Source organism: Halomonas sp. NyZ770 (assembly GCF_020616575.1).
In the GTDB taxonomy this organism is placed as follows: Bacteria; Pseudomonadota; Gammaproteobacteria; order Pseudomonadales; family Halomonadaceae; genus Vreelandella; species Vreelandella hamiltonii.
The window spans coordinates 115,344-173,014 of sequence record NZ_CP085143.1 but is presented as its reverse complement, the minus strand read 5'-3'; the positions used below and the strand labels follow the sequence as shown (position 1 = coordinate 173,014).

The 57,671-nt window shown below is 59.4% G+C and carries 55 protein-coding genes (2 of these 55 cut by a window edge); 22 read left to right on the top strand and 33 right to left on the bottom strand.

What is annotated here, in order from left to right; all coding sequences use genetic code 11:
* The 6 genes in view from LG409_RS00780 to LG409_RS00755 are tightly spaced (at most 58 nt apart) and all read left to right on the top strand, a layout consistent with a single transcriptional unit that may run on beyond the window.
* On the top strand, positions 1-156 hold the 3' portion of the coding sequence (locus tag LG409_RS00780) for a nuclear transport factor 2 family protein (protein WP_227407427.1). The gene continues 282 nt to the left of window position 1, outside the view; only the last 156 of its 438 coding nucleotides appear in the window; the start codon falls outside the window, past its left edge; its stop codon occupies positions 154-156.
* Positions 157-214: 58 nt separating this feature from the next.
* Complete coding sequence (locus tag LG409_RS00775; RefSeq protein ID WP_227407426.1) at positions 215-1,000, top strand: SDR family NAD(P)-dependent oxidoreductase; 786 nt, start codon at positions 215-217, stop codon at positions 998-1,000.
* Positions 997-2,346: an NAD(P)/FAD-dependent oxidoreductase gene (locus LG409_RS00770; RefSeq protein ID WP_227407425.1), complete on the top strand. Its 1,350-nt coding sequence runs from the start codon at positions 997-999 to the stop codon at positions 2,344-2,346. The genes LG409_RS00775 and LG409_RS00770 overlap by 4 nt, the downstream gene beginning before the upstream one ends.
* Positions 2,343-3,107 carry a DUF1365 domain-containing protein gene (locus LG409_RS00765; RefSeq protein ID WP_016915748.1) on the top strand — a complete coding sequence of 255 codons (765 nt, stop codon included), beginning with the start codon at positions 2,343-2,345 and terminating at the stop codon, positions 3,105-3,107. Before LG409_RS00770 ends, LG409_RS00765 begins: the two co-directional genes overlap by 4 nt.
* Positions 3,104-4,372 (top strand): SAM-dependent methyltransferase, encoded by a 1,269-nt coding sequence (locus tag LG409_RS00760; RefSeq protein WP_227407424.1) that lies wholly within the window; start codon positions 3,104-3,106, stop codon positions 4,370-4,372. The genes LG409_RS00765 and LG409_RS00760 overlap by 4 nt, the downstream gene beginning before the upstream one ends.
* 45 nt (positions 4,373-4,417) lie before the next feature.
* Complete coding sequence (locus LG409_RS00755; protein ID WP_040461176.1) at positions 4,418-4,909, top strand: DUF2878 domain-containing protein; 492 nt, start codon at positions 4,418-4,420, stop codon at positions 4,907-4,909.
* On the opposite strand, the gene LG409_RS00750 is transcribed toward LG409_RS00755, so the two are convergent.
* Entirely contained in the window at positions 4,910-6,748 is a 1,839-nt protein-coding gene (locus LG409_RS00750) for a putative bifunctional diguanylate cyclase/phosphodiesterase (RefSeq protein WP_227407423.1), read from the bottom strand. It lies immediately after the preceding gene.
* Positions 6,749-7,025: 277 nt separating this feature from the next.
* Here LG409_RS00750 and fabA point away from each other — a divergent pair, with 277 nt between their 5' ends.
* Complete coding sequence (fabA, locus tag LG409_RS00745) at positions 7,026-7,541, top strand: 3-hydroxyacyl-[acyl-carrier-protein] dehydratase FabA (RefSeq protein WP_039180752.1); 516 nt, start codon at positions 7,026-7,028, stop codon at positions 7,539-7,541.
* Between the two features lie 12 nt (positions 7,542-7,553).
* Complete coding sequence (gene fabB / locus LG409_RS00740) at positions 7,554-8,771, top strand: beta-ketoacyl-ACP synthase I (RefSeq protein ID WP_039180755.1); 1,218 nt, start codon at positions 7,554-7,556, stop codon at positions 8,769-8,771.
* A 103-nt stretch (positions 8,772-8,874) separates the two neighbouring features.
* Here the strand turns inward: fabB and LG409_RS00735 are convergent, their stop codons facing one another.
* From LG409_RS00735 to LG409_RS00720, 4 genes are read right to left on the bottom strand one after another with little or no spacing between them, the layout of a single operon-like run.
* Positions 8,875-9,600, bottom strand: a complete 726-nt coding sequence (locus tag LG409_RS00735) for a lysophospholipid acyltransferase family protein (RefSeq protein ID WP_039180758.1) — start codon at positions 9,598-9,600, stop codon at positions 8,875-8,877.
* Positions 9,597-10,493, bottom strand: coding sequence for a sugar nucleotide-binding protein (locus tag LG409_RS00730; protein ID WP_096921667.1), 897 nt, complete (start codon positions 10,491-10,493; stop codon positions 9,597-9,599). The genes LG409_RS00735 and LG409_RS00730 overlap by 4 nt, the downstream gene beginning before the upstream one ends.
* Before the next feature lie 58 nt (positions 10,494-10,551).
* Positions 10,552-11,151 carry a single-stranded DNA-binding protein gene (gene ssb / locus LG409_RS00725; protein WP_039180763.1) on the bottom strand — a complete coding sequence of 200 codons (600 nt, stop codon included), beginning with the start codon at positions 11,149-11,151 and terminating at the stop codon, positions 10,552-10,554.
* A 41-nt stretch (positions 11,152-11,192) separates the two neighbouring features.
* Positions 11,193-12,572 carry an MFS transporter gene (locus LG409_RS00720; protein WP_039180766.1) on the bottom strand — a complete coding sequence of 460 codons (1,380 nt, stop codon included), beginning with the start codon at positions 12,570-12,572 and terminating at the stop codon, positions 11,193-11,195.
* 184 nt (positions 12,573-12,756) lie between these two features.
* Here LG409_RS00720 and uvrA point away from each other — a divergent pair, with 184 nt between their 5' ends.
* The 3 genes from uvrA (at position 12,757) to LG409_RS00705 (ending at position 17,067) form a co-directional block, all read left to right on the top strand.
* A complete protein-coding gene (gene uvrA / locus LG409_RS00715; protein ID WP_096923357.1) occupies positions 12,757-15,600 on the top strand; it encodes an excinuclease ABC subunit UvrA in 2,844 nt (947 codons plus the stop codon).
* A gap of 129 nt (positions 15,601-15,729) precedes the next feature.
* Entirely contained in the window at positions 15,730-16,467 is a 738-nt protein-coding gene (locus tag LG409_RS00710; RefSeq protein WP_039180770.1) for a Crp/Fnr family transcriptional regulator, read from the top strand.
* A gap of 39 nt (positions 16,468-16,506) precedes the next feature.
* Complete coding sequence (locus LG409_RS00705) at positions 16,507-17,067, top strand: hypothetical protein (protein ID WP_227407422.1); 561 nt, start codon at positions 16,507-16,509, stop codon at positions 17,065-17,067.
* On the opposite strand, the gene LG409_RS00700 is transcribed toward LG409_RS00705, so the two are convergent.
* The 27 genes from LG409_RS00700 to LG409_RS00570 form a co-directional block, all read right to left on the bottom strand.
* Positions 17,064-19,073, bottom strand: a complete 2,010-nt coding sequence (locus LG409_RS00700; RefSeq protein WP_039180776.1) for a sensor domain-containing diguanylate cyclase — start codon at positions 19,071-19,073, stop codon at positions 17,064-17,066. The two genes, LG409_RS00705 and LG409_RS00700, sit on opposite strands and share 4 nt — an antisense overlap.
* A gap of 23 nt (positions 19,074-19,096) precedes the next feature.
* Positions 19,097-19,768, bottom strand: a complete 672-nt coding sequence (locus LG409_RS00695) for an OmpA/MotB family protein (protein WP_039180779.1) — start codon at positions 19,766-19,768, stop codon at positions 19,097-19,099.
* A 4-nt stretch (positions 19,769-19,772) separates the two neighbouring features.
* Complete coding sequence (locus tag LG409_RS00690; RefSeq protein WP_039180782.1) at positions 19,773-20,588, bottom strand: motility protein A; 816 nt, start codon at positions 20,586-20,588, stop codon at positions 19,773-19,775.
* 39 nt (positions 20,589-20,627) lie between these two features.
* A complete protein-coding gene (locus LG409_RS00685; RefSeq protein ID WP_227407421.1) occupies positions 20,628-21,332 on the bottom strand; it encodes an RNA polymerase sigma factor FliA in 705 nt (234 codons plus the stop codon).
* A 26-nt stretch (positions 21,333-21,358) separates the two neighbouring features.
* Complete coding sequence (locus LG409_RS00680; protein ID WP_227407420.1) at positions 21,359-21,772, bottom strand: flagellar protein FlhE; 414 nt, start codon at positions 21,770-21,772, stop codon at positions 21,359-21,361.
* 81 nt (positions 21,773-21,853) lie between these two features.
* Positions 21,854-22,453 carry a hypothetical protein gene (locus LG409_RS00675; RefSeq protein WP_227407419.1) on the bottom strand — a complete coding sequence of 200 codons (600 nt, stop codon included), beginning with the start codon at positions 22,451-22,453 and terminating at the stop codon, positions 21,854-21,856.
* Positions 22,450-24,624, bottom strand: coding sequence for a flagellar biosynthesis protein FlhF (flhF, locus tag LG409_RS00670; protein ID WP_227407418.1), 2,175 nt, complete (start codon positions 24,622-24,624; stop codon positions 22,450-22,452). The genes LG409_RS00675 and flhF overlap by 4 nt, the downstream gene beginning before the upstream one ends.
* A gap of 50 nt (positions 24,625-24,674) precedes the next feature.
* Complete coding sequence (gene flhA, locus LG409_RS00665) at positions 24,675-26,759, bottom strand: flagellar biosynthesis protein FlhA (RefSeq protein WP_189462952.1); 2,085 nt, start codon at positions 26,757-26,759, stop codon at positions 24,675-24,677.
* Entirely contained in the window at positions 26,756-27,922 is a 1,167-nt protein-coding gene (gene flhB, locus LG409_RS00660; RefSeq protein WP_227407417.1) for a flagellar biosynthesis protein FlhB, read from the bottom strand. The genes flhA and flhB overlap by 4 nt, the downstream gene beginning before the upstream one ends.
* Before the next feature lie 132 nt (positions 27,923-28,054).
* Positions 28,055-28,750, bottom strand: a complete 696-nt coding sequence (gene cheZ, locus LG409_RS00655) for a protein phosphatase CheZ (protein WP_039180795.1) — start codon at positions 28,748-28,750, stop codon at positions 28,055-28,057.
* Between the two features lie 42 nt (positions 28,751-28,792).
* Positions 28,793-29,182, bottom strand: coding sequence for a chemotaxis response regulator CheY (gene cheY / locus LG409_RS00650; protein ID WP_016915725.1), 390 nt, complete (start codon positions 29,180-29,182; stop codon positions 28,793-28,795).
* A 54-nt stretch (positions 29,183-29,236) separates the two neighbouring features.
* Positions 29,237-30,919 carry a methyl-accepting chemotaxis protein gene (locus LG409_RS00645; protein ID WP_039180799.1) on the bottom strand — a complete coding sequence of 561 codons (1,683 nt, stop codon included), beginning with the start codon at positions 30,917-30,919 and terminating at the stop codon, positions 29,237-29,239.
* Positions 30,920-30,961: 42 nt separating this feature from the next.
* Positions 30,962-32,023 (bottom strand): protein-glutamate methylesterase/protein-glutamine glutaminase, encoded by a 1,062-nt coding sequence (locus tag LG409_RS00640; RefSeq protein WP_039180800.1) that lies wholly within the window; start codon positions 32,021-32,023, stop codon positions 30,962-30,964.
* A gap of 79 nt (positions 32,024-32,102) precedes the next feature.
* Positions 32,103-32,975 carry a CheR family methyltransferase gene (locus tag LG409_RS00635; RefSeq protein WP_039180803.1) on the bottom strand — a complete coding sequence of 291 codons (873 nt, stop codon included), beginning with the start codon at positions 32,973-32,975 and terminating at the stop codon, positions 32,103-32,105.
* Positions 32,972-35,134, bottom strand: a complete 2,163-nt coding sequence (locus LG409_RS00630) for a methyl-accepting chemotaxis protein (protein ID WP_227407416.1) — start codon at positions 35,132-35,134, stop codon at positions 32,972-32,974. The genes LG409_RS00635 and LG409_RS00630 overlap by 4 nt, the downstream gene beginning before the upstream one ends.
* Positions 35,135-35,192: 58 nt before the next feature.
* Entirely contained in the window at positions 35,193-36,464 is a 1,272-nt protein-coding gene (locus tag LG409_RS00625; protein WP_039180929.1) for a methyl-accepting chemotaxis protein, read from the bottom strand.
* Positions 36,465-36,590: 126 nt separating this feature from the next.
* Positions 36,591-37,091, bottom strand: a complete 501-nt coding sequence (cheW, locus tag LG409_RS00620; protein WP_039180809.1) for a chemotaxis protein CheW — start codon at positions 37,089-37,091, stop codon at positions 36,591-36,593.
* On the bottom strand, positions 37,088-39,187 hold the full coding sequence (cheA, locus tag LG409_RS00615) for a chemotaxis protein CheA (RefSeq protein ID WP_227407415.1): 2,100 nt from the start codon (positions 39,185-39,187) through the stop codon (positions 37,088-37,090). Before cheA ends, cheW begins: the two co-directional genes overlap by 4 nt.
* A 43-nt stretch (positions 39,188-39,230) precedes the next feature.
* Complete coding sequence (motB, locus tag LG409_RS00610) at positions 39,231-40,163, bottom strand: flagellar motor protein MotB (protein ID WP_096921675.1); 933 nt, start codon at positions 40,161-40,163, stop codon at positions 39,231-39,233.
* Positions 40,160-41,029: a flagellar motor stator protein MotA gene (gene motA, locus LG409_RS00605; RefSeq protein WP_096921676.1), complete on the bottom strand. Its 870-nt coding sequence runs from the start codon at positions 41,027-41,029 to the stop codon at positions 40,160-40,162. Before motA ends, motB begins: the two co-directional genes overlap by 4 nt.
* 223 nt (positions 41,030-41,252) lie before the next feature.
* Positions 41,253-41,777: a flagellar transcriptional regulator FlhC gene (gene flhC, locus LG409_RS00600; protein WP_227407414.1), complete on the bottom strand. Its 525-nt coding sequence runs from the start codon at positions 41,775-41,777 to the stop codon at positions 41,253-41,255.
* Positions 41,774-42,106, bottom strand: coding sequence for a flagellar transcriptional regulator FlhD (gene flhD / locus LG409_RS00595; protein WP_039180823.1), 333 nt, complete (start codon positions 42,104-42,106; stop codon positions 41,774-41,776). Before flhD ends, flhC begins: the two co-directional genes overlap by 4 nt.
* A 106-nt stretch (positions 42,107-42,212) precedes the next feature.
* A complete protein-coding gene (locus LG409_RS00590) occupies positions 42,213-42,503 on the bottom strand; it encodes an EscU/YscU/HrcU family type III secretion system export apparatus switch protein (protein ID WP_096921678.1) in 291 nt (96 codons plus the stop codon).
* On the bottom strand, positions 42,490-43,737 hold the full coding sequence (fliK, locus tag LG409_RS00585) for a flagellar hook-length control protein FliK (protein WP_227407413.1): 1,248 nt from the start codon (positions 43,735-43,737) through the stop codon (positions 42,490-42,492). The genes LG409_RS00590 and fliK overlap by 14 nt, the downstream gene beginning before the upstream one ends.
* Positions 43,734-44,141, bottom strand: a complete 408-nt coding sequence (fliT, locus tag LG409_RS00580) for a flagellar protein FliT (RefSeq protein WP_052196442.1) — start codon at positions 44,139-44,141, stop codon at positions 43,734-43,736. The genes fliK and fliT overlap by 4 nt, the downstream gene beginning before the upstream one ends.
* Before the next feature lie 6 nt (positions 44,142-44,147).
* A complete protein-coding gene (fliS, locus tag LG409_RS00575) occupies positions 44,148-44,564 on the bottom strand; it encodes a flagellar export chaperone FliS (protein ID WP_039180829.1) in 417 nt (138 codons plus the stop codon).
* 173 nt (positions 44,565-44,737) lie between these two features.
* Positions 44,738-46,429 carry an HD domain-containing phosphohydrolase gene (locus LG409_RS00570; protein WP_227407412.1) on the bottom strand — a complete coding sequence of 564 codons (1,692 nt, stop codon included), beginning with the start codon at positions 46,427-46,429 and terminating at the stop codon, positions 44,738-44,740.
* A gap of 253 nt (positions 46,430-46,682) precedes the next feature.
* Here LG409_RS00570 and LG409_RS00565 point away from each other — a divergent pair, with 253 nt between their 5' ends.
* Complete coding sequence (locus LG409_RS00565; RefSeq protein ID WP_039180835.1) at positions 46,683-47,036, top strand: flagellar protein FlaG; 354 nt, start codon at positions 46,683-46,685, stop codon at positions 47,034-47,036.
* 158 nt (positions 47,037-47,194) lie between these two features.
* Here LG409_RS00565 and fliE read toward each other — a convergent pair whose 3' ends face one another.
* Complete coding sequence (fliE, locus tag LG409_RS00560; RefSeq protein WP_039180838.1) at positions 47,195-47,521, bottom strand: flagellar hook-basal body complex protein FliE; 327 nt, start codon at positions 47,519-47,521, stop codon at positions 47,195-47,197.
* Between the two features lie 256 nt (positions 47,522-47,777).
* On the opposite strand from fliE, the gene fliF reads away from it, so the two are divergent.
* The 10 genes from fliF to fliO form a co-directional block, all read left to right on the top strand.
* Positions 47,778-49,529: a flagellar basal-body MS-ring/collar protein FliF gene (gene fliF / locus LG409_RS00555; protein ID WP_096921682.1), complete on the top strand. Its 1,752-nt coding sequence runs from the start codon at positions 47,778-47,780 to the stop codon at positions 49,527-49,529.
* Positions 49,522-50,529 (top strand): flagellar motor switch protein FliG, encoded by a 1,008-nt coding sequence (fliG, locus tag LG409_RS00550; protein ID WP_039180845.1) that lies wholly within the window; start codon positions 49,522-49,524, stop codon positions 50,527-50,529. The genes fliF and fliG overlap by 8 nt, the downstream gene beginning before the upstream one ends.
* On the top strand, positions 50,522-51,277 hold the full coding sequence (locus tag LG409_RS00545) for a flagellar assembly protein FliH (RefSeq protein WP_096921683.1): 756 nt from the start codon (positions 50,522-50,524) through the stop codon (positions 51,275-51,277). The genes fliG and LG409_RS00545 overlap by 8 nt, the downstream gene beginning before the upstream one ends.
* 4 nt (positions 51,278-51,281) lie before the next feature.
* The gene (gene fliI / locus LG409_RS00540; protein ID WP_227407411.1) at positions 51,282-52,670 is read left to right on the top strand and encodes a flagellar protein export ATPase FliI; all 1,389 of its coding nucleotides are present in this window, start codon (positions 51,282-51,284) and stop codon (positions 52,668-52,670) included.
* A complete protein-coding gene (gene fliJ / locus LG409_RS00535; protein WP_096921684.1) occupies positions 52,671-53,123 on the top strand; it encodes a flagellar export protein FliJ in 453 nt (150 codons plus the stop codon).
* 149 nt (positions 53,124-53,272) lie between these two features.
* On the top strand, positions 53,273-55,234 hold the full coding sequence (locus tag LG409_RS00530) for a flagellar hook-length control protein FliK (protein WP_227407410.1): 1,962 nt from the start codon (positions 53,273-53,275) through the stop codon (positions 55,232-55,234).
* A gap of 156 nt (positions 55,235-55,390) precedes the next feature.
* Positions 55,391-55,864: a flagellar basal body-associated protein FliL gene (fliL, locus tag LG409_RS00525; RefSeq protein WP_096921686.1), complete on the top strand. Its 474-nt coding sequence runs from the start codon at positions 55,391-55,393 to the stop codon at positions 55,862-55,864.
* Positions 55,865-55,885: 21 nt separating this feature from the next.
* Positions 55,886-56,941, top strand: coding sequence for a flagellar motor switch protein FliM (gene fliM / locus LG409_RS00520; RefSeq protein WP_039180859.1), 1,056 nt, complete (start codon positions 55,886-55,888; stop codon positions 56,939-56,941).
* Positions 56,938-57,456: a flagellar motor switch protein FliN gene (gene fliN, locus LG409_RS00515; protein WP_039180862.1), complete on the top strand. Its 519-nt coding sequence runs from the start codon at positions 56,938-56,940 to the stop codon at positions 57,454-57,456. The genes fliM and fliN overlap by 4 nt, the downstream gene beginning before the upstream one ends.
* A 23-nt stretch (positions 57,457-57,479) precedes the next feature.
* Positions 57,480-57,671, top strand: partial view of a flagellar biosynthetic protein FliO gene (fliO, locus tag LG409_RS00510; protein ID WP_422822516.1) — the 5' end (the start) only. The gene runs 219 nt beyond the window's last position; 192 of the gene's 411 nt are visible here — the first part of the coding sequence; it begins with the start codon at positions 57,480-57,482; the stop codon falls past the right edge of the window.

Here is a 57,671-nt window from a genome sequence, read left to right as displayed (position 1 = left end):
ATTCAGGTCGATGGGTGTAGCGCCCTGACCTTCGACAATCGTGGAAAAGTGTTACGCCACCGTGACTACTTCGATGCCGGTGCCATGCTGTACGAACACTTGCCGCTCATGGGGCGCGTCATCCGCTGGCTGAAGAAGCGTCTGGAGCAGAATTGAAACAGGATTGCCACGCCGCACGCACATGGCGTGCTCACAGGGCCAAAGGAGTCACAGGATGAGCACATGGAAAACGCCCCAACGTATCTGGCTGACCGGCGCCACGTCCGGCATTGGCGAAGCGCTGGCCAAACGCTTGATCAGCGAAGGTCATCATGTGGTCGTCAGCGCCCGTAACCAGCAGGCGCTGGAAGCGCTCTGCCAAGGCGCGCCTCATGCCTACCCCTTGCCACTGGATATCAGCGACCAGCAGGCCGTACTCGCGGCAGGCAAGCAGATAGGCGAATGGCTGGGCGCGCTGGATCTCGCCCTGTTCAATGCCGGTACCTGTGAATATGTGGACGCTCGCCACTTCGACATGGCGTTGATCGAGCGGGTGTTCAAACCCAACCTGTTCGGCACGCTGTATGGCATCGAAGCGGCCTTGCCACTGCTGCGCGCGGCTCGACATGAGGGCAAGCCCGCCAGGCTGGCCGCCACCTCGAGCGCATCGGCCTACCTGCCGCTGCCCCGCGCCGAGGCTTACGGAGCTTCCAAGGCGGCGGTCAGCTATTTTCTGGAATCGCTGCGCCTGGATCTGCATCAGGAAGGCATCGATGTCAGCATCATCCACCCAGGGTTCGTGAAGACCCCTCTCACGGATCGCAACGACTTCCCCATGCCCATGCAGGTCAGCGCGGAAGAGGCGGCCAGCGCCATCATTGCCGGGCTGGTCAAGGGGCGGCTGGACATCCACTTCCCTCGTCGCTTTACCTACCTGGTGAAACTGCTGGGCATTCTGCCACCGGCACTACGACGAACGATTGGCCTGCGCATGACGCGGCAAACCGAGGAGCAACCATGAGCGGTATGGCATCACAGCGCATTGCCGTGATCGGCAGCGGTATCAGCGGCATGGCCGCGGGCTGGTATCTTTCGGCCCAGCACGAGGTGACGCTCTTCGAAGCCGATAGCCGTCTGGGAGGCCACACGGCCACCATGGATGTCGACGTCGAGGGCACGCCCTACGCCATCGACACAGGGTTCATCGTGTTCAACGATTGGACCTACCCGCATTTTCAACGCTTGCTGGAAACCCTCGGCGTCGCCAGCCAGGCCACCGAGATGAGTTTTTCGGTGCATGAGACGGCGGTAGATTTCGAATACAACGGGCACACGCTGGCTTCCCTGTTTGCCCAGCGACGCAACCTGCTCAACCCCTCGTTTTATCGCCTGCTGCGCGATATTCTGCGCTTCAACAAACAGGCCACCGCTGACCTGGAAAGCAAACGCTTGCCTGCCGACATGACGCTGGGAGAGTATCTGGACAGTCATGGTTACGGCAGTGCCTTTCAACGCCGCTACCTGCTGCCGATGGGAGCAGCCATCTGGTCCGCCAGCATTGGCGACCTGCGCGCGTTTCCGCTGACCTTTTTCGTGCGTTTTTTCCGTAACCATGGCTTGCTGTCGGTGAACCATCGCCCCCAGTGGTACACGCTGGTAGGCGGCTCTCGGCAGTACATTCCGCGGCTGACCGCCCCTTATGCATCACGCATTCGCCTCAACACGCCGGTACAGCAGATCACCCGCAGCGCCGCAGGCGTCACCTTGACCACGGCCGCTGGTGAGGAGCATTTCGACCAGGTGGTGATTGCCTGTCACGCCGACCAGGCATTGGCCATGCTGGCCGATCCGTCCCCGGAAGAGCGCGACATCCTCTCCGCCATGCCGTACCAGGACAACGAGGTGGTGCTGCATACCGACACTCGGTTACTGCCCCGGCGTCAGCGCGCCTGGGCCAGCTGGAACTATCGGCTGGATGGACGCGGTGCCGATGAGCGCGTCTCAGTCACCTACAACATGAATATCCTGCAGCGGCTACAGGCAGATACCACGTTTTGCGTCACGCTGAACGATAGCGACAGCATCGACCCAGCCAAGGTGCTGGGGCGCTATACCTATGCCCACCCGCAGTTCACTGTGGCCGGACAGGCAGCCCAGATGCGCCACGACGAGATCTCCTCCGTCGCCCGCCGCACCCATTTTTGCGGCGCCTACTGGCGCAACGGTTTCCACGAGGATGGCGTATGGAGCGCGCTGCGTGTCGCCGAGGCGCTGGGCTGTGACGAAGCCCTGCCACCGCCCACCGCGCCTGCCGCGCTGCCCGCCCACGAACTGACGCCCGGCACTACCGGAGACGGGCTGGGATGAACGCCGACCCTCGCTCGCGCATTTATCGCGGCACGCTGAGGCATCGCCGCTTCACGCCCAGGCACCACGCCTTCAGCTATCAGGTATGGATGGCATGGCTGGATCTGGACGAGCTGCCCACCCTGTTTGACGGCGTGCCTGGCTTCAGTGCCCGTGGCCCCGCCCTGGCACGCTTTCGCCGGGAGGACTATCTGGGGCCTGTTCACCTGCCATTGAAAACCGCCGTGCGCGAGGAGCTGACTCGCCAGCTGGGCAGTGCACCACAGGGGCGTATCTGCATGCTGACGCAGCTACGCACGCTGGGCACCTCCTTCAACCCCATTTCCGTGTATTACGTCTACGACCAGCAGGAGCGCTTGAGCGCCGTGCTGGGAGAGGTCACCAACATGCCCTGGCGAGAGCGCACCTGCTATGCCTGCCAGGTCGTGCCAGAGCGACACAGTCATCACGCCCAATTCGACAAGGCCATGCACGTCTCTCCCTTCAACCCCATGGAGATGACCTACCGCTGGAAATTCAACACGCCAGCGCAGCAGCTGTATCTGCACATGGAGAACTGGCAGCAGGAGCAGCGCCACTTTGACGCCACGCTCACCCTCGAGGCAGCGCCCGCTACCCGCGGCGTTCTGCTGTCCACGCTGGCAAGGCAGCCCTGGATGAGTCTGAAAACGGTCGCGGGAATCCATTTTGAAGCGCTACGCCTGTGGCTGAAGCGCGTCCCCGTTTATAACCACCCTAAGCGCAAGGAGACTTCAAAATGACGACCCTGCGTACGACACCGCCCAATAGCCAACCCACCCGACAGGACCGCTTCACGCGCTGGCTGAAGCCGCGCCTGATGGCACAGCTGGATGCCTTCCAGGGAGGACGCATTACCCTCATCGAGGGCAGCCAGTGCCACCACCTGGGCCAGGAAGGCCCCTTACAGGTCACCGTGGTGATCCGCCACTCTCGCGCCTGGAAGCGCCTCGCCTTTGGGGGCACCGTCGGCGCCGCCGAATCCTATATGGATGGCGACTGGGATGCCGACGACCTGGTGGCGCTGGTGCGCCTGTTTGCTGCCAACCTGGAGCAGGTCAACGGCAAGATGGAAAATGGCAGTGCACGCTTTACCCGCTGGGTGCTGGGCCTCGCCTACCGCTTCCAGCGCAATAGCGTGACCGGTTCAAAGCGCAACATTGCCGCACATTACGATATTGGTAATGACCTGTTTGCCACTTTTCTGGACCAACGCCACTGGATGTACTCCAGTGCCGTCTTCCCCTACCCGGAAGCCAGCCTGGAAGAGGCCTCTACCTACAAGCTCGACCTGATGCTCGAAAAGCTGGACGTGCAGCCAGAGCACCATCTGCTGGAAATCGGCACCGGCTGGGGCGGGCTGGCGATCCATGCCGCCAAGACACGCGGCTGCCGAGTCACCACCACGACCATCTCCGAAGAGCAGCATGCCCACACGGCCCGCCGCATCCAGGAAGAGGGGCTGGAAGACCGCATCACCCTGCTGAAGCAGGACTACCGCGAACTGACGGGGCACTTTGATCGGCTGATTTCCGTGGAAATGATCGAAGCCGTTGGCCATCAGTATCTGGATACTTACCTCGCCAAAATCGACAGTCTACTGACCGACACCGGCCAGGCCATGCTGCAGGCCATTACCATTCGCGATCAGCGCTTCGAGGAGGCCAAGCGCGACATGGACTTCATCAAACGCTACATCTTTCCCGGCGGTTTCCTGCCCTCTCACCATGCCATGCTCTCCAGCCTGACGCGCAAGACCTCGCTGAACGTCATCGCACTGGACGAGATTGGCCCCCATTACGCGCGCACCTTGCGCGAATGGCGGCACCGCTTTGAAGCCCACCTGGATCAGGTGCGGCTGCAAGGTTATGACGAACGCTTCATCCGTATGTGGCGCTACTACCTTTGCTACTGCGAAGGCGGCTTCATCGAGCGCTCCATCGGCACCTGCCATTTGCTGCTGGCCAAGCCTGCCGCCAAACCTCTGCCGCTGACCGGAGCGCTCTAAGTGTCCATCCAGCTGCCTTTCAAGCCTTCGGGCTCGCTGCGTGGCATGCTGTTCAACGCCCTGCGTTTCGAAGCAGGCTGGCTGCTCTGCGTGCTGGGTGGCTCCTGGGTGGCCGCCGCGACGGGTGCCGCATTGCTGAGCTGGCACGCATGGCGCTGTGCGCGCCCTGGAGAGTGGCGCTTCATTGCCGTTTTCGCGCTGCTGGGGCTAATACTGGATGGTGGCTTTCACTTGGCGGGCGGCTTCGACTTCCATGACGATGCGCTGATCGCCGGACTCTTGCCCGTATGGCTATGGATGCTGTGGCCACTGTTCGCCACGCTGGTCTTTCATTCGCTGGCCTGGCTATGGCGCTACCCGCTGATAGCAGCGGCCTGCGGCGCCGTCAGCGGACCACTTTCTTACCTGGGCGGGGCGGCCTTGGCAGGCGTCACCTTGGCTCCCTGGCTACTGCCTGCTCAGGCGGTTACCTGGGGGGCGCTCTGCTGGGGCATCAGCACTTACATGCGCCGCTATCGTGCCGATATCGTAGGCTGATCAGTTGGCCCCTTCCGCCAAGGGTAGCGGTACCCAGCGCTGCTCCAGCTCAGCGGCAGAGAGTGGCTTGGCAAAATAGAACCCTTGCACCAGGGTGCAGCCCGCCTTGATCAGGAACTGGCACTGCTCTTGCGTTTCGACGCCTTCGGCGACGACTTCGAGCTTCATCCCCGCCGCCATGGCCAGGACTGCCGTGACGATGGCGGCATCGGCCTGATCATGCGGCAGCTCGCGAATGAAGGCACGATCCAGTTTGATCTTGTCTACCGGCAGCCGCTTCAGGTAACCCAGCGACGAATAGCCCGTACCGAAATCATCGATGGCAATGGCATACCCTTGGTCGCGTAGCGTCTGCAAACGCGGTCCCATGTCACCGGCCCGCTCGTCGAGCAGCACCGACTCGGTCAGCTCCAGGCCTATCTGGGAAGGCTTTAGCTGATAACGCTCCAGACAGGTCGCCAGCTGCGTTTCCAGATCGCCCTGAAACAGCTGCAGTGCCGAAATATTGATCCACACCGTGACCTTGGGCATGCCGCTGTTCTGCCAGTGGGCCTGCTGGGCACAGGCTTTCTCGATGACCCAGCTGCCCAACTCCGCCATCAGGCCATGCCGCTCGGCCAACGGAATGAAGTCCCCTGGTGAAATCATGCCGTCTTGCGGGTGGCGCCAACGCAGCAGTGCCTCCATACCCATTAGCTCGCCGGTACCGGGATGATGCTGGGTCTGGTAGTGCAGCTCCAGCTGGTCTCCCGAAATTAGCGCCGCGCGCAGGTCACTCACCAGCGCCAGCTGAGGGTTGTCCTGCTTGTCGAGCGCAGGTCGGAAACGCTGGCTATGGTTACGCCCCAGCCGCTTGGCGCTGTACAGCGCAGACTCCAAGCGCTGGAACAGTACGCCGGAATCACGCCCATCTTCGGGAGCCCGGCAACTGCCGATGGTGAGCCCCAGGCGCAGCGACTGGTCGTTGATTTCAAACGGGCGCCCCATATGGTCGCGCAACGTCATGACCCACTTGTCATGGTCATCGAAGGTGGTGGTGCGAATGACCATGAACTCATCGCCGCCCAACCGACCCACGACACTGCCCGCCATGTAACTGGTCAATCGCTGCGCGAAGCGCGCCAGCAGGCGGTCCCCCTGCTCTACGCCCAGGCTGTCGTTGACCGATTTCAAGCCGTCTATATCGATCAGCGCAATATCCAGGCTCTCTCCCGCACGCAGGTGACGCAAGCGAGAGGCCATCAGGTCATGCAGGCGGCGGCGATTGGGCAGTCCGGTCAGGGGGTCTTCATAACCGATGCGGCGCAGGTCGCGCTCGCGGGCCTTCTGCGCCGAAATATCGGTAAACAGACTGATGAAATGGGTGATGCGGCCGCGGCGGTCGGTGACGGCACGCACCTTCAGCCATTCGGGGTATTCGTCGCCATGCTTGCGGCGGTTCCACATTTCGCCTTCCCAACGTCCAGTGGCCTTCAGCGTACTCCAGAAATTCTGATAGAAGGCTTTGTCGTGGCGCGGTGCGGCGAGGGTTTCCAGCTTGCGACCGACCATTTCCTGGCTTTCGTAGCCAGTAATGTCGGTAAAGGCGGGATTGACCATCAACACGCGATTCTGAACATCGCTAATCACGATCGCGTCTCCCGCCAATCCCATGGCATCCAGGGAAAGACGCAAACGAAGGCGCTGCTGACGCACCTGATTCCAGGCATCCCACAAGCCCAGCGAGACCAGGCTGGCCGCGACCATGCGCAGCGCGGCATCCGGGATCCAGACACAGGCAGGCAGCGCAGTCAGCGCCACCCAGACCAAAGGACGATTCATCGAGACAGGCAGCCACATGGCGTTTTTTGTTGTCCTATTCAGCAGTCACTACGTCGGCAACGGTATGCATGACATCATGCCGCCTTACCCCACGCTTGGGTAGATCATATTACGTGAATCATCCGTTGATTAGACAATTTCGCGCATGGAGTGCCGCATCCGTACGCGACCATGGTCGTCATTGGCAGTCACCATACGCCTTAAAAACACAGGATAAGACGCCTGCGGCGTGCATTCAGCGGTTTCGGGAAGTAGACTAGGCGCAACCACCATTTTTGACTTTCGGAACGATTCAGTGACCAAGCAACATTCCTTTGATCGCGAAGAACTGCTGGCCTGCTCACGCGGCGAGCTGTTTGGCCCTGGCAACGCACAGCTGCCTGCCCCCAACATGCTGATGCTTGACCGCATCATTCACATCCATGAAGAGGGCGGTGAGCACGGCAAGGGCGAACTGATCGCCGAGCTGGATATCACCCCTGACCTGTGGTTCTTTGACTGCCACTTCCCCGGCGACCCGGTCATGCCCGGCTGCCTGGGCCTGGATGCCATGTGGCAGCTGGTCGGTTTCTACCTCGGTTGGCTGGGTCACCCTGGCCGGGGCCGCGCCCTGGGCTGTGGCGAAGTCAAGTTCAGCGGGCAGATTCTGCCCGATGCGAAAAAGGTAACGTACCGGATCAACGTGAAGCGCATCATTACCCGTCGGCTCATTCTGGGTATTGCCGATGGCACCGTATCCGTTGACGGGCGCGACATCTACCAGGCTAATGACCTGCGCGTTGGCCTATTCACCTCCACTGCGAATTTTTAACAGGAGGCTTCCATGCGACGAGTGGTAGTCACCGGCCTTGGCATCGTGTCATGCCTGGGCAACGACCAGCAACAGGTCCTGGACGCGCTCAAGAGCGGGCGTAGCGGTATTCGTTTCAAGGAAGAGTATGCCGAGCGCGGCTTCAGAAGCCACGTGGCCGGCAGCGTCGATATCGACCTGGACGCATTGATCGACCGCAAGCTGCGCCGCTTCATGGGTGATGCAGCGGCCTATGCCTATGTCTCCATGGCACAAGCCATCGAAGATTCAGGCCTGACCGAAGCGCAGGTTTCCAACGAGCGAACCGGCCTCATCGCAGGCTCGGGCGGTGCCTCCAGCGCCAACCAGGTAGAAGCCGCCGACGTCATGCGCGAAAAAGGCCTGCGTCGCGTCGGTCCTTACCGGGTCACCCGTACCATGGGCAGCACGGTCTCGGCGTGTCTGGCCACGCCGTTCAAGATCAAGGGCATCAACTACTCCATCTCCTCTGCCTGCGCCACCTCGGCTCACTGTATCGGCAGCGCCATGGAGCAGATTCAGCTAGGCAAGCAGGACGTCGTGTTTGCAGGCGGTGGTGAAGAAGAACACTGGACCTTGTCGTGCCTCTTCGATGCCATGGGCGCCTTGTCGACGCACTATAACGACACCCCCGAGCACGCCTCTCGCCCCTATGATCAAGCACGTGATGGCTTCGTCATCGCGGGCGGCGGCGGCATGCTGGTCCTTGAAGAGCTGGAGCATGCCAAGGCACGCGGCGCCAAGATCTATGGCGAGCTGGTCGGCTACGGCGCCACCTCCGATGGCCATGACATGGTCGCCCCTTCTGGCGAAGGCGCCATGCGCTGCATGCGTCAGGCCATGGCGACCGTCGATGGCAGCATCGACTACATCAACACCCACGGCACGTCGACCCCCGTGGGTGATGTTGCCGAATTGAAAGCGATTCGCAGCGTCTTTGGCGACACGACACCCGCCATGAGCTCTACCAAGTCGCTGACGGGTCACTCGCTGGGCGCCACCGGCGTGCAAGAGGCCATCTACTCGCTGCTCATGATGCAGCACCGCTTCGTGGCGGCCTCTGCCAATGTCGAGCACCTGGACGAGCAAGCCGATGGCTTCGATATCGTGACCCAGCGTCGCGATGACGCCACCATCGACCGCGTGCTGTCCAACAGCTTTGGTTTTGGCGGCACCAACGCCTGCCTGGTATTCCAGCGCTATAACGGCTGAGCCGGTCTCGACGATCAACACAAACGGCGCCCAAGGGCGCCGTTTGTGTTGGTGCAACGTGTGTGCCCCGGTTGCCAGGGCACTGGCTTCAGGGCACCGGCGTTCAGGGCCTGGGCACCTCGGAGATCTCACTCAGCTGGCCCTCGATCCAGGCTTCCACATCGGCCAATACTTCATCCGGGGTACGCCCTGCGGTCTCGATGGGCGGACCAATGCGTACACGCAGGACACCCGGACGCTTGACCCACTGCCGCCCCGGCCAACGCTCACCGGCATTGTGCGCTACCGGCAGCACCGGCACACCGGCACGACAGGCCACCACGCTACCGCTTTTGTTGTAGCGCTTGCGAACGCCTGGGTCGACACGGGTCCCTTCCGGAAAGATCAGCACTGAGAGTCCACTGTTCAAACGCTCCACCCCCTGCGTCAGCACCTGCTTCATGGCCCGTGCCGGCTTGGAGCGATCCAGGCTGATGGGACGCAGCAAACGCAGCCCCCAGCCAAATACGGGAATGCGCAGCAGCTCTCGTTTGAGCACGGTGCAGACCGGCGGCTTCATGACCTGCAGGAACAGCGTTTCCCACTCACACTGATGGTTGGCCTGAATGACGCAGGGCCCCGCGGGAATATGGTCACGCCCTTGAATATCGTACCGTACGCCACAGGCCAGCCGAAACCAGACCATCAGGAAGTAGTTGTAGAGGTTCAACAGACGATAGCGCGCCGCCAGGGGAAGAAACGGCGCAACGGGCAAGAACAGCACACCAATCAGCAGCATGGCTGAAAAATAGCCCAGATAGAACACCAGGCTGCGTACCACATTCATCAAGCGGACTCTCCTGTTCCTGGTCCTGCATCCTCCGGCTGGGTGCGCGTCAGGCACCAGGCATCCAGCATTCGCCCGACTTCCAATCGCCAGGGCTTCTGGTGCACCCCAAAGACGTCCAGGACACGGCGGCAGTTCAGTACCCGCCGCAGCTTGGCATCGTGATGGTGGTTCAACGCTTGCACCTCACCCAATGCGACCTCCTCGCCACGCCCTTCGAGATGGGTGACCAACTGGGTACGCACCATGGAAGCAAACGTGAAAGCGCTGACCGGCTCGGTGCCCGCCAGGTGATACGCCCCCCAGGCATCGGCCCCGCAGGCTTGCTGCTGGAGCATCCCCACCAGCGCCATGGCCACGGCATCGGCCGAGGTAGGACAAAAAATCACGTCTTCTGCCGCACGCACGGGCTGGCCTGCCACAAAGCTGTCGATCACTTCATTGAGCCAGGCATGGCTGCCTTCCAGGGCGAACAGCGGCCCTAGCCGCACGATCAGGTGGCGGTGATACTCCGCGCGGATACGGTCACCGGTCTGCACCAGGCGACGCAAGCACTCATCGCGCGGGGCGGGCACGACATGCTCGTCGATCGGGATCTCGAATCCCTCTTCGTAGAGCTGGTCGGACACACACCAGACCAGCGCGATGCCTGCCACCTGGCAGGCATCGACACACTGGTCCACCGCATCCGCATGGGCATAGACATCCGCTGGCGTCATGCTTAACGGATGCGACAGCGGTGGAATGATCACCGCATCGGGCGCGATGGCCGCGAGCTGATCCGGAGAAACACTCAAGCCCTGTTCAATCACCAGCTCGGTGTCCGTGCGCCGACTCGCCTCACGGGCCAGCGCCAGGCTCAAGCAGTGCCCTGCGTTCAGTATTAGCAGCTTCAAGACAGACCCTCTTTCTCAACCCGATAGCATCGCGGCAGCACCCCGCGGGGCATGACGATCAGAACGGAATTTCGTCGTCAAAGTCGTCGAAGTTACCCGGATCCGGAGCGCCGTAGCTGCTGTTTTGCTGATGCGCGGGAGGCTGCTGCTGAGGCGCCGCGCCGCCACGCTGAGGCGCGGCATTCTGTTGCGGAGCGTAGCCACCCTGTTGAGGAGCCTGCTGCGGTGGCTGCTGATAATGCTGCTGCGGTGGCGCAGACTGGGCCGGCGCTTGCTGGGCATAGCCACCTTGCGGAGCACCTCCCCCCTGGTAGTCACCACTGCGGCCATCCAGCATCTGCATGTCGTTGGCGACGATTTCGGTGCTGTAGCGTTCCTGACCGTTCTGATCCTGCCATTTGCGCGTCTGCAGGCGACCTTCGATATAGACTTTGGAGCCTTTTTTCAGGTACTGCTGCGCAATTTCCGCCGTTTTGTTGAACAGCACCACGCGATGCCATTCGGTACGTTCCTGACGCTGACCGCTCTGGCGATCCATCCAGGTGTCCGAGGTGGCCAGATTCAGGTTGGCCACTGCGGTACCGGACGGAGTGAAACGCACTTCCGGATCCTGGCCCAAATTACCAATTAAAATGACTTTGTTAATACCGCGCGCCATAAGGTCGCTCCTTGTCGTATACGGTGATGGTCTCTCATTGATCAGGACCGCGGTGGCGGAATCAATCGGGCGAGTGCCGCCTGATCAAGCTCTTTGCGATTCACTTTCAAATACACCAGGCGCTCTTCCGGCACGACCATGACGTCTTCGACACCGGCCACATCGGCAAGGTGCTCCATGAGCAGGTCCATGGCATCGGGCTGGGTATCATGCAGCGCCACCACCTCACTGGAGAGCGGCGGCGGTGACGGCATGCCGCACATGGCCAGCCACCAGCCAAGCGCCAGCGCCGCGCAGCCGATGAACACCGCGTCCAGCCCCCAGGTGTGCGCCAGCCAACCGCCCAGAGTACCGCCTAGAAACGCACCCAGAAACTGGCTGGTGGAGTAGACGCCCATGGCGGTGCCTTTTGCCCCGGCTGGCGCCAGTTTACTCAGCATGGACGGCAGGGTGGCCTCCAGCAAATTGAAGCCGGTAAAAAACACCAGCAGCCATACAAACAGCCCCTGCCCCTGGGAGAGCGGTAGACCAAGCGCCGCCAAGCTGAGCACGATGGCACCAATGGCCAGCAGGCACATCAGCTTCATGCGTTGGCGCTTCTCGGCCACGATCACCAGCGGCACCATGGCGACAAACGACAGTCCCATGATGGCCAGATAGGCCAGCCCATGGTACTCCACCGCCACTCCAGCGTTCAGCAACCTGAACGGCACGGCCACAAAAATGGCCATGAGGACCAGGTGCAGGGCAAAGATCGATACGTCCAGGCGCCACAGGTCTGGGCGGGTAATGACGCGTTTGAATTGCTGGCGATCCAGCCCGACATCGCGATGTCGCAGACGCCGGGGAGCTGGCGGCACCCAGCGCCACAGCACCAGCAGGCCCACCAGGGTGAGCAGCGCCGTGAACCAGAACAGGCTCGACAGCCCTCCCCATGATGCCAACCAGGGCCCCAGCACCATGGCAATGGCAAAGGACACACCGATGGAGAGGCCGATGGTGGCCATGGCAGCGGTACGCACCTGCTCACGGGTCTGGTCGGCCAGCAGCGCCATGATCGCCGCCGCAATGGCACCACTCCCCTGCAGCGCCCGCCCGACGATCACGCCACCAATGGTGTCCGCCATGGCGGCCACGATACTGCCTGCGGCAAAGATCAGAAGGCCAATGGCGATCACGCGTTTCCGGCCGATCCGATCCGACAGCAACCCGAACGGAATCTGCAGAACCGCCTGAGTCAGGCCATACACACCGAGCGCCAGGCCAACCAGAAGCGGCGTCGCCCCTTCCAGGGTGTCGGCATAAAGGGCCAGCACCGGCAGTACCATGAAGAGTCCCAGCATGCGTGATGCATAGAGACCGGCCAAGCCGCTGATGGCTCGGCGCTCAGTGGCCAGCAACAGTGCAGAAACCTTGCGCATAGAACCCTTGTGTACGATAAGTGGGCCGAACGGCCTGAGATAACCGCCCATTCTAGCGCTTTGTCGGCACGCTGGAAACGCCAACCATGAAATGCCCACCTTGGCGCATCCGCGCGAGACAATTTTGCCGGAAGGGGTACAGCAATCGTATAATTACGCTTTTGCCACGCGATTCGAGGTGTTGATGGACAGCATTCTGGTCAGGGGTGCCCGCACCCACAACCTCAAGCAGATCGATGTGGAGCTGCCCCGCGACAAGCTGATCGTGATTACCGGCCTGTCAGGCTCCGGCAAGTCGTCCCTGGCGTTCGATACGCTCTACGCCGAGGGCCAGCGGCGCTATGTGGAGTCGCTCTCCACCTATGCGCGTCAGTTCCTCTCGATGATGGAAAAGCCCGATGTGGATCACATCGAAGGGCTCTCTCCGGCCATCTCCATCGAGCAAAAATCCACCTCTCACAACCCCCGGTCGACGGTTGGCACGATTACCGAAATCTACGACTACCTGCGCCTGCTGTTTGCCCGTGCCGGCACCCCTCGCTGCCCAGAGCATGGCGAGGACCTGGAAGCCCAGACGATCTCCCAGATGGTCGATCAGGTCATGAACCTGGCGGAAGGCACCCGCTTGATGCTGCTGGCGCCGGTCGTCAAGGGCCGCAAAGGTGAGCATTTGCAGCTGCTTTCCGAACTGCGTGCTCAAGGGTTCGTGCGCGTTCAGATCGATGGCCAGGTGCTGGAACTGGACGACATCGCGCCGCTGGACAAGCGCAAGAAGCACGATATCAGCGTGGTCGTGGACCGCTTCAAGGTACGTGACGATATCGCCCAGCGCCTGGCGGAATCCTTCGAAACGGCCCTGAACCTGGCCGACGGCACCGCCATGGTGCATTTCATGGACGGCGAGCAGGACGACCTGGTCTTCTCGTCCCGCTTTGCCTGCCCCGTTTGCGGCTATTCGCTCTCCGAGCTGGAGCCGCGCATGTTTTCGTTCAACAACCCGGCAGGGGCGTGCCCGACGTGCGACGGCCTGGGCATCCAGCAGTACTTCGACCCGGAGAAACTGATCAGCCACCCCGAGCTTTCCTTGGCGGAAGGCGTGATCAAGGGCTGGGACCGACGCAACATATATTACTTTACTCAGCTGCAGGCGCTGGCCAAGCATTATCGTTTCGAGCTGGAAACACCCTGGCAGGAGCTGGCCCGCCACGAGCGGGACATCATCCTCAACGGCAGTGGTGGCGAGCTGGTCCCCTTCGTCTACGTCGGCGACCGTGGCCGCAAAGTCACCCGTGAACATGCCTTCGAAGGGGTGCTGCCCAACATGCAGCGCCGCTATCGGGAGACCGAGTCCAGCATGGTGCGCGACGACCTGGCCAAGTACATTGCGGTTCAGCCCTGTACCGCCTGCCATGGTTCACGGCTCCGCAAGGAGTCCCGCCATGTGTATGTCGATGACCGCAACATCGCGGATATCGTCCACCTGCCGATTGGCGAGGCGTGGCGCTACTTCGGCGCGCTGGCACTTCCCGGGCGCAAGGGAGAAATTGCCGACAAGATCGTCAACGAGATCCATGCTCGCCTGGAGTTCTTGGTCAACGTGGGGCTTGATTACCTGAACCTCGAACGCAGCGCCGACACGCTCTCCGGGGGCGAGGCCCAGCGTATCCGCTTGGCTAGCCAGATCGGCGCTGGCCTGGTGGGCGTCATGTACATCCTGGACGAACCCTCCATCGGGCTGCACCAGCGGGACAACGACCGTCTGCTCAAGACGCTGGAGCGGCTGCGCGACCTGGGCAACACCGTGATCGTCGTCGAGCACGACGAAGATGCCATACGCGCGGCGGACCACGTGCTGGATATCGGCCCCGGTGCAGGTGTCCATGGGGGCGAGATCGTCGCCCAGGGCACGCCGCAGCAGGTGATGGACAACCCGAATTCGCTGACCGGCCAGTATCTCTCCGGCAGCCGCGAAATTGCCGTCCCGCCTTACCGGATCCCGGGCAATCCCGAGAAGCAACTGGTGGTGCGCGGTGCCACGGGCAACAACCTGCAAAATGTCACCCTCAGCCTGCCACTGGGGCTGTTCATTGCCGTGACGGGCGTCTCCGGCTCCGGCAAGTCGACGCTGATCAACGGCACGCTGATGCCGATTGCCGCCCGTGAACTCAACCGGGCTACCACCCTGACACCGGCTCCCTACGAGAAGGTGGAAGGCCTGGACCAGCTCGACAAGGTCATCGACATCGACCAGAGCCCGATCGGCCGCACCCCGCGCTCCAACCCGGCCACCTATACCGGCATTTTCACGCCTATTCGTGAGCTGTTCGCCGGTACCCAGGAGGCTCGCTCCCGTGGCTACAAACCCGGGCGCTTCAGCTTCAACGTCAAGGGCGGCCGCTGCGAAGCCTGCCAGGGCGAAGGCATGATCAAGGTGGAGATGCACTTTCTGCCGGATATCTACGTCCCTTGTGACGTGTGCAAGGGCAAGCGCTACAATCGCGAAACCCTGGATATCCACTACAAAGGCAAGACCATCCACGAGGTATTGGAGATGACGGTGGAAGATGCGCTGGCCTTCTTCAGCCCCGTGCCCGCCATCGCCCGACGCCTGCAAACGCTCATGGATGTGGGGCTTTCCTACATCCGCTTGGGGCAAAGCGCCACGACGCTTTCCGGGGGCGAGGCTCAGCGGGTCAAGCTGGCGCGCGAGCTGGCCAAGCGTGACACCGGCAAAACCCTCTACATTCTGGATGAACCCACCACCGGCCTGCACTTCGAGGATATTCGCCAGCTGCTGACGGTGCTGCACCGACTGCGCGACCACGGCAATACCATCGTGGTGATCGAGCATAACCTGGATGTCATCAAGACGGCCGACTGGTTGATCGACCTGGGGCCGGAAGGCGGTTCCGGGGGCGGGCAGATCATCGCCGAAGGCACGCCGGAGCAGTTGGCCAAACAGACGGTATCGCATACGGGCCGCTTCCTGGCGCCGTTACTCGAGCGTGGCAACCGCGCCACTCGCTAGGCGTCTCATGGGCCGCTGCTCAAGCGTTGGAGCAGTGGCCAAAAAGTTCAGGAAAAGACGGCCCTGACTGCTTATAGTAAGCAGCGAGACTGCTTAACAATGGTTGTTTTCTGCGAGGAGACACACGCTGTGGAACAGGACAAAAGCTGTATTATCCGCCACTTTAGCCACTACTGCTCGCTCACCGATGACGAGAAAGAGCTGCTGGCCTCGTTGGAAGAGAGCCCCACGTCCATCAAGGCGGGCACGGTACTCTGGGAGATGGGGGCACCGGCCAATGAGTTTTGCACGCTGCGCAGCGGCTGGGCCTACTCCTACCGCCACCTCGAAAACGGCGACCGTCAGATCCTGGAAGTTTTTCTGCCCGGCGACATCATCGGTCTGCGGGAGTTTGCTTTTTCCCAGCGCCTTGAAAACGTCCGCATGATCAGTGACGGCGTGATCTGTCACTTTCCCCACAAGCGTATGCTGGAGGTCTTTCGCGAGTCACTGTCGCTCACGTCGGTGATGTTTGCCATTGCCAGCCGACAGCAAGCGCTGCTGACCGAACGGCTGGTCAACCTGGCACGGCGCAGCGCGCGCAAGAAAATGGCCCATTTCCTACATGAAATGTATCTGCGCCTGCGCCAGACCAACGACGATATCAGCGGGCAGTTCCGCCTCCCCCTGTCACAGGAGCAGTTGGCCGATATCCTGGGCTTGAGCCCGGTTCATGTCAGCCGTACCTTCACCGCACTCAGCGAAGACGGCCTGGTATTTCGTGACCGACACCATGTCACCATTCCGGATCTCGAAGCGCTGGCCACCGAAGGGGAGTTCGACGACTGCTACCTGACCGACAACGTCAGGCCGCTGCTGGAAGCCTGAGCGACCTTGCCTTTTAGACCGAGGACGATGATACCGTTTATGCCCATCAACACCCGTACACTGCTGGCGGTACTGGGGGGGAGCCTGCTGGGCAACGCCCCGTTCGCCCTGGCAGCCACGTTCAACGTGGAGCATGCCGAACCTCACCAGCACTGGTCGTCCATGACGCTGGCACTGGGCGAAGAGCGCCATTTTCGCGCAGTGGAGACCCACAGCTACTCCGATGCCACCTTGAGCCTCAATACCAGCCAGGGGATATGCGACCTCCCCTGGCTGGAAATGCGCGTGACGCTGGAACAGCAGCAAGGCGAGAGCCGCGCCGTCAATCTGGTGCCCACACGGCTGCGCATCGATGACCAGCCCATCGTGGATACCATGGCCGAGTTCATCACCGAGCGCGGCGACGATGGCTTCTACGCACACTTTTACCTGAGCGATCTCGACACACTGATGGCCCAGATGCGCACCGGCGAGCAGCTGTTCCTGGGCTTCGACCAAAACGAGCAGGAGCCGTGGTACATGACCTTCAGCCTTGCCGGTGCAGACAGCGCCATCGCGCGCATGCAGCAGCTGTGCGAGGACAGCACGACAGAAGATTAACCGGTTCGCTGCTCGGCGATTTCCACACGATTGCGACCACCGCGCTTGGCTCGGTACATGGCCACATCGGCCCGCGACATCAGCGTCTTGCAGCTGTCGCCCGGCTGCCATATCGCCACGCCGATACTGACGGTGATGGGCTGGTCCAACCCGTTGACATGCAGCGTGGCCACCAGGCTGCGCAGCCGCTCAGCCAGGCCCATGGCCGCTTCCTCATCGGAGTGTGTCGCCAGCACCACGAACTCTTCGCCGCCCCAGCGGCCAAGATGGTCGCATCCCCGCAGCGACGTTTCCACCAGACGAGCCAGCGAGACCAGCACGTCATCCCCCACGCCATGCCCATAGGCGTCGTTGATCTGCTTGAAGTGATCCACGTCAAACAGCAGCAACGCGAATGCGGCGCCGTAGCGCTTGGCCGCGACTAACTCGGCATCGATGGCCTGCTCGATACGATAGCGATTCCAGACCTGAGTCAATGGGTCAAAGTGGGCCAACTGCTCGAGCCGCTGGTTGGCGGTGGCCAGTGCCTTGCGCTCTTGCTCGAGGTGCATGTTGAGCGTACTGATCTCATAGGCAGAAATAGCCAGCGTCAAATCTTCCCCCAGGTCGATGGCCGCCAGGCGTTCGACACGCTGCCATGCTTCGCTTTTGCCGACCACGTCTTCACTCCACGCAGCCGAGGGGGGCGTCGGCTGCGTGGATGAGGCCGCGGCAGCCGAGACAGGGCCCATGGCCCAATAGAGGGTTTCCACCTGCTCGGGCCGAAAGAACAACAGCCAGCCTCGCTGTGCTGGGCTGATGGAGAGCGGCACGGCCAGAATCCCGCACTGCTCTGACATGTCGAGTGACGCCGTCAGCGGCTCCACCGCTACCTCACGGGTACACCACGGCCCCCCATGGCGATGCCCCCTGTCGATACGCTTCACCAGTTGGCACACCACCGTGGAGAGCGGCACCACACCGGCAGAACACACGCTGCCATTGAGCCACAGGGCAACCCCCTGAGCACGGAACAGCGCACACCAGGACGCAGCCTGCTCGTGAAGAATCTGCTGGGGGCTTTTGGGTTCTTGCTGGGCAGAGACCGACAGCACCAGGCTATCCTGCACGCGCTGCAGGTAACGTGCCTCCTGGCGAGCACGCAGCAGCAACAACCGCTGCGTCGCCATTTGCACCAGTGTCCGCACCGCATCGCGCAAGGGCGGTGCCACGGGGTGGGCATGGGCCGAATGACAGAACAGCAGCCCCCACAGGCCAGCATCACTTTGCATGGCCACACTGAAGGCACTGTGTGCCCCCAGCCGCTGCAGATAGACGCGCCGCTCGGCAGCCGGCGCACGCAAGAAGCAGTTGCGCAGGTTGGCCGTGACGTCTGCGGGCACCAGGGGCTCGGTGTCGGCGGTGACGTCTTGAATCAAGCGCACCGGATGACGTTCGTAGGCATGCCGCAAGGCCAGTGGGAAATCGCTGGCCGGAAACCGTTGCCCGCGCAGCCCTGCCAAGCGCCCCGTACACTTTTCGGCCACGATGAGCCCATGCCAATCGCCGTCGAAATGGCACACCGAGACGCGCTCATGCCCGGTCAACTCCTGAACGGCACCGACCAGGTAGTCCAGCAGCTCCTCCTGGTGCGTGGCTTCGGCCAAGCGCACCAGGCGCTCATTGAGCGTTCCCAGCAGGCGCTGCTTGCCCATCGGGGGCAATGGCTCTATTTCGACGACGACGTGTCGGTCTGTTCGATAGGCCTGGAGTTGAAAGCGCGTATCGACGGTGGCTCGGCGAAAAGTGAGCGGGCCGGATAGGCGGGGCTGCCCTTGCAGTTCATGGCGCAGCCGCTGGCTGAGCCGCTTGCCCAGCAGAGACGTCAGCGTAGGGGGCGGCTGCTCGTTGGTGGGTAACCCCAGTAATGCCGCCAGGTTGCGGCTGACGGCCTGAACCTGCCGCACGTCGGTATCCAGTACCAAGACAGCGCCAAAGGACTGCAGTCGAGAATGATGCGTCGACACGAAGATAGCCTCGAGATAGTGCTTTACCCCTCGACCTGCTGTTTGAGCAGCAGTTCAACGCGTCGGTTGGCAGCTCGCCCTTCCGAGGTAGCGTTACTTTCCATGGGTTGGGTGTCGGCATAGCCAACCGCCCGCATACGAGAAATGGCGATACCCTGACGCTCCAACTGGCGCACCACGGCAATGGCACGACCCGTTGAAAGCTCCCAGTTGGAGGGGAAACGCGGGGTGGCAATGGGCAGATTATCCGTATGCCCTTCCACCGAGATTTGGCCTTCGAACGTTTGGAGTACCGATGTGAGCCCTTCTAACACAACTTGCCCCTGAGGCGTTAGCACATCATTGCCGCTGGGAAACAAAAGACTGTCGTCGATGCGCAGGGTGATGCCTTCACGGCCCTGCGAGACACTGACCCCCGGAATATCCAGCCCGGCCATCTGCGGCTGCACACCGTCGTGACGTGGGTGAATGCCGGTGGCCAGCGACGCCAACGGCATGGCCATGATGGCACTGGCCGGCCCCATGGCATCGCTCTCCCTCCCTTCCCCACCGCCAGGAGGCGTCAGCGCCAGCAAGAGCACGAACAGGGTAATCAGCAGCGTCAAGACGTCCAGGTAACTGGTCAGCCACCCTTCGTCGCTCTCGCCCGCTGCCGCTGGCAGTTCCAGCGCAAACCGTGCCTCGTGATTGAGCATGGCGCTACCCTTTCAGCGCCGAATCGACGCCTGGGCGCGGCTTGACGCTCGCATCACGGATTTCGTCGTGGTAGTTGGCCACGAATGAGTTCAACGTCTCTTCGATGAACGACGGCAAGCGACGCTTGGTAATGAGAGAAATGCCTTCCAGCACCATGTTCATGGTGATCAGGCGCTCTTCGGTCCGCCGCTCCAGTTTGACGGCAATGGGCTTGAAGACCAGATTGGCCAGCAGAATACCGTAAAACGTGGTGAGCAGCGCCACGGCCATACGTGGACCGATCACCTGCAGATCGCCCGCATCCATGACTTCCAGCATGTTGACCAGCCCCACCAGCGTGCCAATCATGCCAAAGGCCGGCGCATAGGTGGCCATGGTGCGGAAAATCTGCGCTTCGGCATGCTCACGCGCCTTCAGCCGTGCGATCCGCCAGCGCAGCATGTCGAAAATTTCATCTTCCTTGGTGTTGGCAATCACCAGTTGAATACCGGTGCGCAGAAACGGGTTGCGCGTATGCTCCAGCTCCCGCTCTACCGCTCGAACATCGCCCTTGAACCATAATCGCGACATGGCCACCAGCTCGCCGATATCATCGCGCACATAGGTGTTCTCGCGGCGGAATACCAGGCCTACCAGGCGCACTACCCGCAGTACCTCCTTCAAGGGGTAGCTGATGAACGTCGCCGCCAGGGTACCGGTAATGACGATGGCCAGACCAGGCAAGTTGATAAAGCTTTCTGGCGACTCTGCGGTAAAGAACAGCACGCTTATCAACAACAGCATGCTGGCAAATATGCCGATCAACGTAGAGGGGTTCATCAACGGCTCCTTGCCGGTTAACGTGAGAGGATAAGAAGGTCAATCGTGGTCGCTCAAGCGGGCACGAAGGCGGCTGACGGCCTGGCTATGCAGTTGCGATACCCGCGATTCGGTGACGCCCAGTACCGCCCCCACCTCTTTGAGGTTCATCTCTTCCTGGTAATACAGGGCCATCAGCAGTTTTTCACGCTCGGGCAACGCCTCGATCGCTTCGATCAGAGTGTGCCGCTGCTGCTCGTCAAGCAGTTGTTCGAAAGGGCGATTGGCGCTGCCTTCGTCCCCGGCTGGCTCACCGCCATCGGCCACCAGTTCCTCGAAGGGCAGTAGCTGCCCGCTATTGGTGTCGTTGAGCAGCTGTTGATAGTCGCTCAGCGGCATCTCCAGCTCACGGGCAATTTCCACCTCTTCAGGGGGCCTGCCCAGCGACTGCTCCAAACGGCGTACGGTTTCATCGACTGCGCGGGCAGAGCGGCGCACGCTGCGCGGCAGCCAGTCCCGAGTGCGCAGTTCATCCATCATGGCGCCCCGAATGCGTTGGCTGGCGAACGTGGCAAACGTCGCGCCCTGTGCGGCATCAAAGCGTCCTAGCGCCTCCAGCAAGCCCACCATGCCCGCTTGAATCAAATCATCCAGCTCGATACTGGCGGGCAACCTGACCTGCAGTGTCAAGGCCTGACGTCTCACCAGTGGCATGTATTGAGTTAACAGCTCACTCTGCTTGATCCTGCCTTGTGCTGTATACATCCTATTGCCTCACGGCTAAACGATCTTTACTGATAATTCACGATGACCTGCAGCCCCTGTACGCGCACGGGCCGTTGCCCCGGTGACAGCGCAAAGCGCAAATGAAGCGGCGCGTTGGCTTCCAGACCTGCCAGTGCCATGGTGCTGCCACGCATGCCACTCAGGGGCACGCATTGTGCAGGATGGCACAGCCAGGCGTTGACAGGCGCATGGGCAGGCGCCTCGAAACGCCATTGCACCCTCGCCAATGTCGCGTCGCCCAGCGGTATGCCCGCCGGAGGCCTGATGGCCTGGCTGCTGCTCGCCCGATCGCTCATGGCCACCATCACCGCGGGCATTTGACTGCTCCAGCTACCTGTCGCCGCCCGCGCCGATTCACCCACAACCAGCGATAACACCAGCACCCACGCGGCGCTGGAGAGAAACACGCTCCATGTCACTGTTGACCACTTTGCGGTGTTGATCAATGTTCGTAGCAACATCGTCTGTAGAGGCATTGCCGGTCCCTTGTCATGGGGTCATCAACGAGCCAGTAGCAACAGCTCTATTTGCAAATAGTGCGCAGCGGCATCACGCAGGTTGTCCAGCAAGCCCTGACGCGGGAGGTGCGGCTCGTGCAGGGCCAGCAGGCGGCGCGGCCCCCCTTGCTCACGCATCTGGCGTAGGGCACGGTACATGCTCGCGAAGGCCTCGGCGTCACTGCTCACCCATAGCGCCCAGTGAGGGTGATGCGCCAAGGCAGCCATCGACCCTGCCTCTGGGCTTGCCACCTTGACGTCCCACTCCTGAGGATCGCCCGCCCACTGGCGCCCCAGCGATGCCCACTGCGCCAAGCGACCTTTGACCTTGTCGACGTGCACGGCACCCGCTGAGCTCAACCCCACAATGACCAGTGTGCGTGTCGGGCGGGGGGCCGCTATGCTCGCTGCCGCACTTGCGACCTCCTTGGGAGCGGTTTCCGAAGCGTCCGTGCCAACGTTCGTTTGCGCCACTTCCTTGTCCGAAGTGGAAGTATCGACACTCGGCGCGTCGGCCGCAGGCTCGTCGGGTTGCTCGCCTCGCTGCTGGCGCTGCAAATCTGCCCATTTTCTCAGCCCGGCAGCCTGGTCCTGGCCATTCATAGCACATCCTCGAGGCTGACACTGCCCAGTTGCCGAATGGCATCTCGGGCCATCAACACATGCAGCAGCGCGTCCAGCAGGGCCGTATCCCGGCGCTTGCGCTGGCTACCCAACAGCCGCACCAGATCCGTTCTCAGCGCCTGGCCTGGTTCATCATCGGCCAGGTCGAGGTGGCCTGCCACGGCCGCTGCACCGCTGGCCATCAACAGGCGCAGCTCACGACTCACTTCGCCACCGTCGCTTTCCTTGAGCTGTTGCCACGCTCGCTTGGTCAGTGCGGCCAGCCCATCGCTTTCGAGCTGAGTGACCAGCAGTGACAGTACATCGCTACCCAACCGGGCGGGTGTCAACCAATAGCGACGCGCGACGCGCTTGTCACTTTCAGTGTCACGGATGTCGCCCACCCAGGCCAGCAGAGCGTGGCCCGAGGCGGCCTGCACTTCGACATAGGCATTCCACAACTGCATGCGCTGGCCGCGAAAACGCACCGTGACGCTGTGGGTCAGCGTACTCTCTTGAAACAGATTCTTCAGGGCGTAGCGCTCGCCCTGATAGTCTACTCGCTGGCTGGCATGCACCGCGCTGACCCAGGTCAAACGTTGGTCGTGCAGCCAGGTGAGCACGTCGGGTTCTGGCAGAGCGGGCAGCAGGTGAACTGCCATATCTTCTCCACACTCTTCCAGACGCGGCTGCCAGCCGGCAGGCTGACGGTGCTGAAGCCGCGTCAGGGCCAACCAACGGCCCTGCGCATCCAGCCGAACATCCGGCATCGTCCAGTCACAGCCACGCCCTTGGCGGCGTGGCGACCAGGCCAGCCCCATGGCGCGGCTATTGGCATCTGCCCCGGACAACAGCTCATCCACCCGCTGATCCTGAATGACCCCAGGCAGTGCGCCGATATCCCAGGCGGCTTCCAGCAGGTAAAAGTCATCCACCCGTTTGCGCAGTCGAGCCAGCACCGATGAGAGCCTGCGCCCTTGCCCCAGCACATCCCGCGACCAGCGTGGCAAGCTGAGCGGCGCCGAGGGTTCGGCCTGGTGCACGGCGCGGGGCTGTGCGGCCAACGCCTGAGCGATCAGCGCCTGAGGGTCGGCCACGGACATGTCTTCCGGCACCTGCTGGCCATGGGAGCCAAACAGCACACGCATGCCATGGCGCATGACGATATCCAACGCCGGGGCCAAGCGCCCCGCTTCATCCTGCTTGGTGATGATGCAGTCGTCCAGCGTCGCCCCAGCCGCCCTGGCTGCCTGGCGATAGCGCAACACGACCTCCTCCAGCGTTTCGGGCTGGCTAGCGGCATTCAACATCAGCACCAGACGCACGGTGGATTGCCCCCCCTGAAGGTGTGCAATCTGCTCGATCACCCGCTGATCGCGCTGGCTCATGCCGACGGTATCGATGATCACCCACTGCTTGCCCTGAAGCCGTCCCAGCAGCTCGTCAATGGGTTGCTCGACATCCAGCGCATACATGGGGGTATCCAGCAGTCGCGCATAGATCCGCAGCTGCTCGTGGGCACCAATTCGGAAGCTGTCGGTAGTCACCAACGCCACCGGGCGTGTGCCATGGCGCATCACAAAACGCGCCGCCAGCTTGGCCGTGGTGGTCGTCTTGCCGACCCCGGTAGGGCCTACCAGAGCCACGATGCCGGTCTGGTCGAAAAACGCCTCTTCCTGACGCAGTACACTCAACCGCGCCATGAGCTGTTCGCGTAGCCAAGTCATCAAGCGGTCGCTGGAGGCCGGTAACGATGCCAGCTCATCGGGCAAGGCCTCGACCACTTCCTGGCTCAGCTCATGGCTGAAACCAACGCGCAGCATCACCTGCTGCAAGTGCTCTGACGCGCTGGCCGCCCCTGGCGCGGGGTCGGGCTGTCGTCGCGACAGCAGCTCGCGCATTTCTTGCATTTCACGCAGCAGACGCTCGCTCATGGCTTCCAGCGGATCTGGCTGTTTGGGCAATGAAAACACCGGCACAGCGGGCTTTTCCTGGGTGGCCGGACTGGGAGCAGGATCGAACTGATCGACCGCATCGTCCGCCATGGCGAGAATCTCGACCCCGCCTTCGGTGCGCCGGTTGGCCACGATCAGGGCATCATCGCCAAGTACTTCTCGCACCTGGCGCATGACATCGCGGCTGTTGGCTCCGACAAAACGCCTAACGCTCATGCATCACCTGTTACCTATGTACGAAAGACGGATAGCCATCACGAGTGACATCAACGCCCGCCCACCAGCGTGGCGACTCGCAGCGTGCGATCATCGGGAATTTCTGCCTGCGACATGACCACCAGGTGGCGCATGCGACGGCGCAGAAAACGCGAGAGCACGGCACGCAGCGAGTGCTGCACCACCAGCACCGGGGCTTCACCACTGCCTTCATGACGCTCCAACGCTTGCTGCGCCTGATTCATGAGCGTATCCGCGAGTCCGGGCTCCATGGCGCCGTTGCCATTCATGGCCTGCAGCAGCACTTGCTCTAGTTGCGCATCCAGGCCCATGACATTCAGCGTCTCTTGCCCAGCGAACCACTGCTGGGTAATCGCGCGCCCCAGCGCAATCCGTACCAGCGCCGTCAGCTCGTTGGGATCCTTTTGCTGGCCTGCATGTTCGGCCAGGGTATCCAGCACGCTGCGCATATCACGAATCGACACATCCTCATCCAGCAGGTTCTGCAAGATACGCTGAAGCACCGTCAACGAGATGGATTTGGGCACCACTTCTTCGACCAGTGACTTTTGATCGTCGCCCAGCTTGTCGAGCAGTTTCTGCACTTCCTGGCGCCCCAGCATCTCGGGGGAGTGGCGGTGCAGCAGGTGGTTGAGGTGGGTTGCGATGACCGTGCTGGCATCCACGACCGTATAACCATACACCTGTGCGTGTTCACGTTGATTGGCGTCGATCCAGACCGCTGGCAAGCCAAAGGCCGGGTCCTGCGTCGGCGTGCCCTGTAGCTCGCCCGATACCTGGCCTGGGTCAATGGCCAACCACTTGCCTGGCTGTGCCTCGGCACGCCCGATCTCGGCGCCTTTCATGGAAAGCACATAGGTATTCGGCGGTAGCTCCAGGTTGTCGCGGATATGCACCACGGGCGGCAGAAAGCCCACTTCCTGGGCGAATTTCTTGCGCACGCTCTTGATGCGCCCCAGCAGCTCGCCTTTCTGGCGCGAGTCCACCAGGGGAATCAAGCGGTGCCCAACCTCGAGTCCCAGCGTATCGACGAGCTGGACATCCTCCCAGCTCGCCTCAGGGGTCTCCTGCAGCATGGGTGGCGGGGCAGCGGTCAGCTCTTGATTGACCAGCGTCTGGTTCTTGCGGCGAATCAGGTACCAGGCCAGACCGGCCAACAGGCTGGTGAACAGCAGAAATACAAAGTTGGGCATGCCTGGCACAAGGCCCAATAGCCCCATCACCATGGCCGCCAGAATCATGACTTGTGGGTTCACGAACAGCTGGCTGATCATCTGCTGACCAACGTCCTGTTCGGTATTCACCCGAGACACGGTCACGCCCGCCGCCGTGGAGATCACCAACGCAGGAATCTGGGCGACCAGACCGTCGCCAATGGTCAACAGCGTGTAGGTGCGCGCCGCATCGGCAAAGCCCATGTCGTGCTGCATCATGCCAATCAGCAGACCACCGATGATGTTGACCACCATGATGACCAGACCGGCCACTGCATCGCCACGCACGAACTTGCTGGCACCATCCATGGAGCCGTAAAAATCGGCTTCCTGTGCCACTTCCGCGCGACGTTTCTTGGCCTCGTCTTCGCCAATCAGGCCTGCGTTCAAGTCCGCATCGATGGCCATCTGCTTGCCCGGCATGGCGTCGAGCACAAAGCGCGCCCCCACTTCGGCAATACGGCCCGCACCTTTGGTGATGACCATGAAGTTGATGATCACGAGAATCAGGAAGACCACCAGGCCAACGGCAAAATTGCCCCCCACCAGGAAGGTGCCAAACGCTTCGATGACCTTGCCTGCCGAATCGCCCCCCTGGTGCCCTTCCATCAACACTACGCGCGTAGAGGCAACGTTGAGCGAAAGGCGCAGCAGCGTGGTGAACAGCAGCACGGCAGGAAACGCGGCAAAATCCAGCGGTCGCTCGGCAAACATGCTGACCAGCAGCACCATGATGGCCAAGGCAATATTGAAGGTGAAGAGCAGATCGAGCGCGAACGGTGGCAAGGGCAGGATCATCATGCCCAGGATCATCAGGATCAGCAGCGGTCCGGCCAGCAGTTTCATGCTGACATCGTTGGACCAGTTACGCTGATTGAGTAGCTGACTCAAACTTTTCATGGCTGCGCCTCATTGCCATCGGCACGACGGCCGGGCGTATCCATTTCCGGTGGGACCGGCAGATTATCGGGGGTGGGGGGCACCTCGCCTCCTTGTTGTGCTACGTGCTTGAGACGGTAGGCCCAGGCCATGACTTCGGCCACTGCGGTATACAGTTCGGCCGGCACTTCCGCCTCCAGATCCACATGATGATACAGGGCACGCGCCAGCGGCGCTGCTTCCAATCGCGGCACACCAGCCTCGGCGCCGATCTCACGGATTTTGGCAGCCACGGCATCGGCACCCTTGGCCACTAGCCTGGGCGCGCCCATTTTCCCTTCCTGATACCTCAAGGCCACGGCGTAGTGGGTCGGGTTGGTGATGATCACGTCCGCTTCGGGCACTTTGCTCATCATGCGCCCACGTGCCATGGCCTGCTGCTGTTGACGAATGCGCCCTTTGACGTGGGGGTCGCCTTCCGAGTCCTTGTGCTCTCGCTTGACCTCTTCCTTGGTCATCCTGAGCTGCTTGGCGTTGTTCCATAGCTGGAAGGGGACATCGATCAGGATGACCACGATCAGGGAAAGCACGATCAGGCCGGCCGCCAGGGCCGCCATATTGAGTGCCGTGGCCAGGGCTTGCTGAACCGGCTGATCCATCAGCCCCAGATATCTGTCAATATTAAAATATAAAAAGCTGAACGCAACGCTGCCCACCAGGATGGACTTGGCGATCGCCTTGGCAAGCTCGCTCAACGACTGCATCGAAAACAGGCGCTTGATGCCTTTGACAGGATTCAGCTTGGAGAATTTTGGTTGCAGTGATTTGGATGAAATCAACCAGCCTCCCAGCAGCGCGGGTGCCATCAACGCAATCACCGTCAACAGCAGAAAGAGGGGAAGCATCGCGAAGAGCGTCCGCTGGCCCAGGTCCAGCGCGTTGACCAGCATGGGGGTGGTTTCCATGGCCTGACGACGCTCGAACAGAAACGCCTGTTCCATCACGGTACCCAACTGATCATAGAGCATCTGCCCCATGCTCCAGAGACCAATCACCCCTCCCAACAACATCATGAAAGTCGTCAGCTCTCGAGACCGCGGCACCTGCCCTTCTTCACGGGCCTTGTCCCGTCGTCGGGGCGTCGCCTCTTCGGTCTTTTCCTGATCGCTGTCGTTATCTGCCATGCGGTCATCCGGCTGACGAGGGGACGATGAATCAAACTACGCCATACTATGCACTCAGCCGCCCCAAAGGACGGCTGAGCAGGTAGCTATTGTGCCAGATGCGACCACTTACAATGTGTCAATAACCCAGCATTAAAAGCCTAATTCATCCAATAAGTCGTCTACCTGATCCTGGCCGGTCACGATGTCAGGCGCGTTTTCTTTTACCTGAGGACCGTTCAGCAGATCTTCATTGCGCCGCGCATTCTCGTTTTTCCACTGATCGTTCGCCTTGCGCTGCATGGTTTCACGGGCTTCGGCACCCGGGACGTTGTCGATCAGCACCTGCACCAGCTGATGCTCGATCTCACGGATCACGTCCATCATCTTCTTGATGACCTGCCCCGTCAGATCCTGGAAGTCCTGTGCCATCATGATATCCAGCAGCTCTTTATTGGTCGCTGCGGTGATCTCGGGCACATCACTCAGGTAAGTTCGCGTCTCTTTGACCAACGACTTGGCATCATCCAGCTCCTTGGGTGCCTCGAACCACTCGGCCCAACGCTTGTCCAGGGCTTCGGCACGCTCGGAGAGCTGATCTTGCAACGGCTGAGCACGATCAATGGCGTTCAGCGCCTTGTCTGCCGCCTGCTCGGTCATGGTGGCCACGTAGTGCAGACGGTCACGAGCGTCAGGAATCGCCTCCGCAGCCTTCTCGATCTCCTTGTCCAACCCCAGTTCGCGCATGTTGTCGCGCAGCATGCGGGTGAGCTTGCCAATTCGAACAATCAGGTCTTCAGCAGCCTCTTCAGAGAGTTGGGCAGAACCGCCCTGCTCATTCTGACTCATTATGTTGTCTCCTCGTTGACCGAGCACCAAAGCCCGGCTGCGTCATTTACCCATCTTCTCGAAGATTTTATTCAGCTTCTCTTCCAGAGTGGCCGCAGTAAACGGCTTGACGACGTAACCATTGGCACCCGCTTGAGCGGCAGCGATGATGTTCTCTTTTTTGGCTTCGGCCGTCACCATCAGTACCGGCAGGTCTTTCAACGCTTCATCCTGACGGATCTCTTTGAGCATCTCCAGGCCATCGAGGTTGGGCATGTTCCAGTCGGACACCACGAACTCGAAATTGCCTGCACGCAGCTTGTTGAGCGCGTCCTGGCCATCTTCGGCTTCATCGACGTTGGTAAAGCCCAGCTCTTTCAGCAGGCTACGTACGATACGACGCATCGTGGGGAAATCGTCTACCACCAGGAAGCTCATGTTCTTATCGGCCATTGGTCATCCTCTCACATCACAATATTTACAGGGGGACTGCTGATTCAGTCAGGGTTAAAACTCTTCCCACTCATCGTGGTGCTGTTGAGCAGCAACACGACGAGCTGGCGGGTTGGCGGCTGCCTTGGGCAGCGCCGACGTTGCCACGGACGCTGGCGCGTGAGTGCGCTCAGCCCGCGCATTGAGCACCTGAAAGACCGCAACGGCCTCTTCAAGGCGATTGGCCTGCTCTTCCAGCGAGGCTGCCGCTGCAGACGCCTGCTGAACGAGCGCGGCATTTTGTTGAGTCACTTGGTCCATCTGGCCAACGGCCTGGCTGACCTGCTCGATGCCATCACTCTGCTCTTGCGAGGCCGCCGATATCTCATCCATGATATCCGTGACACGCCGCACTGCCGTGACCACTTCCGTCATGGTCTGCCCTGCCTGCTCGACCAGCGAGGAGCCTTGCTGAATCTGGCTGACCGAGGCCTCGATGAGGGACTTGATCTCCTTCGCGGCGTCCGCACTGCGGCTGGCCAGGTTGCGTACTTCGCCAGCCACCACCGCGAAACCACGCCCCTGCTCGCCCGCCCGCGCTGCTTCCACGGAAGCGTTCAACGCCAATATGTTGGTCTGGAAAGCAATCGAGTCGATCACACTGGTAATATCAGCCACTTTTTGCGAGCTGGTCGAAATACCGTGCATGGTTTGTACCACTTGTTCGACGACTTGCCCTCCCTGCTCGGCGGTAGTGGATGCATCTGCTGCCAACGTGCTTGCCTGGCGAGCATTGTCGGCATTCTGCTTCACGGTGGCCGTCATCTGTTCCATGCTGGCCGCAGTTTGCTCGATGGAGGCGGCCTGCTGCTCGGTGCGGGAGGACAGGTCTGCGTTGCCGCTGGCAATTTCTCGAGTGCCGTGATGGATTGCCTGACTGCCCTCGCGCACCCTCGACACGGTGGCACTCAAGTTCTGCTGCATGGTGGCCATGGCAGCGAACAGTCGACCTATCTCGTTCTTGCCCGCCTGGGGGAGCGGCTGGGTCAAATCGGCTTCGGCAATGCGCCCAAGGCGCGCAGCGGCATCGCCCAGCGGCCTGATCACCGTACGACGCAGGCCGAGGTAGATGGCCAGTGTGACCAGCAGCGCGAGTCCAACGGCCGCGATACTGATCGTGGTAAAGAGATTACCTTGCGCCTGAGCGTCTTCACGTACGGTGCCCACGCGGCCAAAAGCATATTCGGTAAACGCCGTGGTATTGGCAGCCAATTCGCCCAAGGGCTCGATCAACTCGCCGCGCAGGCGGTTGAAGGTATTGATGTCCATGGTGTCGAAGCTGGCATGCTGCTCCTTGACCAACGCCAATACCCGCATGAAGCTTTCATCCACTGCGCCCCCTAGCAACTCACCCTCTGGCGTGCGCGGTGTGGCCATGAAGTTCGTATAACGACGCTCGGCACGCTCCAGACGATTGGCAGCGATATCCACCTGCTCATTGGATTGACGGGTCTGCCCCACCATCAGCAGGTTCGAAGCCGTTTCCAGCGCCAGCATGGCCTGGTTGAGCAGCGAGTCAGCGCGATTCAGCTCATTGAGCTGCTGATTGCCGATGCGGTCCAACGTGGCCAGGTTGCTCTGCGCATTGCGATCCGACGCAATGCTCAGACCGGCGATCAGCAGAATCAACGCCACAAAGCAGACCAACGCAAAAATAACGGCAAGATGAATACTAAGATTGCGCAACAAACGTGTCATTGTTATGAATTCCCTTGGCTCGTGTGTCTTGTCTCTGGGGCCCTAGACGCGCTGAGCGCGTCCTGAGGCGGCCACCAGCGCCATCATTTTCGATGGAATCTCGTCCAGCGGCAGCACTTCCACTGCGCCGCCCACGGCAATAGCCTCCCGAGGCATGCCGAACACCACACAGGTCTCTTCGTTCTGGGCAATGGTCGGGGCCCCTGCCTGACGCATTTCCAGAAGCCCGGCAGCTCCGTCCTTGCCCATGCCGGTCAGGATCACACCGACCGCGTTTTTCCCTGCATGCTTGGCTGCGGAGTGGAACAAGACATCGACCGACGGGCGATGACGGTTCACCGGCGGGCCATCATTGAGCCGCGCCACATAGTTGGCGCCGCTGCGTACCAACTCCAGATGCTGGTCACCAGGGGCGATATAGGCATGGCCTGGCAGCACGCGCTCACCATCGGTGGCTTCCTTGACAGTGATGCGACACAGCCTGTCCAACCGCTCGGCAAACGAGCGGGTGAAACCGCCGGGCATGTGCTGAGTGATCAGAATCGCAGGCGCGTTGGCTGGCAACGGCTCCAGCACGGCGCGAATCGCTTCGGTGCCCCCCGTCGACGCGCCAATGATGATCAGTTTTTCACTGGAGATCATCGGCGCCTTGAGCTGGCTGGGAGGGGGGGTGTTCTTGTTACGCGCCTGGCGCGGACGAGAGCGTGCCGCCGCGCGCAATTTTTCAGCGATTTCGTTGGCGTACTCCATCATGCCACTACGAATGCCCAGGCTCGGCTTGGCCACGAAGTCCAACGCGCCCAGCTCCAGTGCCCGCAAGGTGATCTCGGAACCGCTTTGCGTCAATGAGGAAACCATCAGCACCGGCATGGGGCGCAAACGCATCAGCCGCTCGAGAAAATCCAGGCCGTCCATGCGCGGCATCTCGACATCCAGCGTCAAGACATCCGGATTGTGCTGTTTGATAAGGTCACGGGCCGCAATGGGGTCGGGGGCCACCGCGACCACTTCCATATCAGGCTGCGAGTTGATGATTTCGGTCAACAGGTCACGAATCAGCGCCGAGTCATCGACGCACAACACTCTGATCTTGGCTGCGCTCAAAGCACGCCTCCTTTAACAGTCGCCATTTCGGCATTACTCCTGTGGGCCGTGGCCTCATCAGCAGCGTCACACACAACGATCATCGATTGGCAAGGGTGTAGACGGTTTGTCCACGAAGCTTGAAAGCATCACTGATGTAAGAGAAGTTTTCCGAGTGTCCAGCAAAGAGCAGGCCATCAGGCTTCATCAGTGGTGCAAACCGCTTGAGTATTTTCGCTTGTGTATCTTTATCGAAATAAATCATGATATTACGACAAAAAATGGCATCAAAGGGACCTTTGACAGGCCACTGTGGCGCCAGCAGGTTGAGCGGCATGAACTCTACCAGCGCAGACACTTCTGGCCGTACCCGCGCCAGCCCGATGTGGTTACCCGTGCCTTTCTGGAAAAATCGCTTCACGCGTGCTTCATCCAGCTTGCGTACCTGCTCCTGGGGATAAATACCGCGGCGCGCTTTGGCCAAGGCATCGGTGTCGATATCGGTGGCAATCACTTTGGCCTGTGACGCGCGGGCTCCCAGACTCTCCAGCAGCGTCATCGCAATCGAGTAGGGTTCTTCCCCCGTCGATGCTGCTGAGCACCAGATAGTGACAGGCTCCTGCTTGTGCTTGATATGCTCTGCCAGCAGCGGAAAGTGGTGCGACTCTCGGAAAAAAGCCGTGAGGTTGGTGGTCAGCGCATTGGTGAACGCCTCCCACTCCTTGGCATCGGGTTGCCGCTCCAGCCGCGAAAGGTAGTCGGTAAAACGCGTCATGCCATGGTGCCGCAGCCGCTTGGCCAAGCGGCTATACACCATTTCGCGCTTGTGCTCTGCCAGCACGATTCCAGCACGCTGATAAATCAGTTCACGGATGCGTGTGAAATCCGCATCGGTGAGCACCAGATCACGTTCAATCTGTCCGCTGGTTGCCCACTGTCCAGCGTCGACTCCCCGTTCGCGTTGGTCTGTCAAAATGTTTCCCACTCCTCTACAGAAGCCATTGGCCGTTTCTTGACCGGCACAGGCGGTGTGGCGCTGCGAGGTTGCGCAGTCACCTTCGGCAGCGCGGCTGCCTGCGGCTGCTCACGTTGCGGCGGCACCTGACGATGGCCTGACAAGCGAAAGGCCTCGACCGATAACGCAAGAAGCTCGGCCTGCTGCTCCAGGGCCAGCGCTGCTTGTGCCGTTTCCTGAACACGCAGAGCGTTCTGCTGTGTCGCTTGATCCATTTCGGCCACCGCCTGATTGACCTCGGCGATACCGCTGCTCTGTTCTTGGGAGGCTGCCGAAATGTCGTGCATGATTTGCGTGACGCTCCGGGCAGCCTCAGCCACTTCGCTGATCGCGACTTCGGCCCTTTCAACCAGGCCCGCCCCTTCGCCCACTTGCTGACTCGAGTCATCAATCAGGCCGCGAATTTCCTGAGCCGCATCGGAACTACGTCCCGCCAGCTTGCGTACCTCTTCGGCCACGACGGCAAACCCACGCCCATGCTCTCCCGCTCGTGCGGCTTCGACTGACGCGTTGAGGGCCAGAATGTTGGTCTGGAAGGCAATGGAGTCAATGACGTTGATGATGTCGGTCATCTTCTGCGAACTTTGCGTGATTCGCTGCATGTTATCGACCAACTGCGTCATCAACTCACCCGTTTGTGACACCCTTGTTGCATTATTATCGGCCAGACGCCGTGCTTCTTGAGCGTTATCACTGTTTTGACGAACGGTAGTGGTCATTTCCTCCATGCTGGACGCCGTCTGTTGCAGCGATGCCGCCTGCTGCTCCGTGCGTGATGAAAGCGCCTCGTTACCGCTGGCAATATCCTTGGCCGCTGGCGTGACGACATCGATGCCTGTCTTGACCTCGCCAATGATGCTGCTCAAGCTTTTACGCATGGTGTCGAGGGCATCCATGAGCTGGCCTATTTCATCACGCCGTCTGGGCGGTACTCTGGCGGCAAGATTGCCGCCGGCAATCTGCAGGGTAAACCGCGAGGCTTGCTTCAGCGGTCGTGTAATGGAGCGCAGCGTCAGCAGGCTGATCACGATCAACAGCGCCAAGCCGGTGGCTAGCACACCGACCTGAGCGCTCAGCATGACGGTTTGTCCCCGCTCGGCCTCGGAGGCCATCACTTCCGCGGTTGCCTGCTTTTGGGCAATCAGTTCATTGACCAGGGAAGAGAGCGCCCGGCCATCCTCGTTCATGACACGGATCACGGCGTCCAGGCCGGTAAATGCCTGGTAGGTCTCCTCCGCTTGGAGCACACCCACTGCCTGGCGCATGCCATTATCCAGAAAGGCCTGCAGCTGTTCATCGAACTGGCTGGCCAGTGGCGTGGCATTCACCTCACGGCTGTAATAGGCCTGCCACACATCCGCCACCTGGGCAGCACTGGCGGCCACGGTATCCCCCATGTCGAAACGCTGAGTGATGAGCTGCATACGCTCGGGTTCGATCATCGACTGGCGCGTCTGAGCGATGGTCTGATCGATCTGTTGCAGCCGAATGACGTCACGCAGGCCGTCGTTGTTCAGGCCCTCCAGGCGCTCACCCGCCACATTCAAACCGTATAGCCCCAATCCACCGCTGGCGACCAGCAGGAGAGCCGCAATGCACACCATTCCTATCAGCTTGGCGCGAATGGTATCCAGACGCATACGTCTGACTCTGGCAACGAGCCCACGCTGGCGAACACGCCCTTTATCCAGATACAGGCGCTTGTTGCGCCCTTCACGAATATCGCTGTAGTGCTGCTCCGCTTGCTGAATGGCTTCGCGCGTCGCCTGCACACGCACGGAGGTATAACCCACCACCTGATCGTTTTCCACGATCGGCGTGACGCTGGCATCGACCCAATAATGGTCGCCACTCTTGCAGCGGTTCTTGACCAGCCCCCGCCAAGTATCGCCACGTTTCAGCGTACTCCACAGATTCTCGAAGGCGGCCGCGGGCATGTCGGGGTGGCGAATCAGGTTGTGAGGAGCACCTATCAACTCATCATGGCGATAGCCACTGATCTCGATAAAAGCCGGATTGGCGTAGGTGATACACCCCTTGAGATCCGTACGAGAAACGAGAAAGTCATCTTGGTTCAGAGCGACTTCGCGCTGGGTAATGGGCTGGTTGTTACGCATCTTGCTGCCTTATTGTTAATTTTATGCGCTTGGCGCTGGTTCAGGGCGTTATCGGTATTTAAAACGTTTCCCACTCTTCTTCTGACGCTTTTTTGGTCAGCGTTGGCGGCGGGGTAGCAGGCCGTTTCATCGGTGGGGAATGCGTAGGGGCGGAAGGGACGGCTACCGCCCCTCCTGCCACACGAAAGCGCTCCACCGCTTCACGCAGACGGGCTGCCTCGCTTTCCAATTCGTTGGCACTGCGGGCGGCTTGCTGCACCAGCTGAGCATTTTGCTGAACGACTTGATCCATCTGGGCAACCGCCTGGTTCACTTGCCCGATGCCGTTGCTTTGCTCTTCGGAAGCCGCCGCAATGTCATCCATGATGTCACTGACCCGCTGTACGGCAGTGACCAGGTCTTGCATGGTCTGCCCAGCCTGGTTGACGCGCTGGGTACCCGCATCCACCTTGCCCAGGGACGTATCGATCAGCGTGCGGATCTCTTTGGCTGCGTTGGCACTGCGGCTGGCCAGGCTACGCACCTCCTGAGCCACGACGGCAAACCCCTTGCCGTGTTCACCCGCACGGGCCGCCTCTACCGACGCATTCAACGCAAGAATATTGGTCTGGAAAGCAATGTTATCGATAACGGTAATGATATCCGCCACTTGGTGAGAGCTGGCACTGATATCCTGCATGGTCTCGACGATTTGCCCTACTTCTTCACCGCTGCGCCGAGCGGTCAGGGTCGCGTCGCCCGCCAACTGGCTCGCCTGGCGAGCGTTGTCGGCATTATGGCTGACGGTAGAGGCGAGCTGTTCCATGCTGGAGGCGGTCTCTTCGAGCGAAGAAGCCTGCTGTTCCGTGCGCGACGAGAGGTCGTTATTGCCGTTGGCAATGTGCTGGGAGCGTTCGAAGATCGTGGTTCCACTGCGCCGAACGATCCCCACCGTATCCGAAAGCGCAGCCTGCATGTGCGCCATGGCACTGTAGAGCTTGCCAATTTCACTTTTGCCGGGCGAGCTGATCTGCTGGTTCAGATCACCCTGAGCCATGCGTTCGAAATAACCCACTAACCGATCCAGCGGGCGCAACACGTTGACCGTGACGCCCCATACCACGATCACGACAGTGACGATGGTCATCAGCACGATAGCGATCAGCGCCCAACGGATGCGCTCGGCAAAAGCAGTGAATGCCTGCTGCTGGGCTTGAGCATCTGCCGTGGCCTGCACCAGCGTGGCGCCATGATGAAGCGCGTAAAGGCCGATACCACAGGCAATCACTACCAGGAGTGAAAAGGTGGCCAGCACCAGCCCCCAACTAAGACGCACCGTCATGTTACTCATCAGTTGACGCACTAGCTGTGTCACACGCATTACTCCAAACGCAACCGTACTGACTAGCGCTGTCCTTAGCACCAAGGCGGATTAAGTGGACCAGAATGGGCACGTTCCTTGTGCCCATGGCAGGTATCAGTGATGACTCGTGCTGTCCACCAGCGCCATCTCTTCACTGGTCAACAGCTTATCGATATCGACCAGCACCAACATCCGGTCATCCAGGCTGCCCAGGCCGCTCAGGAAGTCGGAGGAGAGCGTGACACCGAACTCAGGTGCGGGTTTGATCTGATCAGGCACGAGCGTCATCACATCGGAAACACCGTCTACCACAATACCAACAATACGATCGGCAACATTGACCACGATCACGACTGTTTGACCACCGTACTCGACATTCTCGAGGTGGAACTTGATGCGCAGGTCCACGATCGGCACGATCACCCCACGCAGATTCGTGACACCCTTGATGAAATCAGGCGCATTCGCGATGCGGGTGACGTTTTCATAACCACGAATCTCCTGAACCTTCAGGATATCGATGGCGTACTCTTCATCCCCGAGGGAAAACACCAGGAATTCGCGGTTTTCTGCTTCGGCAGCGGCTAACACTGCTTCGTTGGATGAATGACTCATGACGGCTCAGCCTCTTTGTAATAAGAGAGATGGGGTTGATTAGCGATTTTCCCTGCTTCTTTTTTCACCCGGCTCAAACGGTGCAAGCCGGTAATATCGAGAATCAGCGCAACGCTACCGTCCCCCAGGATGGTAGCGGCCGATACGCCCGGCACTTTGCGATAATTGTCTTCAAGATTCTTGACGACGACCTGCTGCTGACCGATCAGTTCGTCTACCAGCATGGCATAGCGACGCCCCTCCCCTTGCACGATGACCGCAATGCTTTGGGTGGGGTCGGTAATGGCATTTTCGACATCCAGTACTTCATGAATGGCGATGACAGGCAGGTACTCGTCGCGCACCTTGAGTACCACGTCATCTCCCGCCATGGCGTACATATCCCCTTTGGCAGGCTGTAGCGACTCCAGCACGGTAGACAACGGCAGGATGAACGTCTCGTTGCCCACTTTGATGGACATGCCATCCAGGATGGCGAGCGTCAGCGGCAACACGATGCGGGTATTGGTACCCTCGCCTTTTTTCGACTGGATTTCGACACGCCCGCCCATCCCCTGGATGTTACGCTTCACCACGTCCATGCCAACGCCACGCCCAGAGACATCGGTCACTTCCTTGGCAGTGGAGAAGCCGGGGGCGAAGATGAGCTGAAACACCTCTTCATCGGACATCGTGTCGGACACGTTGAGGCCATTTTCACGCGCCTTGGCCAACAGCCGATCACGGTCCATGCCGGCCCCGTCATCACGGACTTCGATCAGAATATTGCCGCCCTGGTGGCGTGCCGAGAGCACCAGCTTGCCCACACGCGGCTTGCCCAGGGACTCACGCACTTCCGGCATTTCCACGCCATGATCCAGACTGTTGCGTACCAGGTGTGTCAGCGGGTCGGTGATGCGTTCTACCAGGCTCTTGTCCAGCTCGGTGGACTTGCCTTCGGTGATAAGCTCAATCTCTTTGCCCAGCTTGCTGGCCGTATCACGCACAACCCTTGGGAAGCGGCTGAATACGAACTCCATGGGAATCATGCGGATCGACATGACGGCTTCCTGGAGGTCACGGGCATTACGCTGCAGCAGGCTCATGCCATTTTGCAGGGAGCTGTTGCTGACCGATTGGCCTTCGAGGTCGCTCACCGTCTGATCGAGCATCGATTGAGTGATGATCAGCTCGCCCACGAGGTTGATGATCTGATCCACCTTGTCGACCGACACGCGGATCGACGAGGTTTCGGCAGCTGCCTTTTTGGGCGCCTGATCGGCAGGTTTCTTGGTCGCTGCCTTGGCAGCCGCTGGCTTGGCGGGCGCAGGCGCCTTGGTGACGGTAGCGCTGTCCTGCTGAGCGGGCTCGGCCACAGGTGCTGGCGGTTCACCGGCAGCCGCAGGAGCACTGGCAGCCAATGCCGTGATGTCGATCTGATCCGACTCGATGATAAAGCACATCACGGCCTCGATGTCGTCGGCGCTGACGCCTCCCGACAGGATGACTTCGTAGCGCTTCTCATCACCCGACTGTGACTCGACATCGCCCAACTGCTCCAACTCTTCTACCAGCAGCAGTCGATCTTTTTCGCTCACATTGAGCAGCGCCACCTTGAGACGGTGCTCCCCTTCCTGACCGCTTTCTGGCTCACTGGCTGAAGACGCGCTGGCCGCTTTGACAGGCGCTTCTTCTACCTTGGGTGCGGCTGGCGCATCCAGAGACTTGCCAATCTCTTCCAAAGCGATCTGCTGGAGCGTCTCGCATATCCGCTCGTAGGCTTCCTGATTCGGCTCTTCCTCATTGCGGTAGGCATTGAGTTGCTCATGCATGATGTCTTTGGCCTCCAGGAAGGTATCGACGAGGTCAGCGCGCAGTGCTAGCTCTCCCTTGCGCGCATGATCCAGCAGGTTTTCGAAGATATGCGTGGTTTTTTGCAACACGCTGAAGCCAAAGGTCCCCGCCCCACCTTTGATGGAGTGGGCCGCGCGGAAAATAGCGTTTAGCTGTTCGCTATCCGGATTATCGACATCCAGTTCCAACAAGTGCTGCTCCATATCCGCCAGCAGCTCCTCGGCCTCTTCAAAGAAGGTGTCAAAAAAATCCGCTATGTCCATGCACCGCTCCACTTGAACGTCATCATTATGTGGCAAGCCAGGCTCATTGGTTGTCGCTGGCTTGCGGTATGTTTTGTGGCAAAAGGTCTTCTTCGGGCACGCTCTCTGCCGGCTCTGCTGGCTGCGGTGAGCTGGGCGTCAAAATTCCCGGGTTCCGTATGGCTTCGGCGATTTCTGGCAGCAAAACCACGAGCTCGATTCGTCGATTGATGGGATCCGTCGGCGTCGTGTCCGAGAGTAGTACACGGTCGGCGAAGCCCGATACTCGCAGTAGCTGATCAGGGTCAAGTCCGCCCGCCACCAGCTCACGACGCGATGCATTGGCTCGATCGTTGGAGAGTTCCCAGTTGCTGTAACCGCGGTACCCACCTGCATACGGGACGCTGTCCGTATGACCGCTGATGCTCAGGTCATTCGGCAGGTCATTCAGTAGCGGAGCCATGGTGCGCAGCAGGCTGCGCATGTAAGGCGCTACCTGATCGCTGCCCAGCTCGAACATGGGCCGCTGCTCGGTATCCAGAAGCTGAATCCGCAGTCCTTCACGCGTCAGATCGAAGCGCATCTGGTTACGCAGCTCACGCAGCTCGGGATCACGCTCGATGGCCCGCTCGATGCGCTCCTGCAAATCTTCGAAAAAGCGCCGCTCCTGAGCACTCGGCCGCGTGTGCTGCAAAACATCAATCCGTGCACGTTCGCCGTCGCTGTGCGTAGGGTCAGGGCCACCGCCAGGGATGACACGGGTACTGCCGGAACGATCGCCGCCAGTAATTGCCGTGACCAGCGGCGTGCTGAAGTAATCGGCCACTCCTCTGCGGGTCTCTTCACTGGAAACGCTGAGAATCCACATGACGAGGAACAGCGCCATCAATGCCGTCATGAAATCTGCCAGCGCGATCTTCCATGCCCCCCCATGGTGGGCATGAACCACCTTTTTGCGCCGAATGACGATCGGGCGCTTATCCCCCCCCTTACTCATGCATTACCGCCCTTTTTGGCATCGCGTACGTACTCCTCCAGTTCAGAGAAGCTCGGGCGCTCGGCACTGTGCAGCGCCTTGCGTCCAAACTCGACCGCCAACTGCGGGGCATAGCCGTGCAAGCTGGCCAGCAGCGTCACGCGAATGCACTGAAGCATCTTTTCGGCTTCCTTGGCTTGGCGGTCGGCATAGCTGGCAATCGGGCTGATGAAGCCATAGCCCATCAAAATACCAAGGAAGGTGCCGACCAGTGCATGGGCAATCATCTCACCCATCTGTTCTGGGCTAGCATCGGCGTAGGTGAGTGCTTTAATTACCCCCATGACCGCTGCCACGATGCCGAAGGCGGGCATGGCATCCCCCACTTTGGCAATCGCGTCGATAGGAATGTGAGCCTCTTGCTCGAAAACCTCTATTTCGTGGAGCATCAGCTCGTCGATTTCCATGGGCTCCATACCACCGCTGACCATCAAGCGCAGGTAATCCGTCAGGAAGTCCATGATATGAGGATCGGCGAGAACGTTAGGATGCTCTTGAAATAGCGGGCTCTCCTTGGGATTGTCTATATCGCGCTCGATCCCGAGCATGCCCTCTCGGCGAACCTTGGAAAGAATCTTGTACTGCAAGGCCATGAGATCCATGTACAGCGCCTTGTTGTACTTCTTGGCTCGCTTTAGCCGGGGCAGGATCTTGAACGTGGCCTTGATCGCCTTGCCATTGTTGGCAGCCAGGAAAGCCCCAACGCCAGCGCCACCGATGATCAGCAGCTCCAGGGGCTGATAGAGCGGCCCCAGGCTACCACCAGCCATCACATAGCCGCCAAAGACGCAGAACAAGACGACGACATAACCTAGGAGAATCAGCACAAGCAGTTTCCTTGCGATATGAGTGGTTTATCAACAGCGCCGTACGCAATGCCTTACCGACAGTCGCAAACGGCTCCATCTAAGGTGAAGCTTATATCTATAATACTCAGGTGACAGCACGATTTAATGAGAAAGCATCAACGACTTTTGCCGCTATCTATGCGTTAAAGCGCAGTTTATTGCTTTTATGGTCTGCCGCCAGAGGTTTGACAATTTTATACGTTCAACGCGCGGGCTTACGCGTCTTGCCTGCCCGAGAGGGGGGCTGACAGATACCGCAGACATAATCATGAACCGGGCTATGGGCATGTGCCACGAAGTGGCCCTCACAGCGCGTACACGTGGTCAGCTGCAGCAGATCGCTTTCAAAAAAGCGCACCAAGGTCCACGCCCTCGTCAGCCCCAGCACCGACTCTGCCCCCTCTAGCGAAACCTGCTCCTCGTACAGCCGATACGCTTTGACGAAAGCGTCGATACGCTCACACTCCGCCCCCTCGAGCAAGCCGAGATAAATGTTGTAAAACAGTGACGAATGCACGTTAGGCAGCCAAGTCACGAACCAGTCGGCCGAAAAAGGCAGCATGCCTTTAGGCGGAGACATTCCGCGCACTTCTTTGTAGAGCTTGATCAGTCGGGTGCGACTCAACTCCGTTTCCGTCTCCAATACCTGCAGACGCGCACCCAGCTCGATCAGCTCAATGGCCAATTGCACCTGATGCATTTCATCCACAAGGCTCTTTTGACTCACTTCGACTCTCCTGACGACAGCGAGGAAAGAGGCTCACAGGCAGATAACAGCGACGCATGCAGCCCTGACAAGCCTTGATCTCGTGGATTGTCCAGAATCTGGCGCAGGCGCTGACCACTGGAGTGACTGAAACGACAGACCAGCTGGTTGCTACGCGCGAGCTTGGTGAGTTGCCAAGCATTCAGTGAGACCAACAGATCTGCCAGCTCACCGTCAATTTTGAGACGAAACATGGCAGCCTCCCGATCTTCGCTCAACAGACGCTGAGCAAGCAGAAGGTAAGCGAGGTTTATCTCTTGTATTTCATCAAGAAAGCTTGTTTGACTCATAGTGTCCCATCGAACGACCCAGGCGCGCCGTTGTGACCGTTATACTGGCGCCATTGATGACTTTTTCTTTACCTAGCATCATGGTTGCATACAACGATTGCATTGGCTACTTGCGCCTTTCACGCTGATTCAGCTCACCGTCTGACAATTCAAATACCCATACCAATAGCTCCGCCACCACTTGATACAAGCTGGCGGGTATTTCAGCATCCAGCTCCAACTGCATGAGCAACGCGACAAGCTCGGGTGCATCATGGACATAGATGCCCTGGCGCTGGGCTTCGGCCATGATCCTGTCGGCCAGCTCACCGTACCCTTTTGCCACTATTCGCGGCGCCTGTTCACCCTCTTTATAGGCCAGCGCAACGGCCTGTCGCCGACGCTCACTGGACATCATCCACAGCCTCCTCGGATGGAATATAGCGGGCTTTTACCTGCACTTTAGCGAAATCGAGCGCACTCAAACGCTGCTCCAGGCGATCCAGCTCACTATCGAGCCGCTGGTAGGTATCAGGGTTATCAGCCGTCAGATCGATACTGAGCACCTGATGGTGCAGCCATAGCGCAATGCGGAAGGCGCCCAGTCCAGGCACATCGAGCTGCATTTCTGAACGCCACCCTGGCTGGGAATCTTCTGGCTGCGCTTTTTCATCCTGAGGGTCACGCCCTGGCAGATTGATCACCAGCGCCATGAAAATGCCGGCCCATACGTCCCCTTCCCAACGTAGCGTAGGCGTGACCAACATTTCCAACTGTTGACGCACTACGCCCTGCAGACTGTCATGCACTACTTCTCTCACACCCCGAGTCGCCATGTCCTGTTCTGCAACCGCCGCTGCTGGCTGTACGACGGGAGCATCCCTACGCTCGGCCATGAAGGGCGCGAAGGGCTGATTGGGTGTCACGACAGCAGGCGCCGAGGGCGCTCCCGAGGACGAAGACGCAACGGGGAGAGGCAAAGGCCGCTCCAGCAAAGCATCGCCCCCTTTGACGGGTATCAGGGGAAGATTGGGCAAGATGGTCATGGCGCTGCCCTGAGACGACGCACCCGTGGGGATCCCGGTAGCAGCCAGCGGCATCATGGCCGACATGGGCAGGGACGCAGGACGAGGCCCTGGCTGCATCTGTGGCTCACGCAGAAGCTGTTGACGAGGCATGTCGCCCTGAAACCAGCGCTTGAGGTGAGATTCGTAAAATAGCCCGCTATCACGAATACTGCCCTCCAGACGGCTCGCCACCTGTGTCGTCGACAGCGGCTCCTGAGGTGACAATAGCGGGGCAGCCGGCCTGATGACGGCGGGAGGCGCAGGAAACCGTAGCAGCACGTCGGCAATGGTGCGCGCCGCAGGACTGAAATGCGTTTGGGTCGAACTTGGCGTGGCGTTGGGCGTGGCATTCCCGGCCGGAGGCTGTCGAAGCCCTTCTGCCGTGCCAGACAAACGCCGCAGGTCGCCCAGCAGCGGATTGAGAGGCCGCCCATCGAGGCTGGCATCCCCCTGCAAGGCTCTTGGCCCCTCGCCCGGGGAAACTGGCTGGACTGGCGAGTTCAAGGCGCGAAGAGAAGAGGCCTCAGCCTGGCGACCCAGCACCTGATGTAACAGCGTATCAATGAGTGGCGTGATGCCACTCACGAGGCCCCCTCATCCTTGGCGATATCCGCAGCAAAGGCACTTCCACCTTGCTGAGGAGCATAAGCGCGATGCAAGTCTCGCTGACGCTGGGTCACGCTGATCAATTTACCCAGCTCGTCTCGCCTGGCTACGAGACGACGCCGAATTTCCACGTCATGCTCCAGGATATGCTCGAGCAGTTCGGACTTGCGACGCTTGCCATCGTCATCCAGCAAGACCAGGCTGTCCAGTTCGCGCAACTTTTCCACCAACACTACATAGTTGCTGCGTTGCTCTATCAGCTCGGCCCACTGCTCTTTGTCTGCAAGCTCATGCATGTGATTCACGCTCACCAGCAGCCTTGCATAGGCATCGATGAGCGCTTGCTGGGAGTTACCCTGGGCTGCTGTTTCGGAAGCTGTCATGTTGCCTCACGCACTTTGCCGTTGACCAATTTCACGCCATGCAGAGGCAATGTCCTCAAGCAGACGATCCGCCTGATTGAGGCTCTCTTCATCGTTACGCAGATTGGCAGCCAGCAGCAAACGGGCAATGTAGTCATAGAGCGATGCCAATTGCTCGGCAATCTCGCCCCCTTTCTCCTGATCCAGCGCCGCAGCCAAACCGTTATTGACAATATCCAGCGCCTTGGAGATGGATTTGCCCTTCTCTACGGTATTGCCCGCCTGCATATGAATACGCGCCGCACGGATCGCCGCCTGCGCGCCATCGAACAGCATGACGATCAGTTGATGAGGGTCTGCCGACATGACGCCACTTTCAACGCCAACGCGGGCGTAAGCGCTTGCCCCTCGACCGTAGGCCGCACCGCTGCGAGTGTAAGTCATTAGTGGGCTCTCCTTGTAAAGGCAGTAGCCAAAAGGTGGCTATACACTGCTGGATAATTGAGATTCGGCATAATTGCTCGCTATCTGATATATCGGCGCCGCAACAGCGGACTTTAATGAGCACAGGCTTTATTTGCCGTGCGATCGCTACGAATGATCCAGATCAAAAGAACTCAAGTAGAAACCGCCACTTCTCTCATCGGTTTACCAAGCCGCTCCAACACATCTCCGCGCACGACGCCCAGCAGGCTCTCACGCACAGGCGGCTCGGCTTGCTGGGTCAACACCACTTCAAAGGGCGCCCCGTTGTCATCCAGGCGCACGATCCATCCCATCTGCTCACTGGCAAAGTACACGAGCGAGCCAATGGGCAACGTCCTGAAATGCTCGATATAGCGCTTGATCCATCGTGCATCGAACTGATGGGGATGGCTCAGCAAATGCCGATAGATCTGCTGGGCAGTGCGTGCTGGTCGATCCGGCCGATCCCGTCTCATGGCCTCCACCACGTCGACCACGGCGCTCGCCTTGGCCAGCTCGGTAATGTCCTCTCCCGTCAAGCCATCCGGGTAACCGCTACCATCGAGGCGCTCGTTGATTCCACCAATGACCGCCTGCGCCACCGTGGCCGACAACCACTGGCAAGTATTCAAGCGAGCCAGCAACAGCGACACATGCTCGCTCAACACGTGACGATGATTGGGCTCGAAATTGGGCGCCTTGAAAACCACCTGGGGGATCAGGGCTTTGCCGAGGTCATGGACCAGGCCGCTGGCAACGATGGCCTTGCGCACGTCGCGGGGCATATTGCCACCCACCAGGTCGAGCAAGTGAATAGCCACAGCGATCCCATGCCGCACCAGCAAGGGCTCCATGGAGAGGCACCGAGATGCGAACAAGAGCGCCTCGCGATCCTCTTCATGAAGCTGCAGGATACGGTCGGCATTACGAGACAGCTGTCGCGAGTCGACATCGTGACCTTGCTGCAGCATCAGCAGTTGAGCGTCCAGATAGGCGGCCACCTTGACCAGACGCCTGGCGGTTGGGGTGGCATATCGGCGAATGTCCCGCCTGCCAACATGCTCGCTGTCAGGTGTGCGCTTGCCGGGCTGCTCGAACAGCGGCGAGGGCTGACGCTCATCCTGGGACTCTTTCTTGTAACGCGAGGCCTCACGCTCGATTTCACAGACGAAGTACCAGATCTGCCGCTCTTGCTCGGAGGTGCAGCCAGCAAAGCGGAACCCCACACGCAGCAGGTGGCGCTCTGCGTCTGTTTTTTGATGACGAGCAACGGCATGCACGTCGAACTGAGTGCCATCCGGAAAGGCAAACACCAAACGCATGGGCTCCGAGGTCTCGGTCAGCACGCCACTCGCTGCCAACGGCAGCTCCAACTGACACCCTTCCTGGGAGAGGTCTCGCAACTCACCCTGCACCCCTTCTTCGCCATCGCCGTAAACGGTCGCCGACACCACCATGCCCATACGCAACTCGGCACGGTATGACTCACGGCGCTGGAGGACGTCTACCGACTCCGGGTAGTCGCTGCAGCACAGATAGCGCCCACCAGAGCGACGCGTTTCCGTCAGGACGAGCAGAGGCGTGCGTATCACCTTGCCCTGAGATTGCCCACGCAGAAAGAAGCGTTCGCCCTGCTCCAGGCGATACAGCAGATAGTCGACGGAAGACAAGTCCATCACGAGCGTCTCACCCTCGTGCTGCTCCATCAACACAATGGGCTCTGGACGCGCCTCAGGGGCATCAAGGCAAAGCGATACCCCACCGCTCTCTATCATGGTATTCAGCAGAGAACTGATGGCGGATGGGTTCGAAATACGTTCATACTCATCTTGCTGGACTGCCATGCGTGCCTCGCTTTCACAGCCGTGGTGGTCAGGTGAACCCACCCTTGAAATAAGGGAACTGAGCATAACAGAAGCCCCAATGGCTCCGCATGCCGATTGCTGCGTATCAGACTTTTCTTTTTGTCTATACTGGAAAAGATAAAGTTTGTGAAAATCTCGCCGATAACATTGTTGGAGGCTATCCAACACCTGCATCGGCCTCTAAGTTTACGTTACCCAGCCTTAGACGGCTTTGAAAAGAGGAACGTTGTTTATGGGCCCACTGCCAATCGACCCGATGGTCTCTATTACCAATACTCTCGCACCCCAGGAGCGCGCTCAACGCACACCCCCTGAGGTTGCCTCGCCCTCTCAACCGGAGGAGCGCACGCCATCGGCGTTGAGCACCACGCGAGATGCCCTTCTGGAACCGATACAACGCATCAATGAAGCGATGAGACCACGCGGACTCGAGTTCGATATCAGCGAGGAGTCTTCGCGCATCATCACCCGCGTCATTGACAGTGAAACCGGCGATGTCATCCGTCAGATTCCTGCCGAGGAAATCATCGTGATGGCCGAACGACTGGAGGAACTTCAAGGGAACTTGATTTCTTTGAATGCATGAGACTGACAGGCTCCATTCGCTGACCAGCCACTTGAGCGGGATGGTTGAGATCCGCGGCATCGAGGCGACGGCCCTGTCTGCACATTTTGCTACTGTCCAGAGGCCCAGCCTAGTGCCGCGACGCCAGAGCGTCGCGTTCTTCCAGAGCAACCACGTCCTCACACCTGCATGTTCATGACGTCGCGGTAGGCCGTCACCAGGCGATTGCGCACCTGCAGCCCCATCTGAAATGCCACGCTGGCTTTTTGCATGTCCACCATCACATCGTTGAGCTCGATGTTCGGCTCTCCTGCCTGGAAGGCCATGGCTTTGGCATTGGCTGACTGCTGCAAACGATTGATTCTTTGAATAGATGCCTGCAGCTCACTGCCAAATCCCGCCTGCCCTACGACGGTCGAGACCTGCTCGCCACGTACTGGCTGGGCAGCTTGCGCGGCCAGACTATGCATTTGCTGTAACGCAGACTGTATGGAGGGCGAACTCATACCAACTCCTCATATCGCAGAGGTTAAAGTGTTAGCAGGAGCCTACCATCGACACAGCCCCCCTCATACGAACAAATGCGCGTGAAAAGCCAAGCTTTTCGTTCATTTATGGTGGACGCACCTCATCATAATGGCGTTCATCACAATTCCGCCCTAGTTGCTTGGCGGATCACCGCGATTGACGGAAATAGCCTATGCCTTCTTTGGTGATGCGCCTGGGCCGACACCCGTTTTGCCAACCCTGTTGGAGGGATGCATGAGCGAAACCGGTGCTACGGCAGGCCGTCAAAACAGCACGACAGCAAGCGCTTCGCAAAGCGGAGTGGCGGCGAACGAATCAGCCTCCCCCTCAACCTTCGAGCGCACCATGAAGCAACTGCGCGGCAATCCGCTCGTGGTTGTCCTGGTGGCTGCAGCGGCCTCCATTGCGGTGGTGGCAGCACTTTTCATGTGGGCCAGCAGCCCAGAATACCGCGTGCTTTACAGCAACCTGAACGAGGCAGACGGTGGACGGATCATTGCCGAGCTGGACAGCCGTGGCGTTCCCTATCAGTTCAGCCAGGGGGGCCAAGCCTTGCTTGTCCCCAGCGCACAGGTCCACCCTCTCAGGCTCCAGCTGGCCGAGCAAGGGCTTCCCAGAGGCGGCAATCTAGGGCTTGAGCTGATGGACAATCAGGCCTTCGGCATTAGCCAGTTTGCGGAGCAGGTCAACTTTCAGCGCGGCCTGGAAGGCGAACTGGCACGCTCGATTGAATCCTTGGGCCCCGTCGAGCGTGTCCGCGTTCATATTTCGATGGCAAAGCCATCCGTTTTCGTTCGTGACCGTGAACCCGCCAAGGCCTCCGTCGTATTGACGCTGCTGCCTGGACGCGTTCTGGGCGAAGGCCAAGTCAGCGCCATCGTCCATATGGTGTCCAGTAGCGTTCCGGAGCTTTCCACCGAGAACGTGACCGTGGTGGATCAAAACGGTCGTCTGTTGACCGCCAACTCCCAACAAGGCAATGATCTGGACGGCACTCAACTTGCCTACATCACCGAAGTCGAGCGGTCATACCAGCAGCGTATCGAGAACATCCTGCTGCCTATCGTGGGACGCGACAACGTTCGCGCCCAGGTCGCCGCGCAAATCGATTTTTCTCGTCGCGAAGAGACGTCGGAGCGCTATCGCCCCAACCAGACGCCCAACGAATCTGCCGTTCGTAGCCGCCAGCTGAGCCTGTCCTACGATGGCGACGACCCCTTGGCATCAGGCATTCCCGGCGCGCTGAGCAATACGCCACCAGGCGTCGCGCCCTCTCCGATCAACCAGCCCGATGACGACGCCGAGGATACGACAACTGAACCTGGCGCCTTACGCAACTTGCGCCAAGAAGACGTCGTCAACTACGAAGTCGATCGCAGCATCGAGCACATTCAGCATCGCCTGGGGCAGATCGAGCGCCTGACAGCGGCCGTGGTCGTGAACTTCCGTACGGTCATCAATGAAGAGGGAGAAGCCGAACAAGTCGCCCTCAGCGAAGAAGAAGTGGCACAGCTAGAGCGCCTCGTGCAGCAAGCCATGGGCTTCTCTGACCTGCGCGGCGATCAGGTGGAAATTGTCAACACGCCGTTTGCCAGCGATGACGATGGCCGCCTGGAGCCAGTCTGGTGGCAGCAACCTGACACGCTTGCCATGGCGGCAAACCTTGGCCGCTACCTCTTGGTAGCATTGGTTGCCCTTCTGCTCTACTGGCTGATTTTGCGCCCGTTGATCAAGCGCTACACGCAACCGCCCGTGGTGGCAGCTGCCATGCCTGGAGGCATCTTGAACACCAGCATCGGCAGTGAAGATGACGATGAAGAGAGCGTGGGAGACACCGATGAGGATGATACCTACAGCGGCAAACCCAAGCGTCGTCGCAAGACGTCACTTTATGAACACAACCTCAACGACCTGCGGGAAATGGCCCAAGAAGACCCACGCATGGTCGCCATGATTATCCGCAGCTGGATGAACGCCAATGACTAGCACGTTTGCCGAAATGACCGGCGCGCGCAAAAGCGCCATTCTGCTGCTGGCCCTGGATGAGGACAGTGCCGCCGAGGTATTCAAATTCCTCAGCGCCAGCGAAGTGCAGGAAATCAGCACCGAGATGGCGCGACTGCATCAGGTCTCCCATGAAGACATGAAGGCCGTGCTGGAGGCGTTCCACCGAGAAACCGAAGAGTTCGTCGCACTGAATCTGAACTCCAGCGAGCATATCCGCTCCGTCTTGACCAAGGCACTGGGCAGTGAACGCGCCACCAGCCTGATCGAGGATATTCTCGAGTCTACTGGGGAAAACTCTGGTATCGATGCACTCAACCTCATGGAAGCCTCCATGGTGTCCGAGCTGATTCGTGACGAGCACCCGCAGATCATCGCGACGATTCTGGTGCACCTGGATCGCCATCAGGCGGCCGACATCCTCGAGCTGTTCGAAGAGAAACTGCGCAATGATGTGGTACTGCGGATTGCGACGTTCAGCGGTGTGCAGCCTGCCGCGCTGCAAGAGCTGACCGAAGTGCTCACCAGCATGCTGGACGGCCAGAATCTCAAGCGCAGCAAGATGGGCGGCGTGAGGACCGCGGCCGAGATCCTCAACCTGATGAACTCGGCCCAGGAAGAAGTCGCGATCGAGACAGTGCGTTCTCACAGCGAAGACCTGGCTCAGAAGATCATCGACGAAATGTTCCTGTTCGAAAATCTGCTCGACCTGGACAATCGTGCGATTCAGATGGTGCTTCAGGAAGTGGAAACCAACTCGCTGGTGGTGGCACTCAAAGGCGCCCAGGACGCACTGGTGGACAAGTTCCTGCGCAACATGTCGCAGCGTGCTGCCGATCTGGTGCGCGAAGACATGGAGGCCCGTGGCCCCATCCGTGTTTCCCAGGTGGAAACCGAGCAAAAAGCCATCCTGCAGATCGTGCGGCGCTTGGCAGACTCAGGTGAAATTGTGCTAGCCGGTGGAGATGATGAGTATGTCTGATACTCATTCGCCTGAATTCGACCGTCACGGCCAGTGGCGACGCTGGCAGATGGAGGAGTTACTCACTTCACCAACCGCTGATGCCGATAGCCTGCAAGGGCCGAGCGCTCACCAGCGCAAAGTCGAGGCTGCTCAGCGAGCCGCTGCGGAAGCACGCGCACGAGAAGAACACGAGCGTCAAAAAATTTATGACCAGATTCGCGAAGCGGCCGAAGAAGAGGGTTATCAGGCTGGCCTGGCACGTGGGCATGAAGAGGGCCTGACCAAAGGACTGGAAGAAGGCCGCGCGCAGGCGGAAAAGGAACTGGATGTACAGCTTCAGAAAACGCTAGCGCCACTGGCGTCCTTGGCCAAGCAGTTTTCCGAGGCGCTTGAACGGCTGGACGACACCATCGCTCACGACCTTGCCGACCTGGCGCTGGCGACCGGCAAGCAGCTGGCCGCCGATGCTCTCGATGAACACCCAGAGCACATTCTTCAGGTCGTGCGCGAGCTTCTGCATACCGAGCCCCCTTTGGTAGGCAAGCAACGTCTGTGGCTGAACCCCACGGATCACACTCTCGTTGAAACGCACCTGGGTAGCGAACTTGAAGCTGCCCAATGGGTGCTGCAGCCTGACGATCAGCTCGCCCGCGGCGGCTGCCGCGTCACCAGTGCGCAAGGCGAGCTGGACGCCACCTTTGAAAGTCGCTGGCAAAGCGTTCAAGCGCAGCTACGCAAGCGCCACAGCGCGCCATCGTCAGGTTGATACGATGAACACGCTCACCTGCCCGCATCAGCACCGCTGGCGCAAAGCCCTTCAACGCACCACTCAGCGCGTCAGCCGCTTGCCTCACTACCGCACCAGCGGCAGAGTCGTCAGGGCCACGGGCATGGTCATCGAAGTCGTTGGGCTACGTGTCGCCGTGGGCAGCGCCTGTCATATCGAATTGCCCGGTGTCGATGGACGCTTGAACGACAGCGATAAATTTGCCGAAGCAGAAGTCGTCGGCTTTTCAGGCGACAAGCTCTTTCTGATGCCGCTTGAAGAAGTTTCCGGCTTGATGCCTGGCGCGCGCGTCACCCCACTGGTCGATGGCAACGGCCATAGCGCGCGACGCTTTCCGATGGGAGAAGAGCTGCTTGGGCGGGTGCTCGATGGCAATGGCAATCCCCTCGATGACCGAGAGAATATCGAAGAAGCTCCACGCACGACGCTCAGCTCCAGGCCTTTGAACCCACTTTCAAGAGCCCCCATTGAAGCACAAATCGACGTAGGCATTCGCGCCATCAACGCGCTATTGAGTGTCGGCAGGGGGCAGCGCATGGGGCTATTTGCGGGCTCGGGGGTGGGCAAATCCGTCTTGCTGGGCATGATGGCACGCTATACCGAGGCCGACGTGATCGTGGTCGGTCTGATTGGCGAACGTGGGCGCGAAGTACAGGACTTCATTGACAACATATTGGGCCCCGAGGGCCGTCGGCGTGCGGTCGTCGTCGCTGCGCCTGCGGATACCTCCCCGCTGCAACGCCTGCAAGGCGCTGCCTACGCCACCCGCATCGCCGAAAGCTTCCGCGATGCGGGCCGCAATGTACTGTTGATCATGGATTCGCTCACCCGCTACGCCATGGCCCAACGCGAAATCGCGCTGGCCATTGGTGAACCTCCTGCCACCAAGGGGTATCCGCCGTCCGTATTTGCCAAGCTCCCGGGACTGGTTGAGCGCGCAGGCAATGCAGAGCGCGGAGGCGGCTCCATTACTGCTTTCTACACCGTACTGACGGAAGGCGACGACCAGCAGGATCCCATTGCCGATTCTGCCCGCGCCATTCTGGATGGCCATATCGTTTTGTCGCGTACCTTGGCAGAAGCAGGTCATTATCCCGCTATCGATATCGAAGCATCCATCAGCCGCGCCATGACAGCGATCGTCACGCCCGAGCAACAGCAGGAAGCGCGCACCTTCAAGCAAATTTTCTCACGCTATCAACGCAATCGCGACTTGATCAGCGTAGGCGCCTACAGCCCAGGGCATGACCCCAGGCTGGACGAAGCGGTCAACCGCTTCCCAAGCCTGGAACGTTTTTTACAACAGAACATTGATGAGTGCGCAACGCTATCAGAGTCGCGTCAAGCGCTGCACACGGTGGTGGGAGGCTAAATGAGTAACCATCAGATCGACATGCTGACCGGCCTGGCTCGCGATGCCCGCGATCAGGCAGGCAAGCTGCTGGCCCAAGAGCGCCAGACGGAACAGCAAACGGAGGCGCAGCTGGCGTCACTGAGCCGTTATCGTGTGGAGTATGCCGAGCGTCTGCAGCAGGCGATGAGAGAGGGCATCGACCCGGCCACCATGTACAATTACCAACAGTTTCTAGCCTCTCTTGACGCGGCACTGAGTCGAGCACGTCAAGCCCTGGCAGCACAACAGAAACGGGTACAGCAAAGTCAGCAACACTGGCAGCAAGAGCAGCGTCGGCTCTCTTCTTACGATACACTGGCTTCACGCCGCTTGCTGGAAGAGCATCGCCGTCAGGCCAGGCACGAACAAAAAGCCAACGATGAGTTGGTCACCAACCGAATGGCTCGCCAGAGCCCTGATAAGCTACTTTGATGCTGCCCTGGGTAACCAACATGCATTCTATCACTCAGTTATTTTTACCCAGTAATGGCCAGACTATTGGCTCGGCCTCCCTAATTAGGCAGAACGCGGGAGAGACCGAACGTGGCGTGTTTCATCAAACCATGCTCGAGGTGTCGCGCATGGGGCGTTTGCCAACGCCTGACGACATAGCAGCACTTGCCGATAGAGGAGCGCCACACCCAAGTCTGGGCCACGTTATCTCGAAGGCACAAACAGCTATCACTGAATCAAGCAAGCCTACTGAGCCTGCCATCAGCGAATCTGGTCGCTCTGACGCTGCGCTCTTTAATGATATGAATATATATCAAGTACTACCAGAAACAACCCTCTATACGGCTAGTACTCCTTCGGTATCGACAGAAGAAAGACTGGCACACTCCATTGTCAGCTTACGTACACTCGCCAAAGGACAGGTTCATATAGCGACGGCATTTTCTGCTGCCCAAGATACAGTAGCTAAACAAGTTCATAGACAAATTGTTATGCCTACACAAGCAGCTGCGAATACGGTCTCGGTAGGTATGATGCTCCTATCAGTCGAGACTATTGCAACTGCTGTTCTTCAAGCAGTCGACAAGCTAGCTACCGGCACAATGCCAGAGCACCACGCCCCAGAAGCTCTCGGCATCATTGATACTCCTGACTCTTTCAATGCCCAAGCTTTTTTATCATCGCCCACTATTTTTTTCTCGGCATCCGGGCAATCAGCACAACCACCAAAAAGTGATTCTTCAAGCTCTCTGACAACGGCTACCTCAACAACGCACGACCTAACACTAGAGGAGACAATCACTACGATCACCTCTAGCCTAGAGATTTTGAGTCGTCACACTCCCCGTACATCGCCAACCCACCAGCAAATTCAAGGTGCACTTGAAAATACTGAGGCAGTAAAAACAGCAAGTGCGCAAGATGTTACTGTGTCACTTTTTAGCCAGCTGAGTCTATTTCCCGATAGCTCTCCCGGCGCTGCAGACACTCATGAAGCGTTTGCTATCGTACCCACTGCTTCAGCACTATCGCCATCATCAAGCAATACAAACGAAACACTAACAATCGAGTTGGTAAAGATCACTTCCGGCTTACAAACTTTGCACCAACTATGGGAATCGGATTCTCGACACATCTCCGATGGTAAGCAATCCCCATATCCTCTAGCAGAGCACCTGAAACAGATCAGCCAATTAGCACATACGCTGTTAACACAGACCGCGGGCGGCCATACCTCTACCCAGCCAACCCATACATTGACTGAGCTAGATGAAATTGCCCAGCGCATATCATTAGTATCAAGCTATGCTGGTCATGCATGGCCCCGCGCCCAGACAACTCCTTCGATAACAAACACCGTTGATGTGCTATTTGCTACTCAAGGTAACACGCAACAGATCGTACCGTCCTCGCCCGCAATGCTTATAACGGCGCCAAACCAGCCCAACTCACTTTCAGTGGAGTCCACAAACACATGGTCAATGCTGCAAAATGTTCCGCTTTCCGATAGCCATGTTATGGCAACTTCGACTAGTTACGCGCAGGGCGACCAACCCCAGAAACCAATAGCAGTATCAGGCGAAACAACCACTTTACTGCCCATAGGTACATCCACATTAGGCAGCCTACCTTCGCCTTCAACGGCTGCGCAATTTGCATCGTCACCCGCTCTGATTTCAAGTCCCGGCTGGGCAGCACAGCTTGGGCAGCAACTATTACATTTCGTCAAGCGGGGCGGGGAGCAGCGTATCGAAATGAAATTAAATCCTTCTGACCTAGGGCCACTCTCTATCTCCCTAAGAATGACAGAGCAAGGGACACAGGCCCAGTTCCTTTCCGCTCATGCGCATGTACGACAAACCCTTGAGCAAGCTATCCCACAGCTAAGGGAAATGCTTGCAGAGCAAGGCATTACCTTAAGTGATACTTTCGTAGGTGACCAGGGCGCTGGGGATGAGAGGTTTGAACATAAGAATAGGCCTGGGCAGCTTGTTGAGGAAGGCGACATGCCTAACGAACACAACCACCACAACAGCTCTTCTAACCTGGTAAACGTATACTCGGATGGGCGGGTAGACCTATACGCATAGCTGTATATCATCACGAAATTAATGCATGGTGTGTGAATCAACAGTTAGCAAAACCAAGAGATAGGCTCCTCCGATGAGCCTGTTCATTTCTTCATAATTACTCGTGTCAGGCATAATGCTCAGTGAGCGTCTTCCGGGATCATGATGGGAAAATCAATGGCTGAATCAAGCGGCGGATCTAAAAAACTGCTTCTGGTAATGATCATACTGGTACTGCTCTCTTCGGCGGGTGCAGCTGCAGCGATCTATCTCGTTCTTGACCAGCGTGGAGGAACGGAGGGGGAGCCCCAACAGCAAACGCTAGCGCCGACGCCACCCGTCTTCACGCGTATCGAACCTTTCACGGTCAACCTGGCCGATGATCGCTTCGGGTCACGCCTGCTCTATACCGGCATCACACTGCGGGTAGGCAACGAACAGAGCAAAGCCATCATCGAAGAGCACATGCCGCAAGTACGCAGCCGGCTGCTGATTCTGCTGTCTGGCAAGCAAGCGAGTGAGCTGACCTCTACAGAAGGTAAAGAAGCGCTTGCTCAGGCTATCATCAGCCGTTTGTCTGTGCCCTTGACCGAGAACCAGCCCCCCCTGGATCTCAGGGAAGTGCTGTTCACCGAATTTATCGTTCAATAATCCCGGGTACTGGAGCCGTTCATGTCGCAGGACGATCTACTGTCCCAGGAAGAAATCGATGCCCTGTTGAAAGGCGTCAGCGGTGATGACGAGCCAGCGGCTACGTCATCTCACGCACAGGATGAAACGCGTATACGCCCCTATGACCCGTCGACCCAGCACCGGGTCATCAGGGAGCGTTTGCACGCACTGGACTTCATCAACGAACGCTTTGCTCGCTATTTCCGCAATGGGCTCTTCAACCTGATCCGCCGCAGTTCGGATATCACGGTCGAATCAGTGCGCTATCAAAGCTTCAGCGACTTCTCGCGTAACGTTCCGGTACCTACCAACCTGAACATTGTGTCGATGAAGCCACTGCGAGGTTCTGCGCTGGTGGTTTTCCCTCCCAACCTGGTCTTCATGGTGGTGGACAACCTGTTTGGCGGCGACGGGCGTTTCGTCACGAAGTCGGATGGCCGTGAATTTACCAATACCGAGCAGCGCATCATTCAGCGGTTGTTGAACCTGGCCATAGATGCTTATCAAGAAGCGTGGAAGGTCGTCTACCCGCTGGATGTGCATTTTCTGCGCTCGGAAGTACAGTCCAAGTTTGCCAATATTACCAATTCGCCTAACGAGATCGTCGTCAATACCAAGTTCAATATCGAAGTAGGCAATTTGTCGAGCAGTTTCCAGATTTGCATGCCCTACGCCATGATCGAGCCGCTCAGGGACCTGCTGGTCAACCCGATCAATGACAGTAACCACGACAGCGATGGCACCTGGTCACGGCGCATGGCCAGCGAACTGCGCCAATCTGAAGTCGAGCTCATTGCAGAGTTCGCTCAGATCCCCAGCCGTATTGCTCACGTGATGGGTTTGAAAAAAGGCGATGTACTGCCTATGGACATCCCCTCCACGATTACAGCACGGGTCGATGGTGTACCTGTGATGGAGTGTGAATACGGTAGCCAGCGACAGCAGCGCGCTTTGCGCGTGCTGCGCATGATCGACCATGCGGCCATGAATAACGTATCGTCCAAGGACTTTATCAAAGGTTCAACGCGACAGAAAGCTAAGGAACCCAAAGCATGACAGACCCAAACAAACCCGATCAAAAAGTATCTGATGACGATTGGGCGGAAGCCATGTCTGCACAAGATGAGTCATCGTCCAGCGCCGATGCCGCCAGTGACGATGACGACCCCTGGGCTGCCGCGATGGCGGAACAAGAAGCTGCCGAGCAATCGGAGGCCACGGAAGAGCCTGCCCCCGAAGCCCCCAAGGCAAAACCTGCCAGTGACGATGTCTTCCGTCCTCTGAGCGGTGAACCCAGCAGTGGCGCGACCCGCGATCTGGAAATGATCATGGACATCCCCGTCAAACTCACCGTCGAGCTAGGCCGTACCAAGCTGACGATCAAACAATTGCTGGAGCTCGCCCAAGGCTCGGTCATCGAGCTGGAAGGTTTGGCAGGTGAGCCGATGGATATTTTGATCAACGGGTATCTGATTGCGCAGGGCGAAGTGGTCGTCATCGAGGATAAGTACGGCATCCGTATTACCGAGATCATTACGCCGTCAGAGCGTATTCATAAACTAAATCGATGAGTGTCGCGACGACTTCGAATTCCGTGGATGCGTTAAGCGGCGGTGATGCCCTGATCGGCATGGCGGTCCTTGGAAAAACCGCTGCAGCGCTGGCACTGGTGGTGGCAATCATTCTGGTGTGCACTGCGCTGCTCAAACGCTGGCAGCAGCACCGTTACGATCATGGTGCCCATCTGCGCGTGGTGGGTAGCACCGCCATTGGGAGCCGCGAACGG

Bases quoted from the DNA above. Each gene is read 5' to 3' on its own strand.
- fliF (WP_096921682.1), top strand. From the start codon at position 47,778: ATGAGCGAAACCGGTGCTACGGCAGGCCGTCAAAACAGCACGACAGCA.
- fabB (WP_039180755.1), top strand. From the start codon at position 7,554: ATGCGACGAGTGGTAGTCACCGGCCTTGGCATCGTGTCATGCCTGGGC.
- LG409_RS00630 (WP_227407416.1), bottom strand. From the start codon at position 35,134: ATGCGTAACAACCAGCCCATTACCCAGCGCGAAGTCGCTCTGAACCAA.
- LG409_RS00750 (WP_227407423.1), bottom strand. From the start codon at position 6,748: ATGTGGCTGCCTGTCTCGATGAATCGTCCTTTGGTCTGGGTGGCGCTG.
- fliJ (WP_096921684.1), top strand. From the start codon at position 52,671: ATGAGTAACCATCAGATCGACATGCTGACCGGCCTGGCTCGCGATGCC.
- LG409_RS00625 (WP_039180929.1), bottom strand. From the start codon at position 36,464: ATGAGTAACATGACGGTGCGTCTTAGTTGGGGGCTGGTGCTGGCCACC.
- LG409_RS00705 (WP_227407422.1), top strand. From the start codon at position 16,507: ATGCCCATCAACACCCGTACACTGCTGGCGGTACTGGGGGGGAGCCTG.
- cheY (WP_016915725.1), bottom strand. From the start codon at position 29,182: ATGGCCGATAAGAACATGAGCTTCCTGGTGGTAGACGATTTCCCCACG.
- LG409_RS00775 (WP_227407426.1), top strand. From the start codon at position 215: ATGAGCACATGGAAAACGCCCCAACGTATCTGGCTGACCGGCGCCACG.
- LG409_RS00645 (WP_039180799.1), bottom strand. From the start codon at position 30,919: ATGACACGTTTGTTGCGCAATCTTAGTATTCATCTTGCCGTTATTTTT.
- LG409_RS00685 (WP_227407421.1), bottom strand. From the start codon at position 21,332: ATGTATACAGCACAAGGCAGGATCAAGCAGAGTGAGCTGTTAACTCAA.
- flhF (WP_227407418.1), bottom strand. From the start codon at position 24,624: ATGAGCGTTAGGCGTTTTGTCGGAGCCAACAGCCGCGATGTCATGCGC.
- LG409_RS00765 (WP_016915748.1), top strand. From the start codon at position 2,343: ATGAACGCCGACCCTCGCTCGCGCATTTATCGCGGCACGCTGAGGCAT.
- ssb (WP_039180763.1), bottom strand. From the start codon at position 11,151: ATGGCGCGCGGTATTAACAAAGTCATTTTAATTGGTAATTTGGGCCAG.
- fliE (WP_039180838.1), bottom strand. From the start codon at position 47,521: ATGAGTTCGCCCTCCATACAGTCTGCGTTACAGCAAATGCATAGTCTG.
- LG409_RS00760 (WP_227407424.1), top strand. From the start codon at position 3,104: ATGACGACCCTGCGTACGACACCGCCCAATAGCCAACCCACCCGACAG.
- flhD (WP_039180823.1), bottom strand. From the start codon at position 42,106: ATGAGTCAAACAAGCTTTCTTGATGAAATACAAGAGATAAACCTCGCT.
- LG409_RS00695 (WP_039180779.1), bottom strand. From the start codon at position 19,768: ATGCTCAATCACGAGGCACGGTTTGCGCTGGAACTGCCAGCGGCAGCG.
- fliL (WP_096921686.1), top strand. From the start codon at position 55,391: ATGGCTGAATCAAGCGGCGGATCTAAAAAACTGCTTCTGGTAATGATC.
- cheA (WP_227407415.1), bottom strand. From the start codon at position 39,187: ATGGACATAGCGGATTTTTTTGACACCTTCTTTGAAGAGGCCGAGGAG.
- LG409_RS00590 (WP_096921678.1), bottom strand. From the start codon at position 42,503: ATGATGTCCAGTGAGCGTCGGCGACAGGCCGTTGCGCTGGCCTATAAA.
- fliM (WP_039180859.1), top strand. From the start codon at position 55,886: ATGTCGCAGGACGATCTACTGTCCCAGGAAGAAATCGATGCCCTGTTG.
- cheZ (WP_039180795.1), bottom strand. From the start codon at position 28,750: ATGAGTCAGAATGAGCAGGGCGGTTCTGCCCAACTCTCTGAAGAGGCT.
- fliI (WP_227407411.1), top strand. From the start codon at position 51,282: ATGAACACGCTCACCTGCCCGCATCAGCACCGCTGGCGCAAAGCCCTT.
- fliN (WP_039180862.1), top strand. From the start codon at position 56,938: ATGACAGACCCAAACAAACCCGATCAAAAAGTATCTGATGACGATTGG.
- cheW (WP_039180809.1), bottom strand. From the start codon at position 37,091: ATGAGTCATTCATCCAACGAAGCAGTGTTAGCCGCTGCCGAAGCAGAA.
- LG409_RS00720 (WP_039180766.1), bottom strand. From the start codon at position 12,572: ATGCGCAAGGTTTCTGCACTGTTGCTGGCCACTGAGCGCCGAGCCATC.
- fliG (WP_039180845.1), top strand. From the start codon at position 49,522: ATGACTAGCACGTTTGCCGAAATGACCGGCGCGCGCAAAAGCGCCATT.
- motB (WP_096921675.1), bottom strand. From the start codon at position 40,163: ATGAGTAAGGGGGGGGATAAGCGCCCGATCGTCATTCGGCGCAAAAAG.
- LG409_RS00690 (WP_039180782.1), bottom strand. From the start codon at position 20,588: ATGAACCCCTCTACGTTGATCGGCATATTTGCCAGCATGCTGTTGTTG.
- LG409_RS00545 (WP_096921683.1), top strand. From the start codon at position 50,522: ATGTCTGATACTCATTCGCCTGAATTCGACCGTCACGGCCAGTGGCGA.
- LG409_RS00770 (WP_227407425.1), top strand. From the start codon at position 997: ATGAGCGGTATGGCATCACAGCGCATTGCCGTGATCGGCAGCGGTATC.
- LG409_RS00570 (WP_227407412.1), bottom strand. From the start codon at position 46,429: ATGGCAGTCCAGCAAGATGAGTATGAACGTATTTCGAACCCATCCGCC.
- flhB (WP_227407417.1), bottom strand. From the start codon at position 27,922: ATGGCAGATAACGACAGCGATCAGGAAAAGACCGAAGAGGCGACGCCC.
- fliT (WP_052196442.1), bottom strand. From the start codon at position 44,141: ATGACAGCTTCCGAAACAGCAGCCCAGGGTAACTCCCAGCAAGCGCTC.
- LG409_RS00675 (WP_227407419.1), bottom strand. From the start codon at position 22,453: ATGAATGGCCAGGACCAGGCTGCCGGGCTGAGAAAATGGGCAGATTTG.
- fliS (WP_039180829.1), bottom strand. From the start codon at position 44,564: ATGACTTACACTCGCAGCGGTGCGGCCTACGGTCGAGGGGCAAGCGCT.
- uvrA (WP_096923357.1), top strand. From the start codon at position 12,757: ATGGACAGCATTCTGGTCAGGGGTGCCCGCACCCACAACCTCAAGCAG.
- LG409_RS00530 (WP_227407410.1), top strand. From the start codon at position 53,273: ATGGGGCGTTTGCCAACGCCTGACGACATAGCAGCACTTGCCGATAGA.
- flhA (WP_189462952.1), bottom strand. From the start codon at position 26,759: ATGAAAAGTTTGAGTCAGCTACTCAATCAGCGTAACTGGTCCAACGAT.
- LG409_RS00565 (WP_039180835.1), top strand. From the start codon at position 46,683: ATGGGCCCACTGCCAATCGACCCGATGGTCTCTATTACCAATACTCTC.
- LG409_RS00755 (WP_040461176.1), top strand. From the start codon at position 4,418: ATGCTGTTCAACGCCCTGCGTTTCGAAGCAGGCTGGCTGCTCTGCGTG.